The organism is Secundilactobacillus odoratitofui DSM 19909 = JCM 15043, assembly GCF_001434895.1.
Taxonomy (GTDB): Bacteria; Bacillota; Bacilli; order Lactobacillales; family Lactobacillaceae; genus Secundilactobacillus; species Secundilactobacillus odoratitofui.
Genome location: NZ_AZEE01000001.1, coordinates 57,672 through 106,967, shown reverse-complemented (window position 1 = coordinate 106,967; position 49,296 = coordinate 57,672). Strand labels below are relative to the sequence as shown.

Genomic DNA, 49,296 nt, shown 5'->3' with positions numbered 1-49,296 from the left:
ACGCCGAGAGTAGTTGGGGGATCGCCCCCTGCAAGGGTAGGACGTTGCCACGCTATATTATTCCGGCATAGCTCAGTTGGTAGAGCACCTGACTGTTAATCAGGTTGTCGACGGTTCGAGCCCGCCTGCCGGAGTCAATAATAAGTAATGCCGGCTTAGCTCAGTTGGTAGAGCATCGGTATCGTAAACCGAGGGTCGGGGATTCGAATTCCTCAGCCGGCATCAATATAACGGTTTCAAAGACACTAACAGTTGTTAGTGTCTTTTTTTGATGAATTTTTAGGATCATGAGATACCCTTATAAAATTGGTATAGATATTAAAAGCACCATTATCATTGACTTAGATTAACGTATTACACTTGTGGTATAGTCTTCGAAGTGGTATGCTGAATTCATTAAAGCGCATATGCGTAATATCTGGGAGGCCAAAATTATGGCACGTGTATTAATCGTTTGTGGCAGTAGCATTTCTAGTCAATCATTGAAGGAATCAGCACAGCGCTCAACGGAAGCCTATCAAGCTGACATTATTTTTGAGTCGGCAAATTTTCAACAAGCACAACTCGCTGATCTTGAACAATATCAACTCATTTTGATTGCGCCTCAAGCTGACTATGACATCCAATCTTTAGCAACGACCAACGTTCCGGTCAAGCAAATGCCTGACGATATCTATGGCTGGATGAACGGTGAAAGTCTGGTTAAATTTACGATGACAGAATTAGATAAGAATAAGGTTGCCGGTTAAGTCCAAATTCAAACTGTCGAATAAATATTAATTATTGCTCTTGGACAATTTTCCCGAAAAATCAAACCTAGCATGTAATTACTAGCATGATTGGCATTGCGTTGCTCGAATGAACAGCGTATAATAGCCTATATGTTTCAATTAGAAAATCATGAGGAGCGGCATGGCCGCGCCAATGGTAATATCACTCTGGTAAATAAATGGCTTGCTTGAGTGAGAGATGTTTGGAGGTATTGTTTTTTGGATAACCAAGGGAATAAGGACTTGGATCGTTCATTCTTTGGTCAACCTAGAGGGTTGTCGACACTTTTCTTCACTGAAATGTGGGAACGGTTCAGTTACTATGGTATGAAAGCAATTCTGATTTACTATATGTACTTCTCAATTGCAAAAGGTGGCCTTGGCATGGACAAGGGGCTTGCTGCCTCTGTGATGTCCATTTATGGGTCGTTAGTTTACTTATCTTCAGTTCTAGGTGGCTTTTTAAGTGACCGAATCTGGGGACCAAGACGCACCGTCTTTTACGGTGGTGTGCTCATTATGTTTGGTCACATTTGCTTGGCATTACCATTTGGTAAAATTGCACTTTTTGTTTCAATTTGTTTGATTACCATTGGTACTGGTTTACTTAAACCTAACGTTTCTGAGATGGTCGGTGGCCTTTATAGTGAAACCGATGTCCGTCGTGATTCAGGGTTTACCATCTTTGTGTTTGGGATCAACCTAGGTTCATTAGTCGCACCGTTTGCTGTCAGTGGTATGTGGAGTGCCTTCAACTTCCACGCTGGTTTCTCACTAGCAGCTATCGGGATGTTCTTCGGCCTTATCTTCTACCTATATGGTGGTAAAAAGTACTTGAGCCAAGATTCAATGTTCCCAGATGATCCATTGGAACCGGGCGATGCGCGTAAGTTATCCTTCCGAGTTATCTTAGGAATCATCGCATTTGTATTGATTCTTTTGATCATGAAAGTGCTTAATGCACTCACATTAAGTTCGTTTATCACATTACTCAGTATCATTGCCGTGTTGACACCAGTTGCATACTTTGCAGTCATGTTAACCAGCAAAAAGGTTGATAAACAGGAACGCTCACGTGTTTGGGCATACGTGCCACTCTTCATTGCAGCCGCAATTTTCTGGGCAATTGAAGAACAAGGCTCAGTTGTGTTAGCGATGTTCGCTCAGGAACAGACTAATAATCATTTCTTAGGCATGAACATTAATCCTGCCAACTACCAATCATTAAACCCACTGTTTATTTTGATTTACACGCCAATCTTTGCAACGCTGTGGACTAAGTTGGGTAAAAAACAACCATCCTCACCATCTAAGTTTGCAATTGGGATGGTCTTCGCTGGGGTTTCATACCTGTTCATGGTTATTCCAGTTGCCATGTTTGGGCCACACGCTGCAGTTAGTCCACTCTGGCTAGTTGGTAGCTGGGCAATCGTTGAAATTGCCGAACTGTTGATTTCACCAATTGGCTTGTCTGTCACAACCAAACTTGCACCAAAGGCCTTCCAGTCTTCGATGATGAGTATGTGGTTCTTGGCTGATTCAGCCGGGCAGGCGGTTAACTCTCAAATCGTTAAGTTCTATACACCTGCAAACGAAGTCACTTACTTCACTGCTATTGGGATCGTTTCAATTGTGTTTGCTATTATCTTATTCTTGATGGTCAAACCAATTAAGCGACTGATGGCTGGTGTTCAATAAACGCATTTAATAAAAGTTGTGTTACGATATTATCGTGATACAACTTTTTTTGATTGGAGCAACTTATGGCAAAAATCGCAATGATTAGCGACCTACATTTAGATATTAACCGAGTCGATGAACAACGCGCGCTGGTTCAACAAAGCGAGTGGCTAATCGACAACCAGATCGATGTTTATCTCATTGCTGGGGATCTGTACAACCATTTTGATAAGTCATTAGCTTTTGTTGAACATTTGCAAGCCATGACACCTCATACACTTGTTCGATTTGTTGCTGGTAATCATGATATGGTCAACGATATTTCGTACACAGCACTAAATCAGGTTGAATCAGCCACTTATTTGCATCGCCGCACGCTTGATGTTGCAGGTACTAATTGGCGGATCATTGGTAATAATGGCTGGTACGACTATTCCTTTTCAGCAAGCACCCAAAAAACGGAGCGTGATTTTTTACACTGGAAACGCGCTTATTGGATTGATGGCGCAATTAAACAGCCGATGAGTGATCCTGAGCGACTCCAGCTTGAATTAGACATCGTCTCAAAGCAACTCGAGGCCGCACAAATAGCGCATAAACAAGTGTTGTTTGTTACTCATTTCGTACCCAACGCGGCTTACATTCGAACGACAAACGATAATCGATTCTGGAATATGGCTAACGCAATGTTAGGCAGTGCTAAAATGGGCACGTTACTTGATCAGTATCGAGTCTCACACGTGTTATTTGGCCATATGCATATTCACCCACAACCACGGCAACTTGGCCATACATGGTACTATAATCAATCAGTTGGTTACGGAACAAAACGGCGGCATGAATGGCTTGCTGACAATTTCGAAGAGGAATGGTTGAACCGAGTTCGGATATTGACACTCCTATAATGAATGAAACCAACATTTTATAGAGAAAACGTTAAAACTGGCTTGACTATTCTTACTGGAATTTGGTATTATAGTGAAGTTGATTTGTGATGGATCAATTTGGATGGGTAGCGAAGTCTGGCTAAACGCGGCGGACTGTAAATCCGCTCCTTCGGGTTCGGTGGTTCGAATCCACTCCCGTCCATATCTTATTGGGCTATAGCCAAGTGGTAAGGCAACGGGTTTTGATCCCGTGATGCGCTGGTTCGAACCCAGCTAGCCCAATTTCAATTCATTTAAGGGTTGACTAGATATCCAAAGTGTCGTATAGTTATTGATGTTGTTTTTAGTTCTTTTGGACGGGTAGCGAAGTCTGGCTAAACGCGGCGGACTGTAAATCCGCTCCTTCGGGTTCGGTGGTTCGAATCCACTCCCGTCCATATCTTATTGGGCTATAGCCAAGTGGTAAGGCAACGGGTTTTGATCCCGTGATGCGCTGGTTCGAACCCAGCTAGCCCAACTAAAAAAGACCAGTCACGGTGTGTGACTGGTCTTTTTTTTGCTATAATATGTTTATATTGATAACAATTATGAACTGGAGTTGATCCTTATGAAAATTGGCTTTATCGGTGTTGGCGGTATGGCACAGGCCATCATTAAGGGGCTGATTAGTCAAGCCCAAGTAAAACCGGCGGATATTTTAATCCACAGTGCGCATGCCTCAACGTATGAAAAAGTGGCCGCGGCAACTGGTGTTCAGGTAGCTACCAGTAATGCTGAAGTCGCTGCTAACAGCGATCAATTAGCTTTGGCTGTGACGCCAAACGCTGCAGTGCCAGTGTTAAAAGAAATTCGTGACCAGCTAGACCCAAAGCGGACGACACTCATTTCAATTGTGGCAGGTCTTAGCCTCGAACGACTCGAGGAATTAGCTGGTTATGATCTCCCAATTTTGCGAACGTTGCCAAACTTGAACGTCGCAATTGGCGCTGGGATGACGGCGGTTCATGCTAATGAGGCGTTAACTGGTGACCGACTTGATGCGGCTACTGGCTTGTTTAATCATATTGGTAGTACGGTGACGTTACCAGAAGACGATTTTGCGACGTTCTCCGCACTTGCTGGCTCAAGTCCAGCTTACGTTTACTTCTTTATCGACAGTTTAAGTCGTGCTGGCGTCAAATATGGTTTAACGAAGGCCCAGGCAACCAAAATTGCTGCTCAAGCTGTTATGGGCTCTGCTCAAATGGTGCTAGCTTCTGACGAAAATCCGTTTGGTTTAATCGACCAAGTCTCATCCCCTGGAGGCAGTACCGTTGCTGGCTTGCTGGCAATGGAAGAGGCCGGGTTTATGACATCAGTCGTTAAGGGAATCGATGCCACGATTGCTCGTAATAACGCTGAATAAGTCTAAAATAACTCAGCTTGCAACGTGGTCTATACCAGTATATAATAAACTCCGTAAACTTGATCGAATACAGCGAGCGAATTAGGAGGAAGAGTTTATGAGTATCGTGTTGAAACACGCGACAATCTATACTGGTGAAGAGATTATCACGGATGGTTTTATCCGCTTTAATAAAACAATTGAGGCAGTTGGTGCAATGGCTGATTACCGAGCTCAACCAAACGATGAAGTGACCTTTGTGAACGGCAAAGTGATCGTACCAGGCTTTATTGATGTCCACGCCCATGGTGGTTATGGATTTGACTCAATGGATGGTAACGCTGATCAAATTAATCAGATGGTTAATTTGATGGTTAAGGAAGGCATTACAACGGTCTTCCCAACTACCATGACGCAATCTAATGACAATATTAGTCACGCTATGACTGGCATTAAAGAAGCGGCGGCTGTTAACCCAGTGATCAAGGGCGTCCACTTGGAAGGGCCATTTATTGCAGCCATTTATAAAGGCGCTCAGCCAGAACAATTCATTAAGGATCCAGACGTTGACTTACTCGATCACTGGAATGCGTTATCAGGTGGCTTAGTTAAGCTCATTACTTATGCACCAGAAGACAAAGGCGCACAAGCGTTTGAAGACTACTGCTTAGCGCACAACATCGTGCCATCAGTTGGTCACAGCAACGCAACTCGCGCTCAAATGCTGGCCAGTCGTGCAACTCACGTCACGCATCTCTATAATGCACAACGTGAGTTTAAACACCGCGAACCCGGTGTTACCGGTCACGCAATGCTTGAAGATAACATGTACGCAGAATTGATCTGCGATGGTTTCCACATCGTACCAGATATGATTAAACTCGCTTATGAACAAAAGGGACCACACCGGATCGAACTAGTCACCGACTCAATGCGCGCCAAAGGAATGCCCGAAGGTGTGAGTGAGTTAGGTGGTCAAAAGGTCATCGTTAAGGATAAACAAGCCCGGCTTGAGAGTGGTAATTTAGCAGGCTCCGTTCTTCGTTACGATGATGCTTTTAGAAACATTATTTCGTTTACCGGCTGTGGCATTGAAGACGCGGTTCAAATGGCTTCAGTCAATCAAGCTGAAGAATTTGGTTTAACTCAAAAGGGCAAACTGCTTCCTGGCATGGATGCTGACTTGAATGTCTTTGACCGCGCGCTTAATTTGCAAACCACCTACAGCTATGGCCGGGCATTTAAGTCTGACGAAGCTGAATAGGTAGGTAAGAAAGGTCGTTAACGCTATGGGATCACCTGTATATATTCAAATTCATAATGAGATCAAAAAGGCAATTGAAGCTGGAAAGTGGTCGGTGGGCGACCGAATCCCATCGGAACGAGAACTGGCAGTTCAGTTTAATGTCAGTCGAATGACACTCCGGCAAGCCATTCAAACTTTGGTCGAAGAGGGGATTTTGGAACGCTTCGTTGGTTCGGGAACCTTTGTGGCCAACCAAAAAGTGCAAGAAAAAATGTCAGGGGTCACTGGGTTTACCGATCTAATGCTGGCACAGGGCAAGCAACCATCTAGTAAAACGGTGTCTTATCACGTGATGAGTCCTTCTTTAAGTGAAGCTGAAAAATTGCAGTTAAAAGACGGCGATGAAGTTTTGCGGATGGAACGGGTGCGTTACGGTGATGATATTCCCATCAGTTTCGAAGTGGCGACGATTCCTATTGAAATTGTGGATGGCCTTTCTAAACCGGAAGTGACCGATTCCTTGTATCGGACACTTGAGACTAAGAAAAATCTGATTCCTGGACACGCCAAACAAATGGTGTCGGCATCTTCAGCTTCAGAACGCATTGCTGAGTTTTTGGCTATCAAACGGGGAGATGCCATCTTAAGGTTGCGTCAAATCTCGTACTTACAAGATGGTCGGCCATTTGAATATGTCCGCACACAATACGTTGGCGAACGATTTGAATTTGTCTTAGAAAAATAATCGCAACATTGTTTGAAAATCAAAAAGATCCGTATGACGTCATTAACGTCACACGGATTTTTTTATAACGTGAAAGTGAATTTGTCGGATAATGGCGACTACTTTTGCCGAACAGATTTTTTGACCGTTCTGAGATATTTTGGCAAAACTAACATGCGCTTAAAACGGGTGGGCTCCGATAATAATCGGTAAAACCATTCTAGATGATGACGTTGGAAAAATTTCGGAGCGCGTTTGGTATGGCCACTCAAAACGTCAAAACTACCACCAACGCCCATCCATAGGCCGTTATTGACATGGCGATAATCCGAGATGAGTTGCTCTTGTTTAGGAAATCCAACTGCTAGAAAGACCATGTCTGGCCGCACTTTGCGAATTTCTTCAGCGATGGGGCCGAAGTCATCAAAGTAACCATCATGCGTTCCAGCAATTTGTAATTGTGGATAACGTTTGGCAACAACTTTGGCGACATCCACGATCACCTCTGGTTTAGCGCCGACAAAGTAAGCCGACTTGTGATTTTCGTTGGCCCAAGCTAATAAGTCAATCATGGTGTCGTAACCCGTGATTCGCTCGGGCAATGGTTGCTTTAAGATGGCAGCGCCCTTAATGATGCCGATGCCGTCTGGTGTGATGTAGTCAGCCGTCGCGAGAATTTTTTGGTAAGCTGGTTGTTCTCTGGCATACATGACAATTTCAGGGTTGGCCGTGACAACGAAGGTATTTTCGCGACGATTGATACGGGCCTCGACGGTATTTAAAAATGCTGCTTGAGTAGCGGAGATAAACGGAACGCCAAGCACGTTCACGTGAGTAAAGTTTTCGGACATATTAACCACCTGTTTTGAATTAAATTTGAATAGAACTGACTGTTTCGATGACGCACATGCCGTTTAATGATAAAATAATGACTATAACTAGGTTGCAGGCTCATTTGTAAGCGGTAGCCCAGACTAGTAAAAAGGAGTAAAAGACATGGCAAAGCTGTATCCAGATGATAGCACAACGTTGCATACGGATGCGTATGAATTAAGTATGATTCAAACTTATTTTGAGAAAGGTATCCAAAATAAGCAGGCCATTTTTGAAGTCTATTTCCGTGACATGCCCTTTAAGAACGGTTTTGCCGTTTTTGCAGGACTTGAGCACATCATTCATTATATCGAAGATCTTCACTTTTCTGAAACTGATATTGCGTATTTAAAAGAAACGGGTGATTACTCACCTGAATTTATTGACTATTTAAGTGGCTTTAAATTTCAAGGGACGATTCGTTCAGCCGTTGAAGGTGAGTTAATTTATAATAACGAGCCTATGATGCAGGTGGAAGGTCCCTTGGCAGACTGTCAATTAATTGAAACCGCGGTGCTTAATATCGTGAACTACCAGACGCTGATTGCCACCAAGGCGGCACGGATTCGTTCCGTTGCCGGTAATGATGGCATTATGGAGTTTGGAACTCGGCGTGCACAGGAATTTGATGCTGCCATTTGGGGCACTCGGGCCGCCTATATTGGCGGGTTTGATGCTACCTCAAACGTAAGAGCTGGCAAGCTATTTGGTATTCCAATTAGTGGTACACATGCTCATGCGCTGGTTCAAACATACGGCAATGATTATGATGCCTTCCGTGCGTATGCAGAAACCCACCGCGACTGTGTTTTCTTAGTTGATACGTACGACACAATTAAAAGTGGTGTGCCAAGTGCCATTCGGGTCGCCAAGGAGATGGGTGATAAGATCAACTTCTTGGGTGTCCGAATCGACTCTGGTGATATGGCCTACTTATCTAAGCGGGTGCGTGAACAGTTGGATGAGGCTGGTTTCACCGACGCTAAGATTTACGCTTCGAATGATTTAGATGAAAAGACCATTATGTCCTTAAAGATGCAACGTGCCAAAATTGACGTTTGGGGCATTGGTACCAAATTAATCACGGCCTTTGATCAACCAGCATTAGGTGCCGTGTATAAGATGGTTGCCATTGAAAAGAATGGCCAGATGCAAGATACCATTAAACTGTCAAACAACGCTGAAAAGGTCTCAACACCAGGCCGTAAACAAGTATGGCGAATCACCAAAAAGGGTGACGGTAAATCTGAAGGCGATTACGTGGCCCTTTGGGATGAGGATCCACGGGACACGGATGCACTTTATATGTTCCATCCAAGTTACACCTACATCAATAAAACGGTCACTGACTTTGATGCACGGCCAATTTTGCAGACGATTTTTGAACAGGGGCGTTTGGTCTACCAACAACCTGATTTGGAGGCCATTAAGGCCCGCTGTCAACAAATGCAAGAAAACTTATGGCCAGAATATAAACGGGATTTGAATCCTCAAAAGTACCCAGTTGATTTATCACAAAAGTGCTGGGATCACAAGATGACATTGATTAAAGAAATTCACGAATACGTCAAGACCATTAACTTTGATTAACGTAAGAAGGGCTAACATGCGAGAACAACAGCAACAAATTATTTCGGCTTTAAAAGTTCAACCAACGATTGACGCAGCAACTGAAGTTGATCGAAGCGTCACGTTTATGAAAGACTACCTAAAAAAAACGGGGCTTAAAGCACTGGTCTTAGGCATTTCTGGTGGTCAAGATTCCACGTTAGCCGGTAAGCTTTGTGAGATGGCAGTGACACAGTTACGCCAAGAAACTGGCGATAAAACTTACCAGTTTATTGCGGTCCGGTTACCATACGGTGTTCAGGCCGATGAATCTGACGCAATGGCTGCCATTGATTTTATGGCAGCGGACAAAGTTGACCGTGTCGATATCAAGCAGGCTACTGATGCGGCAGTGGCCGCGGTTGAAGCCAATGACGAAACCATAACTGACTTCAATAAAGGCAACATTAAGGCTCGTCAACGAATGATCGCGCAGTTTGCCATTGCCGGTGCCAACCAAGGTGCCGTAGTCGGAACGGATCACGCCGCAGAAGCGGTGACTGGCTTTTACACTAAGTTTGGTGACGGTGCTGCCGATATTACACCAATTTGGCGCTTGGATAAGCGACAAGGTAAGCAGTTGTTAGCCTACTTAAATGCACCAGCTCATCTTTATACGAAGGTACCAACGGCAGATCTTGAAGAGGACCGACCATCATTGCCAGACGAGGTTGCATTAGGTGTTTCCTACGATGACATTGATGACTACCTTGAAGGTAAGACAGTCTCTGAAAAAGCTGCCCAAACTATTGAAACTTGGTACCAAAAATCACAGCATAAGCGGCATTTACCCGTAACGGTGTTTGATACGTTTTGGAAGTAATGTTCTTGAAAGGACAATTTCGATAAGTGTAATTATGCGAAATGCCCGTGGTGCAACCATCGTGGTGAGACTGATGACGTGAATAACCAGGTTTCGTAACTTTCAGGAGGACAATTGATGACAGAAAAAGCATGGTATCAGCAAACAACCGATGAATTATTTGCGAACCTTGCGACACAGGAACAGGGACTGACAGAAGCCAGCGTGAAGCAGCGACGCGCCGAATACGGTGAAAACCGACTGACGGCAAAGCGACAATCAACCTTATTTGAAAAATTTGTCGCCCAGTTTAAGGATTTTATGATTATCGTGTTAATCGTAGCGGCGGTGGTTGCTGGTTTAACCGGTGAATTAGTTGATGCGCTGATTATTTTGGCAGTCGTCATTTTAAACGCCGTATTTGGTGTCTTTCAGGAATCAAAGGCTGAAAGCGCCATTAATGCGTTACGTGAGATGGCGGCGCCCATTGCTCAAGTTGAACGTAACGGTCAAGTTGTGACCGTTAAAAGCGACGAATTAGTGCCAGGTGATGTCGTTCACCTAGAGGCGGGCGACATTGTTCCTGCGGATATTCGGCTGGTGACTGCTAACGCTATGCGCGTTGAAGAAGCAGCCTTGACCGGTGAATCAGTGCCAGTCACCAAGCAAAGCGGGGCGCTTGACGATTCTAATTTGGCGATGGCTGATCGTCGGAATATGGTATACATGACTGCTAACGTCACAGCTGGTCGAGGAAGTGGTGTGGTTGTTGGCACCGGTATGAAGACCGAAGTTGGTCAGATTGCTGGAATGATCAATCAAGCAACGGATACCAAGACACCACTACAAGAGAATTTGGCTCAGCTCGGCAAATGGCTCACAGCCCTAATTTTAGCGATTGCTGTTTTAGTCTTCGTGATTGGGATGGTACGTGGCGAAGAATCACTCGTTAATATGTTGTTGACCGCCATTTCGTTGGCCGTTGCCGCAATACCAGAGGGCCTGCCAGCTATCGTCACGATTACATTGGCCTTAGGTACACAGCGGATGGCTAAAAGGCATGCGTTGATTCGCAAACTACCGGCAGTTGAAACACTGGGGAGTACGGATGTAATCGCCTCAGATAAGACGGGTACATTGACCCAAAACAAGATGACAGTCGAACAAATCTATGAGAACGGTCGATTAATGGATGCTAAGCAGTTGATGGTTGATATAACTGATCCGCTGGCGATGGCCATGATTTTAAATAACGATACTAAGTTTTCCGAAACTGGTTTGGTGGGCGATCCCACTGAAACGGCGTTGATTCAATATTATTTAGACCAAGATGCTGCAGTGTCTACGGCCATTAGTGTGAATAAGCGCGAAGCTGAAATTCCCTTTGATTCAGAGCGTAAACTTATGTCGACGTTTAATGAAACTGCCGATGATCAGCTTGTTCAGTACGTCAAAGGTGCGCCAGACCAATTACTCGAGCGAGTTGATCGTATTTTAATTGATGGTGAAGTTCGACCAATTGATGATACCGACCGAGAAGCAATTCTAAAGGTTAATCATCAGCTGGCTACTCAAGCCTTACGAGTTTTATCATTTGGTTACCGTGAATTGGCGACTGTTCCGGAGCAACTGGATAGTCAGTCAGCCGAACAGAATCTGATTTTTATTGGCTTGATTGCCATGATTGACCCAGAACGGCCTGAAGTGGCTCAAGCAGTTGCAGAGGCACATTCCGCTGGTATTCAACCAGTGATGATCACCGGTGATCATCGTGATACTGCCACCGCTATTGCTAAGCGTTTGGGTATCTTGAACGAGCAGTTGTCACTCGCAGATCAAGTGATTACTGGCGCTCAACTTGATGAACTGAGTGACACCGACTTCGAGCAGCAGGTCACTCAGTATACCGTTTATGCTCGAGTGGCACCCGAACACAAAGTTCGAATTGTGAACGCTTGGCAAAAACGTGGCAAAGTTGTTGCGATGACTGGCGATGGTGTTAACGATGCGCCAGCGCTGAAAGCAGCTGATATCGGTGTTGGAATGGGAATTACCGGGACTGAGGTTTCCAAAAGTGCCAGTGACATGGTGCTTGCCGATGATAACTTTTCGACCATTGTGATTGCGGTTGAAGAGGGGCGGAAGGTATTTGCCAACATTCAAAAAGCACTTCAATATTTGCTTTCCGCTAATATCGGTGAGGTCTTAACCTTGTTTGTAATGACCCTACTTGGTTGGCAGATCTTGGCACCCGTGCAAATTTTGTGGATTAATTTAGTGACGGATACTTTCCCAGCAATTGCACTGGGGCTTGAACCCGCTGAACCTAACATTATGAAACGCAAACCCCGTGGGCGACAGTCTAACTTCTTTTCTGGTGGTGTTTTTGGTAACGTTATTTATCAAGGACTATTAGAAGGGCTAATGACCCTTGGTGTCTACGGATTAGCAATCAAATTTCCAGTTCATACTAGTTCGCAACTCGCACATGCTGATGCCTTGACGATGGCATTTGCCACGTTAGGTTTGATTCAACTATTTCATGCGTTTAATTCAAAGACCATTCATGAGTCGATTTTTAAAGTCGGCTTTTTCAAAAATCATGCACTGAATTGGGCAATCTTAGCTGCGTTCTTGTTGCTGGCTATCACCATTGTGGTTCCTGGCTTCAACACAGTTTTTCACTTAACGACACTCAACCTTGTACAGTGGTTGGTTGTATTAGGCAGCGGCGTATTGATGATTCTAATTGTTGAAATTGTCAAAGCAGTTCAACGACAGTTTGAAAACTAAAACGGAGGCACATCTTATGAAACCAAAAACTATGGCAAGTTATTTACCGGCCTTAACCAAAATTATTGAAGCAACTGATCAAACTGGGACTAAAATGAACCCTGATTTTGAGAAGTTACGTCAAGCAATTGACAAGGGTCAAGTGAGTGAGTTAGGGACGGATACCTTAACTGAAATCAAGACGACCTTCCAGACGGGGACCGACACCTACACTGAAAACGTCAATCGATTGCAACAAGCCAGTGTACCAGTGCGAATTCTTGGTCGACATAAACAACTAGTAGGGGCTTACCGTAACTATGCTGAGGCATGCCAAGCAATGGTTGACGCCATTGATCCGGAAGGTCAGTCCGTGAATGTGGATGCATTTAATGATTCTGAACACGAACAAGAAAATATGATGGAAAAAATTACCGCGACAACCCAACGAATCATGGCAACCGTGATGTAATGCTAATGGTACCAGGTAGCATGCTACTTGGTATTGGTTTTGATATTCTGACAAACTAGCGCCCAATTTCTATTTTGGAAATTGGGCGCTAGTTTGTCATCGAATCCGGCGTAAGGTTCTGTCTGACGTAATTAAGTGCGTTGTCAAATGAACTGATTTGGCCGGGATGACGTAGGTGTGAATAGCAACTGATTTTAGTCATAAAGACCATAATTGATTAAGATTAAGGAAACCTCATAATCGTCACATGTTATAATAAAAGCATTACACTGAAGGATGATTAAAATGGACACTGAAACAATTAATTTGATTAAACAGGCGTTACCCGCATTCAAGTCGCATCAGGTCGATGCCACACTTGAGTTGCTCAATGACAATAATACAGTCCCTTTTATTGCCCGTTATCGAAAAGAAATGACTGGTAATCTTGATGAAGTTGAGATTCGCGAAATTCAAGACGAAGCGTCTCGAATTGTGAAATTACAACAACGTAAGGGCGAAGTAATCAACCAGATTACGGAGCAGGGAAAGTTAACACCGTCACTTGAAAAGCAAATCAACGCGGCCACGCAACTCCAACAAGTTGAAGACCTTTATTTACCATATAAGCAAAAACGCCGAACTAAGGCCACTATTGCTAAAGAAGCAGGCTTGTATCCGTTAGCACAATGGTTATTGCAATTTCGACCGGATGCTGTTGAACCTAAGGCTGCTCAATTTGTGAATGATCAGGTAGCGGATGCCCAACAAGCCATTGACGGTGCGCACGAGATTTTAGCCGAGGCCATTGGCGAACGGGCTAGTTTTCGAGAGTGGATCAGACGGTATACCCAACGCAATGGTCAGTTAGAGAGTCGTTTAAAGAAGACGGGCAAGGCAGCTGATGAACAGCAGGTATTTCAAATCTACTATGAGTTTGACTCACCAATTAAACAGCTTAGTCCATATCAAACTTTAGCACTGAACCGGGGCGAAAAAAGTGGTGTGTTGACTGTTAAAATTGCAGTTGAACCAACTGCGATTGAGCAGTATTTGAATTTTCAATTAATTGGTCGGCATACTGGCCCAGCTACCGAGATTGTTACCGCGGCTTATCAAGACGCGTATAAGCGATTCATTGCGCCGGCAATTGAACGCGAGTTACGACGACAATTGACTGAAGATGCGCAAACACACGCCATTCAGGTCTTTGGCAACAATCTTTACCACTTATTAATGCAAGCACCACTGAAAAACCACGTGGTGATGGGCTTTGATCCCGCTTATCGAACGGGTTGTAAGCTTGCAATTATGGACGGTAATGGTAAATTCTTAGCTAAGCAAGTCATTTATCCCCATAAGCCCGCTTCTGAGGCGAAACGGGCTGCCGCCATGCCACAGTTTATTAAGCTGTTGGAAACCTACCACGTCGACATGATTGCCATTGGCAACGGTACGGCAAGTCGAGAATCCGAACAGTTTGTGGCCACGGCTATTAAGCAAACCAATCGCAACGTTCGATATACCATCGTGAACGAGGCTGGGGCTTCCGTTTATTCTGCTAGCACGGTTGCCCGGACTGAATTTCCTGATTTTAACGTTGAGGAGCGTTCGGCTGTCAGCATTGGTCGACGACTTCAAGATCCGTTAGCAGAACTCATCAAGATCGACCCGAAGTCAGTGGGCGTTGGTCAATATCAACACGACGTCGCTGAACGTCAATTGGATGACCAGTTGGACCGAGTGGTTGAAACGGCGGTTAACCAAGTCGGGGTCGATTTGAATCGGGCCAGTATTCAATTATTGACACATATTTCGGGGTTGTCGACCCAAACGGCGACCAATATCGTGACCTACCGCGAAGAGCAGGGAACCTTTAATAGCCGGCCGGAACTAAAAAAAGTCCCACGACTTGGACCGAAAGCCTATGAACAGTCGGTGGGGTTCTTACGAATCATTGATGGCAAAAACGTGTTGGATAATACTGACATTCATCCAGAAAGCTATCCGGTGGCCAAACGCGTGTTACAAACTTTGGGCTTAAATGCTGACCAAGTGGGAACTGCGTCCGCGCAAGCAATGATTGATCAAGTAGATATCAACCAATTAAGTCAGCAGCTAGAAGTTGGCGTAGCCACGCTAAACGACATTTTAGAAAGCTTAAAACGGCCTGGTCGAGATTTGCGTGATGAAATGCCGGCACCACTCTTGCGTACGGACGTCTTAAAAATGAGTGACTTAAAACCCCAGATGAAGTTACAAGGGACCGTTCGTAACGTGGTGGATTTTGGTGTGTTTGTGGACATCGGGGTCAAACAAGATGGTCTCGTGCATATTTCGCACTTGGCTGATCACTTTGTTCGCAATCCAGCCACCGTGGCAGCTGTTGGCGACATCGTGACAGTGTGGGTACTAGAAGTCGATGAACAGCGGCAACGTATTCAATTGTCAATGGTGGCACCGGATGACTGATTCTGAACTACAACAATTGGTTGAACAAATTTCACTTCAGTCTTTCGGCAAACCTTTCCGGCATCAAGCGGTGTTTAATGCACGGCTTAAAACCACGGGGGGACGGTACCATTTGGCTGATCACCACATTGATATTAATCCGCGAATGTTAACGGATTTTGATAAAGCAACGTTGATTGGTGTCATCAAGCATGAATTGGTTCACTATCATCTGCACTTGGCTGGCTTATCTGGTCAACACCGGACGAAGGCCTTCAAACAACTCCTTCAAGCAGTTGGTGGGTCGCGCTACGCCCCAACCACGCCCCAACAACGTTCAAAAACGGCCCGTCAGCTGGTTTATCGCTGTGAGGCTTGTGGTCAACTGTATTATCGTAAACGACGTATCAACACCCAAAAATTCGTTTGTGGGCGTTGCCACGGTCGGTTGAAATTACAACAAATTATGACGAATTAACGAGGTGACACGCGTGACTGCGATAAAAATTGGATTAATTGGATTAGGGACCGTTGGAAGCGGTGTGATCCGAATTTTAAATGACACACAAAACATGATTAAACAACAGACCGGGCTCGCTTTTGAAGTTGTGGGTGCAGTCGTTGCTCATCCAAAGCGCCAACGTGAAGAGTACCTGCAACAGGTGCCACTAGTGGCAGATGCTAAAACGTTGATCGATGATCCTAGTGTTGACATTATTGTTGAAGTTATGGGATCAGTCGATGGGGCCAAGCCAATTATCGAGCGAGCACTCAGCGCACATAAGCACGTCGTTACAGCCAATAAGGATTTAATTGCGCAGTTCGGACAGCAACTGGCACAGCTAGCAATTGAAAATCACGTTACCCTTCGTTACGAAGCGAGTGTGGCTGGTGGCATTCCAATTCTTCAAACGCTACGAACCGTTTACACGGCAGACCCGATTTCACAAATTGCTGGTATTTTGAACGGGACGACTAACTTTATTTTGACACAAATGGACCAGCTGGGATTGAGTTACGATGAGGCGTTGGCCATGGCAAAACAACGTGGATTTGCTGAAAGTGATCCCACTAACGACGTCGATGGGTTCGATGCAGCCTACAAACTTGGTATTTTGACCAAGATGGCGTTTGGCTTTGACGTGACGCAAGACCAGATTGAGATTACGGGTATTCGCGAATTGGCTGTGGCGGATGTTCGTGCAGCCCGAGCTGCGGGATACGAACTAAAGCTCGTTGGCTTAGCACACCAAACTACAGCAGGACTTCAGTTAGCTGTTGCACCAATGGTTATTCACGAAGAATTACCGCTGGCAAAAATTCAAAATGAGAACAACGCCGTGTGGGTTCGCAGTCATAATATCGGAACGGCGCTCTACGTTGGACCGGGCGCTGGTCAGTTACCAACCGGTAATAGCGTGGTCACAGATTTGATTCAAGTGGGTAAAACCATAGTTGATCAAGTACCGGCAGAGCCATTTGCGCTGAAAACAACTGATGAAGTACCAGTTGTTTTAAAGGGTTATCATACCTTTTGGTTGTTATTGGCAACGCCTGATGTTGCGCACTTAGTTGCCAATATTAAACTGCTATTTGCGGGCGCCGAAGTTACTCAACCTGACCAAATTCGGGGACTTGATCCACATCAAACATTAAGTAGTGTCGAAGTTCAGTGCTCTGAAGCCACGACGATGTCGTCGTTTATGAGTCGGGCACAGCGGCTCGGTCAAATCATGGCCGGATATCCAGTATTGGAGGGTTAAAAATGGGAAAAATAATTGTTCGAGTACCAGCAACAAGTGCTAACCTGGGACCAGGCTTTGATTCAATTGGCGTGGCGTTTCACCTATACTTAACGGTCATTGTTGAAGAAGCAACTAATCAGTGGCGAGTCAATCACGCATTGGGGTCTGACGTGCCAAACGATGAGCGCAATTTAATTGTTCAAGCGGCTCTGAAAGTGAATCCCAAACTATCACCGCACCAATTGACAGTTATGTCTGATATTCCAGTGGCTCGCGGCCTAGGCAGTTCCTCAACGGCCATCGTTGCCGGTGTGAAGATTGCCAATGCGTTAGGTGAAATGAACTTATCCTTGGCACAACAAGTCACCTTGGCTACCAAAATGGAAGGCCATCCTGACAACGTTGCACCGGCGATTTTAGGTGACGTTGTGGTTGCTGATTTCGACGGTGAAACAGCGACAACCGTCAAACTCAGTTTACCTGATGACCTAAAAGCGCTGGCCTTTATTAAAAAACAGCCGCTTTTAACTTCAGAAAGTCGTGGTGTTTTGGCCGATACTTTACCACGTCAACAGGCGATTTTAGGGAGCAGTGTGGCCAATTTACTAGTTGCAGCGTTAGCAACCGGTGACTGGGCAACGGCTTCCCAAATGATGGAACGCGATCAATTTCATGAAAATGCGCGGACTAAACTTGTGCCAGAATTACCGGTTATTCGTGAAGCTGCCCATCAATTAGGCATCTTTGGGACCTACCTTAGTGGCGCTGGTCCAACGATTGCTACCTTTGGCACTGAAGCGCAACTCATTGTTTTACGGCAGAAATTAACGGATATGAACCTGTTAGGCAGCCTTCGAATTTTTGATATTGACCGAGTTGGCGCTACTGTAAATGCCGAGTAATTATAATATTTTGCAAATAACTATTGAAAACAAGTCATAATTCTGGTATATTATTTCTTGTTGATGCGGCCATGGCGGAACTGGCAGACGCGCAAGATTAAGGATCTTGTCGGGGTTTTCCCGGTGGAGGTTCGAGTCCTCTTGGCCGCATAACTAGACTCGGAACGATTTGACTGAGAAGTTAAATGTTCCGAGTCTTTTTGTTTAAAGTTTACGGGAGGTCAACACATTGAAAACCTTTATATTTGATATTGATGGGACGTTATTGGATACGGAAGCCATGTACATGAAAGCCTTGGATCGGGTTTTACGCCAACACGGGTTAGCTTATCCTTACGAAACGTTATCCCAAACGTTTGGCATCACGAGTTTAGACGCACTGAAACAATTAAAAGTGCCAGCTAATATGCTTGACCAAGTCTTAACCGAATGGTCTCAGGCAATTCCTGATTTTCAGTCTACGGTTAAGGTTTATGATGGAATTCAAAACATGTTAAAGCGGTTGAATGCTGCACCAGGAACGCAAGTGGCAATCATGACGTCTAAGCAGCAGTATGAATTTAAACGGGATGTGACACCGCTTGGATTAGATCAATACTTCAGTGAATTTGTCTTTTTTGAGGATTATGAACACGGTAAACCGGCACCAGATCCGATTTTGGTGGCCCTTAAACGCCTTCACGCAGACCCAGCGCAATCGGTCTACATCGGGGATACACAGTATGATTTACAGGCGGCTCACGCAGCGGGGATCAAGTTTGGCTTGGTCGCGTGGGGTGCTAAAAATCAACAAGGGGTTAGTGAGGCGGACTATGTCTTTGCCTTTCCGGATGAAATCGTTGATTTGGTGTAGCTGATTGGTTTAGCGGTGTGCTATCATATTAGGTGTTGAACGCGGTTTCAAAGATACTTTTCGAATTGAATATGGATAACGAGGAGGCAACGTCGTGATTGCCATTATCATTGCAAGTCATGGTGATTTTGCGACTGGGTTATTACAGTCGGCAACTATGATTTTTGGAAAACAAACCGAGATTAAAACGGTCACGTTTCAACCTAACGAAGGACCGGATGATTTAAAAACGAAGTATCAGCTGGCACTGGACAGTTTTGAGCCAGATGCACCTGTTTTATTTTTAGTTGACCTATGGGGTGGTTCACCATTTAACGTTGCAAGTCAACTGGCTGCACCGCATTTAGATCGGATGGCGGTGTTAACCGGTGTTAATCTACCCATCTTGATTGATGCCTTCACAATTAGAGACCAACCCTTAGCCAAGGTGGTGAGTCACTTGGAAACAAGCGGCCAGCGCGGAATTAGACACCTTGAGTTAACATCTGATGATGAGGAGGACGATTTATTATGACGATGGATATTCGTTTAGCCCGAATTGACAGTCGCTTGTTGCACGGTCAGGTTGCAACGGTTTGGACCAAGGCCGTCACACCCAATCGTATTTTGGTCGTTTCAGATAACGTTGCGCAAGATAATCTGCGTAAAACGCTGATTACACAGGCCGCACCACCTGGTGTTAAGGCAAACGTGATTACGATTGATAAGATGCTTAAAATCTACACGGATCCTCGCTTTGACGTGTTTAAGGCGCTTCTTTTGACAGAATCCGCCCAAGATATGGTTCGATTGGTTAAGGGTGGTATTGATTTTAGTCAAATTGGTATCAATGTCGGAAGTCTCGCTTTTGAAGACGGCATGACTACGCTGACGGATGCCATCGCCGTAGATAACGCAGGGGCTGCAGCTTTAAAATACTTGGTGAATGACGCAAAATTAAACGTCTCAATCCAAAAGGTACCTGGTGATAAAACCCAGCCAATCTTACCATTACTTGAAAAACATGGGTTATAAAAATTCGAAGTGAGGGACAATGATGAGTGTGACCGTCATAATAGCAATTCTAGTGGTTGCCTTCCTCGCAGGCATGGATGGTATCCTAGATGAATGGGAATTTCAACAACCGCTTGTGGCGTGTACCTTAATTGGTTGGCTGCTTGGTGATGTGACAACGGGTGTCTTGTTTGGTGGCAGTCTACAAATGATCACGATTGGTTGGATGAATATTGGCGCAGCAGTCGCTCCCGATACTGCACTTGCTGCAGTTGGTGCGGCAATCTGGGTTTGTGGCCCTGCTCATCTGACCGTTGCAGAGGGGTTAGCAATCGCAATACCACTGGCTTTGATTGGGCAGGGGTTAACCGTGATTGTTCGGCGCTTGGTCGTTAAACTTGTGCATTATGCAGAACGTAGTGTGCGACAAGGTAATCTGAATGTCATTACGCGAGTGCATCTGCTGAGTCTGACGCTGCAAGGTTTACGGGTTGTTATACCAACCGCACTCATTCTCTTAGTGCCAACAACGTTAATGCAGACTTTCAAGGCCGGATTGCCACATAACGTGGTGATGGGCTTGGCAGTTGCTGGCGGGTTATTAGCGGTCGTTGGGTACGCAATCGTGGTGAACATGATGGCAACCAAGTGGCTTTGGCCATTTTTCATCCTTGGCGTTGTCTTGGCTGCTATTACAGCGCTGAATATGATTGCACTTGGTTTGATCGGGTTAGCGCTGGCGATTATTTATGTGCAACTTCAGTCGCAAACCAGGCCGCCTAGTGGACCTGATGACGAGATGGATGAGCTCGATCGAGAATTGGAGGATCTGTGATGACATCAGCAAATAATCAGATGCCTAAAACGTTGACTCGACCAGATCTCTTTCGGCTTTTTTGGCGCTCAAGTTTTGAACAGGGTTCTTGGAATTACGAACGGATGCAAAATCTTGGCTTTGTTTACGTGATGATGCCAGCCATCAAACGGCTTTATGATACACCTGAGGATCAGCGAGCTGCAGTTTTGAGACACCTTGGCTTTTTTAACACAATGCCATATATGCAATCCACGATTACTGGTGTGGTGGCCAATATGGAGGTTCAACGCGCTAATGGCAGTCAATTAGATGATCAGGCAATCAACAACGTTAAAGTTGGGATGATGGGCCCGTTGGCGGGCGTTGGTGATCCAATCTGGTGGGGCACTTTTCGACCAGTTTTGGCCGCATTTGCTGCAGGTTTGGCCCAGGGTAAAGCAAGTTTAATTGGGCCACTTTTATTTTTCTTCGGTTGGAATATTGCGCGACTGACCTTTCGCTGGCAAAGTCAAAAAGTCGGTTATAGTCTCGGGGTGACCATCACCACGAAGACCGGTAATTTATTGCCGAAGCTCACGCAGGGGGCTTCTATTTTGGGTATGTTTGTGATGGGCGCTGTTATCCCACGCTGGACAAGTATTGAGATGCCGACTGTGATTGCGCGAGTTCACGCTCATGACCAGCTTGAACAGCTCACCTTGCAAAATGTGTGTGACCGGATTTTACCTGGGCTCGTGCCCGTATTGTTGACATTAATCTGTTTGTGGTTGATTCGAAAACGAGTTAACCCAATTTGGTTAATGCTCGGTATTTTAGTGTTGAGTATTTTCGGTTATTCGATTGGTCTGTTGGGCGTTAAATAAGGAAAATAACGATGGGTAATGATATTAATGAATTAGCGGTGACTGCTCGATTGCAGCAGACGAACTATCATCAGGTATCGGTCCAGTTGAGCATGGGTAACCGCGGTATTTTGCTTGAATGGCCGTTGCGTCAACAAACGGCGTGGATTGCTTATGAAGAGATTCAGCACGTCTGGGTGCAAGTTATTTGGGGACGTTTTTACCGTGAGTTGCTGATTGAAACGACTACCGAAGAGTATCATCTGCAATCTAGGCGGATTCGCCCGATTCTTCACGTGTTGAACCGGCATTTGCCACGGGGGACGGTTAGACATCAATAATTTTAAAAATCACGCCTGATTCACGGGTGTTAGAAATTGAAATGCAACAATGAATGGATAATGTCACATCAAATAAAGCGCTCATAACCTCCTGGAGCTTCAGGAAGTTATGAGCGCTTTATTTGATGTAAGTTAAGAATTAATAACCGGTTGCTGAACTGCTGGAAGTGGTATAAGCACTGTCATCGCCAGTACCAGTAGAGTTGGCAGTTAACTTAGTAGAATCACTTAACCCCAGCGTACTGCGAATGTTGTTGGACACTTTTTGAAGTTCAGAAAGTGGCGCAACTTGGTACGAAACACCATCGATCATAGCGTCTTCGCCTTGTAAGGTTTGGGACTTAATGTGGTGAGTTGCATCACCGTACTTGGTCCGAATTGCAATCATATCATTAAATGTCATATCAGTTTTCATATTGCCGTTGAGTGAGGTCAAAATCTGCTTGTAACGGGTGAGTGAAGAAATACCGACACCTTTAACAACCAACTTCTGGAGCACTTGTCGTTGCCGTTTTTGACGGCCGTAGTCACCCAGTGGATCGTCGTAACGCATCCGTGAGTAATCCAAAGCTTGTTTGCCGTTCAAGTGAGTTTTTTGACCTTTGACCACGTTAGCGTTACCGTACTTGAAGGTCATGGTTGGCACAAGATCTACACCGCCAACAGCGTCGACCATCTTCTCAAGGCCACCCATATTTACGATTGCATAGAAGTCGATGGGAATATCCAGTAGGTTTTCAACGGTCGTGACTGCACTTGATGCCCCACCAATTGTGTAGGCAGCGTTGATCTTTTCGTAAGGTTGAGAGTCACCTTTGACCTGAACCCGCGTATCACGTGGGATACTTGTGAGGTAGGCAGTTTCCTTTTTAGGATTAATGGTTGCCACAATTAGCGTGTCGGTCCGGCCAACATCCGAACGACCGAGGGCACCGGTATCAGTACCAAGTAGTAAGATTGAAAATGGCTTACCATTTTTGATCACGTCATCGACGTTCCGTAATTTGTTAGTCTGACCCGCTTCAAAGGTCTTGCTAAAGGTGTTCTTGGCATCATTATACGCATGATAACCGTACGCCACGCCCCCGGTGACTAAGATCAAAACGACAATGAGTAAGCTCCAGAGAAGGCCACGATGTCGTTTTCGGGGCTTGAAGTGTTGCCGGTCGCTGCGTCGAGTTGGTTGCTCGTTTGGATTTGAATTAAAATTATTCGATGCCATAAAATATCCTCGCCTTTGTAAAATCTCTTTGCATTATAGGTTAAATTCAGTTCAAAAAGTTGTCATTAGTTGAAGCTTAAACCGATTTTAATAAAAATTAAGGGTTCTCGTTTAGTTGTCTAACTGCACTATTACATCACAAAATTGGGCGGGCGTAAACAGAATAATCTGAAGTATGCTATTTTTTTAGCTTCATTTAAGTTATCTTTGCATCCTTTTGACCATAAATTTAATCGTTGCTGGGTCAACGTTAGTAACGTGTGGTATAATGAAAATTAATTTTTGATGTGAGGGGAGGGGTTTTAAAATGTTGCTATTATTCGCTCGGAGTGTTGCGGGCGTGGTTGAAATTTTAATTATGATTGCTTTGGGCTACCTATTAACCAACTTGGGCTGGTTTAACGAATCAGCAAGCAAGTTGATTGCCCGACTCGTGACTCAGGTCGCGTTACCGGCTTACATGGCATATACCATAACCAGTAAATTTTCGTTCAACAAATTAATTGGGACGTTACCGGATCTAAGGTTTCCCGTCGTTTCAATGCTGATTTTGTTCATTGTTTCAATCGTAGTTGCGAAAGTTTTACATATAAAGGAAAGTCATCGTGGACTTTTCGAGTCAATGTTTTTTAATTCCAATACGGTTTTTGTCGGCTTACCCGTTAACGTTGCGTTATTCGGTGCCGCTAAGAGCCTGCCATACGTTTTGGTTTACTATATGGCCAATACCACCATCTTTTGGACGCTTGGCGTGTACTTAATTCAGCGCGATGGACAGGGTGATTACAAGTTTAGTTTAGGTCAGACCTTGAAGAAGGTCTTTTCACCACCATTGCTTGGTTTTATGGTGGGTGTGGTTTTGGTGTTGCTCAAAATCAAATTACCACAATTCATCATGGCTGATTTGAATTATATTGGTGGGTTAACGGTCCCACTCTCGATGATTTTTATTGGGATTGCGATTGCCAATGTTGACCTCCATGATTTGACCCTTAACCGAGCAAGCCTGGGCATTTTAAGTGGTCGGTTCATTCTTGCGCCGGCATTGATGGCGCTCCTAGTATTACCAACTAGCATGCCAATCATGATGAAACAGGTGTTCATCATTCAATCTGCGATGCCCGTTATGACCAATGCCCCGGTAGTTTCTAAACTGTATGGTGCTGATTCAAGTTTTGCAGCTGTCATGGTTACCGAAACGACGTTACTCAGTTTACTTGTCATTCCAATACTCATGATGTTGTTAAACGGTGTTGTTTAACTATGGGATTCCCGCTTCAACCAGTGGGAGTCCTTTTCTTGGCTTAACAATGGGTGCTATACTGTTATCGTAATAGGCATAATAGAGAGGAAGTTTCAGACGGTTTGCGAAAAACTATTTTGTACATTGTGTTTTCAACTTTAATGTTTAGTTCGATGGAAATTGCGTTGAAATCTGCGGGTCAGGCTTTTAATCCCATTCAATTAAATTTGATTCGTTTTTTCATTGGTGGGCTCGTCCTGTTGCCGATTGCATTGAGAACGAATGCTAAGCAAAAGCAGCATATTCATCTCAGGGACTGGGCACTTTTTGCACTGACGGGATTTATTTGTGTGATCGTCAGTATGACGCTGTATCAGTTGGCCATTGTGTATGATGAAGCCTCAACAGTTGCCGTTTTGTTTAGTTGCAATCCGGTGTTTGCACTGTTATTTTCATACTTAATTTTGCACGAACGGCTGGGTCGAGCCAACTTGATTGCTGTGATTATTTCAATTCTAGGTTTATTGGTCATTGTTAATCCGAGTCACTTGACTCATCCACTTGGGTTAGTGCTAGCGATTACCTCAGCGCTGACTTTTGGGCTATACAGTATCGTGTCTCGTTATGGTTCGGTTAGTCATCATTTTAGTGGGATCGTGATGACCGCTTACACGTTTTTAGCGGGTTCTGCTGAATTATTAGTGTTAGTTTTAGTCACCCATATTCCAGTGGTCGCCAATGCCATGGGCCAAGTGAGTTTCTTGGCGGCATTTAAACAGATTCCAGTTTTACAAAATGTATCAATGACTTACTTTTGGCTCTTGTTCTTCATCGGGGTTATGGTTACCGGGGGCGGCTTTGCCTTTTATTTCTTGGCAATGGAACGTTCTGATGTCTCAACGGCCTCACTGGTGTTCTTTATTAAACCAGGCTTAGCGCCGATCCTTGCAGCTGTGATTCTGAGCGAAAAAATTACCACGGCCACCATTGTGGGAATCGTCATCATCTTGATTGGTTCTGTCATCACCTTCATGGGTAACCGTGTCAAAGCTCGTGAATCTGTCTTTTTGAATCGTGATGACGTCAATGATGAAGTCGCTGATGCCAAATCGGCAGCAGTTGCGCGACAAGTTTATGTCAAAACGGGTAAAACAACGATCCAACATTAGATTAAGGAGATTTGAACAGTGGTTGAATTAGTCATTTTGCGTCATGGTGAGAGTCAAGCCAATCGTGATGGTATTTTTACTGGTTGGAGTGATGTGTCATTGACCGAAAAGGGGATTGCCCAAGCGCACGAAGCTGGTCGGCTGATTGCTTCAACTGGTCTGCAATTTGAACACTGTCACACGTCAATGTTGAAGCGTGCAATTGCGACGGCTCATATTGTGCTTGATGAGATTAATCAGTTATATATTCCGGAAACGAAATCATGGCGGTTAAACGAGCGGCACTATGGTGCGTTACGTGGCAAGAAAAAAGCTGCGGTCAAAGCCGAAGTGGGTGAGCAGCAGTTTAAGCGCTGGCGTCGAAGTTACAAGGTCGTGCCACCACTGCTAACGGTGCCTGATTATGATGCAAGGTACGCAGCACTGGGCGTCACCGAACCCGTTGGCGAAAGTCTTCAGATGGCGTATGACCGGTTAATGCCGTATTGGCAAGACCAGATTGCGCCACGCCTGTTATCGGGGCATAACCAACTGGTGGTTGCGCATGGCAGTACCTTACGCGCATTAATTAAATATATTGAGCGAATTGATGATGTTGCAATCGACCAGCTTGAAGTACCCAATGGCGAACCAATCGTCTATCAGTTTGATACCAAATTGCACGTGGTTGATAAACAAGTTTTAAATCAATAAGCTTCAACTAAAAAAGCATCGCAGTTTCCGAGTTTGGAGACCGTGATGCTTTAGTATTTTCTATGAACTTTAACGTAAAGCTCATAGGTGTCACTTGATTAAATCGAGGTTTTAATTTGAAGCAAGGGCGCCCATTGGATCCCATGGTAATAACGTGGTTGGTGCTTCAGCTTGTGCTTGACGTTGTGCATCTGATAAGTACTTCTTGTTCACAACCACTTGGTAACAATATTCGTCCATCCAGCGATCGCTCATAACGAAGTAGCCCTTGGTGCCGACTTTTTCACCCCAGCTGTTTTCAACCTTCCACTTAGTTGGTTTGCCGTCAACTAGATCAACGCCGGTAATCACCATCGCGTGAGTCATCAGGCTTTCTGCGTAATCCAGTCGTTGGGCCTTAGTCATACTTAAATCCATGTCGAGTAGGGCGTTCTTATCGTAGGCGTCTAATGACATGATGCCCTTTTGACGATCAGAACTTTGACCAACATCACAACCAAACCAAACACTTTGGCCATCTTGAAGTTGTTTGATCGCCAGTTGCTTGAAGTCAGCCATCGTGACGTTCAAGTGTTTTACTTCGCGACCGCCCAAGACGTTACCCAGCATCTCAATTGTGTATGTTTTGTTGTAAGGCTTATCATCAGTTGGAGCGTTGATAATTGAAACGTAATCATCAAGGTTCCACCCAACATACTTGTCGTAAAAAGTTTTGGGGGTTAAATTACGATCAATGTGGTATTGATGATCATCGTCACGATACTCAAAATCAAAAGTCTGGGCAGGTTCGCCTAAGGTGTAGCAGAGCAGCCGATAGACTTCGCCCAGCATTTTATCGCGAGCTGACGCAATTTCATCTGAAGTCGCACCAGTTGCAACTAATTGGCGTAAAGTTACAGCGTCTTTGCGTAGCTTTTTATTAAGGGTGCTGTTAAGTTCGCTTGATTTGGAACTGCTGTAAGTTTCTGGCATCACCGACTTAGGGACGATCCCGTACTTTTCGATAATGGCGCATAACATGTCCCACTGACCGCCGTCTTGTTGTGGGGTGGTCATTAAGAAGGCCACTTTACGACTGTCTAAGGGTTGATCAGCAGTGTTAAGCACGTTTTGGTAGAAGTAATTTGATTTTTCAAACTTATCCCAAAAGAAAGTGTAATTTTGAGAAAGTTCGAAATCAGTTAGCTTAAATAAATCTGCCAAGTGGTGACGCATGGTGTTTAATGCGGCAAACATCCAACAACGACCGCTTTGTTTTTGGTTAGCTACCTTGCCAGTATCAAGGTCGATTGAAAAGACCGGTGTCATGTCGGTATCTGCTTTAAAATCAGCACTGGTGGCTAAGATACCTTGGTGGCTGACAGCCCGTTCAACCACTTTAGCATCCTTACGAGCGTTAAATAACGTTTGGTAACGATCAATTTGTTCGCTGCTAATGGCAGCATCATTGGTATTAGACAAATGAGTCACTCTCCTTGTATTTTAATAAAGTCCATTGTACCGCATTCTGCTGTCGAAATGAAAGATTTGGGTAGACTGATTACACAGAGAAGGCTGTTTTCAGTAGTAGAGATAGTGTAAGATAAGACAAGCACAATTTACGAGAGGGGAAAATAACATGGCAAGAGGATTTGAAGTTGTTTCTAGCTACGCAAATCAAGCATTACACGTTCCGTATCGTGCAACCAAACAGGCTGCCGGATATGACTTTGAAAGCGCAGTGGATTTTACCGTCCCTAGCATTTGGAAACTCGATTTCTTAAAAGTACTTTGGGCAATCAAACACCAACAGACAGCAACACCTGAAACGGTTGAAAAAGCAAAACGCATCTTAAAACCCTATTTAATTCCCACGGGGATCAAAGCTTACATGGGCGCGGACGAGGTATTGATTTTGGCTAACCGTTCCAGCAACCCGTTAAAGCGTGGCCTAGTGATTCCAAACGGAATTGGTGTGATTGACGCTGATTACTATAATAATGATAAAAACGAGGGCGAAATTTTCATGCAAGTCCTGAATTTCAGCCTTTTTGATGTTCAGATCAAAAAAGGTGAGCGCATTGGACAAGGCATCTTCATGCACTATTTAGCAGCTGATGATGAGTTGAAACCACAACAGGATCGACAGGGCGGTTTTGGTTCATCGGGTAAATGACCTTAAGAAGCGCTAAAACTGATTTTTCAATGACGGCAAAGGCCTAAGACTATGCTAAAATGGAATTGGTTAGGAAAAGTCAAACTTTAACCAGGAAGGATGGAATGGTATTGGCAAAAGCAAAAACTCAGTTTGTTTGTCAGAACTGTGGGTATCAAACGCCGCGTTTTTTGGGACGTTGTCCAAATTGCGGTGAGTGGAATACGTTACAAGAAGAAGTCATTGCACCAACGACCCCAGCGTCAAAGGCATCATCGACTTTGGTGAGCGGTGCGGTCTCGAAACCCGAACGGTTAGATGCAGTGTCAACTAAACGTGAACCACGTGTCAAAACTGAATTGGCTGAGTTGAACCGAGTGCTTGGTGGTGGTGTGGTGCCTGGTTCCTTAGTCTTAATTGGTGGTGATCCTGGAATTGGGAAATCTACCTTACTCTTACAAGTTTCCGGTCAGTTGAGTCAGACTGGCGGTACCGTTCTGTACGTTTCTGGGGAAGAAAGTGCTAACCAGATTAAGATGCGGGCCAATCGATTATCAGTTTCCAGCGAACATTTATTTATTTATCCCGAAACGGACATGGGTCGAATTCGAGCTAACATTGACTCGATGAAACCCGATTATGTGGTGATTGACTCGGTTCAGACAATGTCTGAACCAGACATCACTTCTGCAATTGGGTCAGTTTCTCAAATTCGACAGGTGACGGCCGAATTGATGCGAATTGCCAAGTCACAGGGTATCACAATCTTTGTGGTGGGCCATGTGACGAAGGGCGGTGCCATTGCGGGTCCCAAGATTCTTGAACATATGGTGGACACAGTCCTGTATTTTGAGGGCGATTTACACCACACCTATCGAATTTTACGAGCGGTTAAAAACCGGTTTGGATCGACCAATGAGTTAGGTATTTTTGAAATGCAAGAAAATGGGCTAAAAGAGGTCACCAACCCTTCAGAAATTTTTCTTGAAGAACGTTTGAAGGATGCCACTGGCTCTGCAATTGTGGTTTCCATGGAGGGGACCCGGCCAATTTTGGTTGAGATTCAAGCGTTGTTGACACCATCAGTTTTTGGTAACGCACAACGCACGGCATCAGGGGTTGACCGTAATCGAGTGTCATTGATCATGGCGGTATTGGAAAAACGGGCTAATTTATTGCTCCAAAATCAAGATGCATACCTTAAAGCAGCTGGTGGCGTGAAACTCGATGAACCAGCGATTGATTTAGCCCTTGCTATTAGTATTGCCAGCTCTTATCGTGATACGGGCACTGATCCAAGTGAGTGTTACGTTGGCGAAATTGGTTTGACGGGTGAAGTTCGACGCGTGAATCGAATCGAAGACCGGGTTAGTGAAGCCCATAAGTTAGGTTTTAAGCGGATTTATATCCCAAAGAATAACCTAAAAGATTGGACACCACCAACTGGCATCGAAGTGATTGGGGTTGCAACAATTGGTCAGGCATTGAAACAAATCTTGGCTTAAAAATTTTATGGAGGTGAAGCGATTGAACAAAAAACGATTAATTATTCGGAGTATCTTTGCGTTTATCGGGTTAGGGATTGGTGCAGTCTATCTGCCAGTTATTTGGCAGGCGGCGGGTTACACGACTCAGACCTGGTATAACAATCAAATTTCAAACGCCATTATTGGTGCGCTCGTGTTTTGGCTATTATCCCTTATTTTTTCAGGTTCCATCGAACGCCTGATCAATCAGTTTGAAAAAACGCTCACGTCAAAGAGTCCGGCTTACCTATTATTTGGCAGTGTTTCGACCATCGTGGGGCTGATTTTTGCGATTCTGATTTCAACGCCACTTTACCGAATTGATTCACCGTTCTTCAGCGGTGTTGTGCCAATCATTTTGATGATTCTCTTTGGCTGGCTTGGTTTTCGTTTAGGGACGACGAAACGAGAAGAATGGCGGAAGCTGTTTGCGTTTCGGAGTAAGAAAAACGAAGATGACACTGGTAGTATTATTGACCGACCAATTGACGAGAATTACCATCATTACAAGATTTTGGACACTAACATTTTGATTGATGGCAGAATTTATGACTTAGTCAAAACGGGGTTCATTGAAGGGACGCTGTTAGTCCCTAACTTTGTGCTGTATGAACTGCAATACATCGCTGACTCTAGTGATAGTATTAAACGGGTTCGTGGTCGTCGTGGCTTAGACATTTTAAACAAACTGCGTGAAGAAAATATTGTGCCAGTCGAGATGTATGAAGGCGACTATGAGGATCTTTCCGAAGTTGATAATAAGTTGATTCGGTTGGCTAAGGAAGTTAATGGCGTGATCGTGACGAACGATTATAACCTCAACAAGGTGATTGAGTTCCAGAAGGTGCAAGTTTTAAACATCAACGCACTTGCCAATGCACTTAAACCACGGGTCATTCCGGGTGAACATCTGGACGTGATGGTCGTGAAAAATGGGACTGAGCGTCAACAAGGGGTGGCTTACCTTGATGATGGCACCATGGTGGTGGTGGAAGACGGGCGTTTCTATCTCAACGAGCATCTCGATGTGATTGTGACTTCTGCAATCCAAACGGATGCTGGGCGTATGATTTTTGCAAAACCCGCCCATTCTCAACATGAAATCACGGAAGAAAATAACGACAATAAGCAACCTAATCACAAACAAAAACCGAAGAAGCGGTCGAACTAACTTTTCTTTTTGAAAGTTCCATTGTACACTTAGACATGATGTCGATTTTGACGGCCGATAATGATGACTGTCAGTCGAAATATTTTGAAAGAGGCGGAAAAAATATTGGCAAATGATTCAATTCGCGTTCGTTATGCACCAAGTCCTACTGGGCATCTGCATATCGGTAACGCACGGACAGCACTATTTAACTACTTGTTTGCGCGTCACTACAAAGGCAAGTTTATTATTCGAATCGAGGATACCGATACCAAACGAAACGTGGCGGATGGTGAAAAGAGTCAACTTGATAACCTCCGTTGGCTTGGTTTAGATTGGGACGAAGGGCCAGATAAACCTGGTGACGTGGGACCATATCGTCAATCAGAACGGTCTGAATTGTACAAACCATACATCCAACAATTATTAGATGAAGGTAAAGCCTACAAGTCTTACAAGACTGAAGATGAACTTGAAGCGGATCGTGAAGCACAACGCGCGCGTCACGAGATGCCACACTACGAATACGAGTATGCAGGTATGACGGCCGAACAACGCGAAGCTAAGATGGCTGAAGCTGAAGCAAACGGCTTAAAGCCAGTTATTCGTTTCCACGTGCCAGAACACACCACTTATGCTTGGGATGACATGGTCAAAGGCAAGGTTTCCTTTGACTCAGATACCATTGGCGGCGACTTTGTGATCGTCAAGGCAGACGGTATTCCAACGTATAACTTCGCCGTTGTGCTCGATGATCATTTGATGAAAATCAGCCACGTTTTCCGTGGTGACGACCACGTTGCTAACACACCAAAGCAGCTGATGATTTATGAAGCATTTGGCTGGGACGCACCTAAGTTCGGCCACATGAGTCTGATTATCAGCAAGGATACCGGTAAGAAGTTATCGAAGCGTGACGAAACAGTGCTTCAATTTATTGAACAATACCGTAAATTGGGTTACTTACCTGATGCATTGCTTAACTTCATTATCTTGCTTGGCTGGTCACCAGTTGGCGAAGATGAGATCTTCTCTTTGAAGGAATTTGTTAAGATGTATGACGAAAAGCGGTTAAGTAAGTCACCCGCTACGTTTGATAAGAAAAAATTGGAATGGATTAATAACCAATACGTAAAGTCTTCAGACGAAGATGTTGTGATGGACCTTGCGTTACAACAGTTGGTTGAAGCTGGTAATTTACCTGCTAATCCAGACGCTAAGACGGTTGAATGGGCACGTAAATTAATCAATGTTTACAAGCAACAAATGAGTTACATGGCTCAAATTAACGACATGGCAGATGTCTTCTTCCACGAACCAGCTGAAATTTCAGGTGAAGCGCTGGAAGAAATCTCCAATGAAACTGCACCGGTGGTTTTAAAGGAATTTGCAGACCGAATTGAGAAGCTTCAAATCTTTGATACTGTGAAGATTTTGGCGACCATCAAGGCCATCCAAAAGGACACGGGGATCAAAGGCCGTAAGCTTTGGATGCCAATTCGAATTGCGGTTACCCATGAGATGCACGGGCCAGAATTACCTGAATCAATTGAATTGATCGGTCGTGAAAAGGCTTTGGAACACATTTCTCAAACCTTAGCACAGCTTAATCAAAACTAGATCCAAACAAGGGACTTGTTCGCAACTTGGTGCTAGCCAGTGCGAGTAAGCCCTTTTTGTTTAAGTAGACGGGTTAAATAATCTAAACGAAGTATTGAAACCGTGTAAGGACGCCGGCTAAATATGCTAAAATGAACTTACGATTAATTAGAGAGGGGTTCGCAAATGCTAAAAGTTTTTAATACACTCACACGACAAAAAGAAGTGTTTACACCCATCACATCTGGTATTGTGAACATGTACGTCTGTGGCCCAACTGTTTATAATTATATTCATATTGGTAACGCCCGCAGTGCGATTGCTTTCGATACGATCCGCCGTTATTTTGAATATAAGGGGTATCATGTTAACTACGTCTCGAACTTTACGGACGTTGATGACAAGATGATCAAGGCCGCTAAAGAAGCCAATACAACCGTACCGGCTATCGCTGATCGGTTTATCGATGCTTTTATGACCGATACGACTGCGTTGAATATTGAACCTGCAACCAAGCACCCAAGGGCAACTGAAAATATCAAAGAAATTATTGCCTTTATTCAAGACTTAGTCGCTAAAGGATACGCCTATGAAGCTGAGGGGGACGTTTATTACCGAGCTCGTAAATTTGAAGGTTATGGTAAACTATCCCATCAAAACATTGATGATTTAGAGGTCGGTGCCAGCCAGCACGTTGATGCCGAAGAAGTAAACCGTAAGGAAGACCCCGTGGACTTTGCACTCTGGAAAGGTGCCAAGGCCGATGAGATTTCTTGGCCATCACCTTGGGGCGAGGGTCGACCAGGTTGGCACATTGAATGTTCAGTTATGTCGACTAAGTATCTGGGTGATACGTTTGATATTCATGGTGGTGGCCAAGATTTAACATTTCCACACCATGAAAATGAAATTGCCCAGAGTGAGGCCAAAACTGGTCAGACGTTTGCGAATTACTGGCTCCATAATGGTTTTGTGACCGTTGGTGATGATAACGAGAAGATGAGTAAGTCACTGGGAAATTTTGTGACGGTTCATGATATTTTGAAGACGGTGGATCCACAAGTGCTACGGTTCTTCATGTCAACGACGCAATACCGACGCCCAATTCAATACACTCAGGATAATTTAACGGATGCGCAAAACAATCTTAAGCACCTCCAAACAGCTTATAATAATCTGACCTACCGACTTAAAGACGCTGAAGCAGGTTCGGATCCAAAGATCGAACAGGAAATTCGTCAGATTGAAGCTGACTTTGTAGACTCAATGGATGACGATTTTAACGTCCAAAACGGTATTGCTCAAGTGTATGAATTGGCCAAGTTGGCCAACGTTTATGCTGAACGACCAGTGGTGTTTAAGACAAGCGTTGCCTTCATCCTAAAAACGTTAACTGAGTTAGTGAACGTGTTTGGCATCGTCTTCAAAGAAGAATCGTTGAACGATGAGGGCATTCAAGCTTTGATTGATGAGCGATTAAAGGCACGACAAGATCGTAATTTTGAGCGTAGCGATGAAATCAGAGAACAACTGAAAGCACAAGGGATTATTTTAGAGGATACGCCACAAGGGACCCGGTGGCATCGAGACGAGAAAGGAACACTATGACCGAAGAACAAGATTATCAACAACTAAACGGCATTGCGTTAGCTTACATGGGTGATGCCGCTTATGAAGTGTTCGTTCGCCGACACTTAATTGAACAGGGCTTGACCAAGCCCACCAAGTTACACCATAAAGCAACCATGTACGTTTCAGCCAAGGCGCAAGCTGCCTTGATTGATTTGATGAACACGGATGCGATTTTATCTGAAGAGGAACAAAACTATTTCCGACGTGGCCGCAACGCCAAAAGTTATACCCATGCTAAGAACACAAGTGTCATGACGTACCGGATCTCAACGGGTTTTGAAGCACTTTTTGGTTATCTGACGTTGAGCAATCAGACTAATCGTTTGGCAGAGTTAGCACAATGGTGCATTGAACAGGTTGAAGCAGGGAGATTAGCAAATGAAAAATAAACCAACGGCACCACAGGAACCCTCCGAATTTATCTTTGGTCGTCATCCAGCCATCGCGGCTTTAAAAAGTGATCAAGAAATTAACAAGGTTTTTATCCAAGACGGTTTAAAGCATGAGTTGATTGGTGAAATCATTAAGTTAGCTAAAAAACGGTCACTTGTGATTCAGATGGTTCCAAAGTCTAAATTGGAGCGGTTGGTGCCCCGAGAAAATCATCAAGGGGTCGTGTTGGCTGTTTCTGCTTATGACTATGCAAGTATCGATGACCTGTTTGCTGCGGCGGACAACGCCGGTGAACCACCGTTCTTCTTGATTCTGGATAATATTAATGATCCCCATAATCTTGGCTCAATTATGCGGACAGCCGATGCAGTTGGTGCCCATGGCATCATTATTCCTAAGCGTCGTTCAGTTGGTTTAACGGCGGTCGTCGCTAAAACATCCACTGGTGCGATTGAACACGTGCCAGTTGCCCGCGTGACGAACCTTGTGAACACGGTCAAGGAGCTAAAAGATCGTGGCCTATGGGTATTTGGTACTGACATGAACGGCACGGACTACCGGCGTTTTGACGCTCGCGGGCCAGTTGGCATTATTATTGGTAATGAAGGTAAGGGCATTTCACCACTGCTTAAAAAAGCGGTGGATGAGATGTTGACCATCCCAATGGTAGGTCACGTTCAAAGTTTAAATGCCAGTGTGGCTGCCAGCCTACTGATGTATCAGGCCTTTCAATCTAGACATCCCCTTGATTAAGGTGGTGAGTCGATAATGAAAAAAGAGATATTGATTGTTGATGCTTACAATATGATTGGCAATTGGCCAGATCTGAATCACCTGAAACTGACCGGTCGTCTGGAAGAGGCACGAGATCAATTACTCAGTATTTTATCTGAGTACCGTAAATACTTGAGAATTGAGATTATCGTGGTTTTTGATGCGATGTTTGTGCCAGGTATGTCCAAAAAGTACGACCATTATGGTCTCGAAGTTGTTTGGACCGGGCAGGATCAAACGGCGGATGAGTATATTGAAGCATTGACTAAGGAAAAACAGTCTCGTTTTACACAGGTCAAGGTCGCAACCAGTGATCAGGCAGAACAATGGACGGTTTTTTCAGCTGGTGCATTGCGCGTGCCGGCCGCTGAATTACTGACAGACCTTGTCCGAACAAAAAAGGAAGTTCAAACTCAGGCCGTCAAGATTGCGGATCTGGGTCAGGTGCGACATTCACCTTGGAGTGACGGTCAATTATCAAAATTGGCCAACTTAAGGGATACCTTGGGCGATGAACAATCAACAGATAAACATTAAGAAGTTTTTAAGTATCTTGACAATATCAACCAATAATCGACATTGGTCTAGTTCAAAAATTATCATCATATCGCAACCAATTGCCAATTTAGGGCAATTGGTTGTTTTTTATCGCTTTAAAGTTGGGTTTCGTTTGGTACGCACCTTGAGTTGTGGTTGGTATAGTAACGGTATCAATTAAGTGGAGGAGTCAGTATGCAAATTGATGTGAACGAATCAAACGATTGGACTTTAGTGGAATTGGCACGCAATGGGGATGAAGTAGCTTTGCAGGTTCTGTCGGACCGGTATAAGCCGCTGATTTTGAGTGTTCATGCTCGATTTTCGAATCAACAATATGAATTGACGGAATGGGTGCACGAAGCCATGATTATTTTGTGGAGTGTTGTTCGAAAATTTGATACCGCTCGAACGCGCGCGTTTGGCAGTTACTACAAAATTGCTTTGATCAATCGGCGACATGATTATACAAGACGGCAAAACGCAAAGAAGCGACGCGGTCTTTATCCAGATACATCGATTGATGCCCAACCAACTTATTTTGCTGATTTTTTGACCAATGATGTGAGTAGCTCGATTGATCAACTGGTTGCCATTCGCCAACAGCTGATTGAATTAATCAAACATGATTTGTCCAAACTAGAACGCGCCGTTGTGATGGCGATTATTTCTGGCATGACGGATACCCAAATTAAACAACGGTTGTCGTTAACGACCACGCAAATGCACAACGCTACTGAACGAATTAAACGTAAGGTTCGCCAAGAGTTGGGAGACTGACTTACTTAGTTGTTACTTTGACAATCCGGGGCGTCAATGATAGAATCAAGTTTGCTATAAGGAGGTGTTAAACGTGGCTCAAAGAAAAGTTGCGTTAGCATGTTCTGTCTGTGGATCGCGGAACTATACGATTCCAGCTAGTCCTAATCGAAAAGTAAGACTTGAAGTCAATAAGTATTGTAAGTATTGCGGAAAACATACCCTACACCGAGAGACTCGGTAGGCAATGTTGTCGAACGTAAGGAGGAACTCATGCGTTTTTTCAGATTTTTAGTGGGCGTTAAAGATGAGATGAAGCAAGTTTCTTGGCCAAACGCCAAGCAAACGCGTAAGGATACGGGGAGTGTTATCTCAGTTGCCATTTCCATGGCCATTTTCCTTGGCATCGTCGATTATTTAGTACAAGCTGGTTTAAAATTGTTTGTCTAACGTCACGAGACAGATATTTATGCTATAATGTGATTGGTGAAACTTCGCGCTGTCGGAGTTTTTTTATTTGGAATGAAACATTGTCAACCCATTTTGGAAAGGATGGAACAACATGGTTGAATCAGCTGAAAAGCAATGGTATGTACTGCATACTTACTCTGGCTACGAAAATAAAGTTAAGATGAACTTGGAGTCGCGTGCCCAATCAATGGGAATGCAAGATTTCATTTATCGAGTGGTCGTTCCTGAAGAAGAAGAGCGTGAGGTAAAAAACGGTAAGGAAAAGATCAAGATGGACAAGACTTTTCCTGGTTACGTTTTAGTTGAAATGGTCATGACTGATCAAGCCTGGTACATCGTCCGTAACACACCAGGTGTTACTGGGTTTATCGGCTCTCACGGTCAAGGTTCTAAGCCTACGCCACTGTTACCAGAAGAAGTTGAGCTGATTTTGAAGCGACTTGGTATGAGCAGCCGCCACGAAGACCTGGATGTTGACATTGACGATACCGTTAAGATCGTTGATGGGGCCTTTTCAGGATTGGAAGGTAAGATTACCGAAGTTGACCATGAAAAAGCGAAGTTAAAGGTTAATATTGACATGTTTGGTCGTGAAACCAGCGCCGAATTGAACTTTGATCAAGTTGACCCAATTATGTAATTAAATTGCCTGATTCACTTGGCATTTTGATTGAATTGTGGTAACTTATATGAGTATGTTTTTCATACACGTGTGGGAGGAGAAATCTGCTCTCCATTTACCACAACACGGACTCAAGGAGGTTATGTCTCGTGGCTAAAAAAGTAGCTAACATTGTTAAATTACAAATTCCTGCGGGTAAAGCAACACCAGCCCCTCCAGTTGGACCAGCATTGGGCCAAGCCGGAATTAATATCATGGGCTTTACGAAGGATTTCAACGCTCGTACTGCTGACCAAGCTGGAATGATCATTCCAGTTGTGATCACGGTTTATGAAGATCGTTCATTCGACTTCATTACCAAGACACCACCAGCTGCCGTTCTTTTGAAGAAGGCTGCCGGTGTTGAACACGGTTCAGGCGAACCTAACACTAAGAAGGTTGCTACGGTAACCAAGGCTCAGGTTAAGGAAATTGCCGAAACCAAAATGCAAGACCTAAACGCCGCTGACGTAGAAGCAGCTATGCGCATGGTTGAAGGTACTGCTCGTAGCATGGGCTTCACTGTAGAAGGTTAATCCCAGCTACTAACACTACGGATACTTTGTAAAAGCAAATGTATCAAGTGGGAGGCCAAGCCGTTATAACCACATTTGCAAGGAGGAAAACACAAGATGGCTCATAAAAGAGGTAAAAAGTATCAAGACGCTGTCAAGCAAGTAGAACAAGAAAAATTCTACGCCCTTGATGAAGCGGTTGATTTAGTTAAGAAGATTGATTTCGCTAAGTTCGATGCAACAATTGAAATTGCATTCAAGCTTAACGTTGATACAAAGCAAGCTGACCAACAACTCCGTGGGGCAGTCGTACTGCCTAACGGTACTGGTAAAGATCAGACTGTTGTTGTATTTGCTAAGGGTGATAAGGCTAAGGAAGCTCAAGAAGCCGGCGCTGACTTTGTTGGTGAAGACGACTTAGTTGCTAAGATCCAAGACGGCTGGTTGGACTTTGATGTTGCAATTGCGACACCAGATATGATGGCCCAAGTTGGTCGTTTAGGTCGGGTTCTTGGTCCTAAGGGCTTAATGCCTAACCCTAAGACTGGTACTGTTACTATGGACGTTGCAAAGGCCGTTAACGATTCTAAGGCTGGTAAGGTGACTTACCGGACTGACCGTGACGGTAACGTAGCTGTTCCTGTCGGCAAAGTATCATTCGATGCAGACAAGTTAGTTGAAAACTTAAAGACGATTGCTAACGTGGTTGTTTCAGCCCGTCCAGCAGCCGTTAAAGGGACTTACGTACAACACGTATCAATCGCATCAACCTTTGGCCCTAGTGTCAATGTCGATGTTGCATCCCTTTAATTAAGTAAAATAAAAATCCCGTATTGACTTTTAAGTAGCCTTTCGGTATGCTTAAAAGGTTGATATTTGTTCTGCCCAAGACTCAGGTGGTGAAAGCCTTAATTATGCCTGCCGAGGAAGATGTGACCGTTAGTTTACATTTCTCTCTATGTCAGGGCGACATAGGGATTTTTTATTCCCAGATTATTTCAGGAGGTGAAACTAATGAGTGAACAAACTGTTGCTGTTAAAGCACAACAAGTTGAAGAAGTAACGAAGCGCTTTGAATCCGCTCAATCAGCCATTGTCGTTGATTACCGTGGTTTAACTGTTGCTGAGGTAACGGAATTACGTAAGCAATTACGTGAAGCCGGCGTTTCAATGAGTGTTATCAAGAACAAGATTTTGACCCGTGCCGCAGAAAAAGCCGGTTACGCTGATTTAAACGACGTATTTGCTGGCCCTACTGCTGTTGCCTTTTCTGATGAAGATGCAATTGCACCTGCTAAGATCTTGAAGAAGTTTGCTGATAGCCACGATGCCCTTGAATTAAAGGGTGGTATGGTTGAAGGTAAAGTTGCTACGCTTGATGAAATCAACGCATACGCAACGATGCCAAGTCGTGAAGACTTGTTGTCAATGCTTGCTAGTGCATTGTCTGATCCTATGCGTAAAATTGCGCGTGCGGTTAAGGCTGTCGCTGACAAAGGTGAAGGCGAAGCTGCCTAAGCCACAACTACTACTAATAATCCCACAATAAATGGAGGAAACAAAAATGGCTTTTGATAAAGATGCTATCATCGCTTCATTAAAAGAAGCGTCAATCTCAGATTTAAACGACCTTGTTAAGGCAATCGAAGAAGAATTCGATGTTTCAGCTGCTGCTCCAGTTGCAGTTGCTGCTGCTGGTGCCGATGGCGGTGCTGCTAAGGATTCATACGATGTTGAATTAACTGAATCAGGTGACCAAAAGGTTAAGGCTATCAAGGCTGTCCGTGAGATCACTGGTCTTGGTTTGAAGGACGCTAAGGGTCTTGTTGATAACGTACCTTCAGTTATCAAGGAAGGCGTTTCAGAAGACGAAGCCAACGATCTTAAGGCTAAGCTTGAAGAAGTTGGTGGCGTGGTTACCCTTAAGTAATTTAAGGAATCCGCTCAAAAGACGTTCGATTTTATCGAGCGTCTTTTTTTGTGCTCAAATAACAAGACATTATTAATCTGGAGAGTAATAGCAGGTTTTCGTGAGTAACTTGGCCAGAAATCATGAGGACAATCAAACCGCTGCGATGCCAAATCGGTCATTTAGATTAAAATGTCTAATCAAAAAGCTCAAACGCTTAAAAATGGCGTTTGAGCTTTTAAATTACATTAGAATGGGCCTCAATGCTTAAATATCGTAGTCACTGTTTTCCATGGCTTCAACGTTGCCAAGCAGGTAACCATTACCAACTTGCGAGAAGAAGTCGTGATTAGCCGTAGAAGTCGAAATACCGTTCATTACGATGGGGTTAACATCGTCTGCAGTATCTGGGAACAGTGGATCTTGGCCGAGGTTCATAAGGGCCTTATTGGCGTTATAGCGGATAAAGGAAAGGACTTCATCGGTCCAGCCAATTTGATCATAAACCAAGTGGGTGTATTTTTCTTCATTTTCGTATAGTTCATACAAGAAGTTAAACATCCAGTCTTTGATTTCTTGTTGTTCATTTTCACCCAATTGATTAAAACCAACTTGAAATTTGTAACCAATGTAGGTGCCGTGGACTGATTCATCCCGTAAAATTAACTTGATGATTTCGGCCACGTTGGCTAACTTATTGTGACCAAGGTAGTAAAGTGGGGTGAAAAAGCCGGAATAAAATAGGAAAGTTTCAAGAAAGACGTTTGCAATCTTCTTTTTAAGTGGGTGACTATCATCATGGTAAAGATCACGGATTCGGAGGGCTTTGTTTTGTAAAAATTCCTCACTGTCACTCCATTTAAAGATTTCGTCGATTTCATCCGGTGTGTTGAGCGTCGTGAAAATTGAGGAATAGCTCTTGGCGTGAACGGATTCCATGAACTGGATGTTGTTTAATACGGCAGTTTCGTGTTGTGTGCGTGTATCTTTACGTAAACTGGCCATGCCATCTTGTGATTGTAGGGTGTCTAGTAGGGTCAAACCACCGAATACGTGGCCGACGACCCACTTATGCGTGTCGTCTAATTCACGCCAGTCGTCTAAGTCGTTTGAGAGGGGGATTCGAGTATCGAGCCAAAATTGCTCGGTTAGTTTTTCCCAGGTTGCCTTGTCGATGAGGTCATCGACTGCGTTCCAGTTAATTGCGTGGTATGAGTCTGTCATTAAGATTAAGCTCCTTTTGCGTCTAATGTGTCATTGCCAATCAGCCTGCTTTAGATGACGCAGCTTTCACATTGGTTGGCACCAATTTCACCTTCATCATCGGTGAAGGTCCGAACGTAATAGATCGACTTGAGGCCTTTCTTGTGTGCGTAGTTTCGTAAGATACTGAGGTCTCGAGTGGTCATTTTATCCGTTCGACCGTTTTTCCATTCGTAGAGGCCGGCTGGAATGGTGGACCGCATGAAGAGCGTCATGCTCATGCCTTGGTCAACGTGTTGTTGAGCAGCGGCGTAGACGTCAATGACTTTACGCATATCAGTATCATAGGCAGACTTGTAATAAGGTAACGTTTCGTTAGACAAATAAGGTGCTGGGTAATAGATGTTACCAATCTTCTTTTCTTGGCGTTCTTCAATCCGGTTGATAATTGGGTGGAGGCTAGCCGTCGTATCGTTGATGTACGAAATTGAGCCATTAGGGGCGACTGCTAAGCGGTTTTGGTGATACAGACCGTCTTTCATGACGTTGCGTTTGAGGGCTTCCCAATCTGCTGCGGATGGAATGAAGACATCCTTGAAGAGTGCTTGAACCTTCTTTGACTGAGGTTGGAATTGGTCGTTTGCGGTCGTGTACTTATCAAAGTACGTCCCGTTAGCGTAATCGCTCTTCTCAAAGTTATAAAAGGTTGTTTGGCGTTCCTTAGCAATTTGGTTTGAAGCGACGAGTGTCCAGTAGTTGAGGAGCATGAAGTAAATGTTGGTAAATTCAACGGTTTCTGGATCACCGTACATCATCTGGTTTTTAGCAAAGAAACTGTGAAGACCCATGGCACCAAGTCCGATGGTGTGACCCAGACGATTACCATTTTGAATTGAAGGCACGACATCAATGTCGGAGTGGTCCGTAATGAAGGTTAAGGCCCGAACCATGGTTGCGACTGAGTGACCAAAATCGGGGCTGGCCATTAAGTTTACAATATTAGTGGAACCCAGGTTACATGAAATATCGCGACCGAGTTGTTCGTAAGCTTGCGTATTATCCACCGTTGATGGGGTTTGGACCTGCAAAATTTCGGAGCACAAGTTGCTCATCACGATGCGGCCATCAATGGGATTGTCACGGTTAGCCGTGTCAATGTTGATGATGTAAGGGTAACCGGATTCTTGTTGTAACTTACCAATTTCAGTTTCAAGTTCACGAGCGGGTAAGTGCTTTTTAGCGATTGCATCGTTGTTAACCATGTTGTCGTATTCTTTTGAAATATCGACATAGCTAAATGGCACCCCGTATTCACGTTCAACATCATAAGGACTGAAAAGATACATTTCAGCGTTATCACGACATAGTTCATAGAATTTATCGGGAACGGTAATTCCAAGGGATAGGGTCTTTAGCCGAATCTTTTCATCGGCGTTTTCTTTTTTAGCAGATAAGAAGGCGATAATATCTGGATGAAATACACTGAGATAGACCACACCAGCACCTTGACGTTGACCAAGTTGGTTGGAGTAAGAAAAACTATCTTCGAGTAACTTCATGACGGGCACAACGCCACTGGCGGCGCCTTCGATATGTTTGATTGGGTCGCCGGCACCACGCAAGTTTGACAGGTTGATCCCAACGCCACCGCCAATTCGTGAAAGTTGCAGTGCAGAATTGATCGTCCGACCAATCGTATTCATATCATCAGTTGACTGGATCAAGAAACAAGAAACCAGTTCGCCACGTTGTTTACGACCAGCATTAAGAAAGCTAGGTGTGGCTGGTTGATAACGTTGGTGGACCATTTCATCGGCGAGGTCCATCGCAAGTCGTTCGTCGCCATCAGCGAAGTAAAGCGCGTTCAACGCAACCCGATCAATGAAGTGTTCCAAATATAGGTTATTATCATTGGTACGTAACGCGTACTGGGCGTAAAACTTATAGGCAGCCATGAAGGACTTAAAGTGAAAGTTTTGAGAATTTAAATAATCGTATAATGATTGAATAAATGCAAATTGGTATTTGTGATAAAAATCAGCTTCAATGTAGTCGTTATCTAATAGGTAGTTAAAACGATCTTGAAGTGAATCAAACTGCATGGTGTTAGGCTGCACGTTCTGGGTTAGAAATGCTTCAAGGGCTTCTTGATCCTTATTCAAAGGAATTTGACCATCAACCGGAATATTGATTTCGTTGTTAAGATCGTAGTAGGTGACATCTTTTAGGTCTTTTAAGCTCATTTTTTAAACTCACTCTTTTCTCTTGGGGTTAAATTAAGTAAAATAAAAAAGGTGACGTTTTCTGGTATCCAGACAACGCCACCTGCAGCCTGCGTGTTAAATGGCCAGTTGTTGAAGTTTATCTGGTCTAAAGCCGCTAAACTTCACGTCTTCGGTCTCAATGACGGGCAGGGATTGGAACCCACGATCTTTTAAGTAATCGATATATTGTGGACTCTCGTTAATATTGTGCTCTACAAAATCCACATTGTGTTCCGTTAAGAAACGCTTGGTCATTTTGCATTGCATACAGTTGTTCTTTGAATAAACAGTTACTTTTGCCATTTCAATCACTCCTATGTAATCTCGATAAATAGAGTTTACACCAGTCTGGAGAAATTTCAACCGTCTTGACCCTATATTTTGTGTTCGTTTTGGTTTTGCAATACTAAATATGGGACAACACCGGGAACTGTGCTTACTTTTAGTTGGTAAAAATATTTTTTGTGAATGACCTGTACGATGAAGAGGATGTCGGATGTCAAAAATTGATGAAAAATTTATGCGAGCAGCGCTGTTGGAAGCAAAAAAAGCCGCTTTAATTGGTGAAGTTCCAATTGGGGCGGTTGTGGTCCATGACAATGAAATTATCGGTCGCGGTCACAATTTGAGGGAACACAGCCAACTCGCTGTCGATCATGCGGAAATGATGGCGATTGAAGAAGCCAATCAAGTCTTGAATAGCTGGCGTCTAGTAGATTGTACGCTGTATGTTACGTTAGAGCCGTGCATCATGTGTAGTGGTGGTATTGTGAACAGTCGGTTAAAGCGGGTGGTATTTGGTGCCCGTGACCCTAAAGCTGGTGCGGTTAGTACCCTTTATAGGTTGCTTAACGACCAACGACTTAATCACCAAGTGGAAGTAACGGAAGGTGTTTTGGCCGCAGACGCTAGTCAACAATTAAAGGCTTTTTTTAAAGCGGCCCGCAAGCGTCGAAAGTTGCAAAAACAGCAATCAAAACGATTAGACCAACAAAAATCAATAAATTAGTTGGCATTGAACCGTTAAATATGCTAAAGTAGTAAGTGCCGCAAGGCCTTGGAACAAGGGTAATCTTACGAATCGTGTCAGGTCCGGAAGGAAGCAGCACTAAGTCTGTGTTATCTTGTGTTCCAAGTTAATATGATTATGAGTGAGGACGGGACAAAACATCGTTTTGTTGCCGTCCTCTTATTATGCTTAAAGAATTAATTTTGCAGAAATGACAGTGGGTACAGGTAGTATTTGCGACCTAAACACTATATAATAATTTAGCAGTACACTAGAGACGTGATCAAACAAGAATCGAGGGACTAAACATGAGTTACCAAGCCTTATACCGGGTGTGGCGACCACAACGTTTTGATGAAGTGATTGGCCAAACACTGGTTACTCAGACGTTAAAAAACGCAATTAAAACAAAACAAACCAGTCATGCGTATTTATTTGCCGGTCCCCGTGGGACTGGTAAGACCTCGATGGCCAAAATTTTTGCCAAAGCAGTCAATTGTCGTCATCAACAAGATGGTGAACCTTGTAATGAGTGTGAGACTTGTCAGGCCATTACAAAGGGCACGTTAAACGATGTCATTGAGATTGATGCTGCCTCCAATAACGGTGTGGAAGAAATCCGCGATATTCGGGATAAAGTGAAGTACGCACCGACAGAAGCTGATTATAAAGTCTACATCATTGATGAAGTTCATATGCTTTCAACTGGTGCTTTTAACGCACTACTTAAAACCCTTGAGGAACCACCAGCTAACGTGATCTTTATTTTAGCCACGACGGAGCCACACAAGATTCCCGCTACCATTATTTCAAGAACCCAGCGCTTTGATTTTAAGCAGATTCAAGCCAAGGATAGTCTGGCACGGATGGCGCATATTTTGGATGAAAAGAAGCTGAGTTACGATGATGAAGCCTTAAAAGTTATCGCAAAAGCCTCTGAGGGTGGTATGCGAGATGCTTTAAGTATTTTGGATCAAGTGATTTCTTTTGGCGATGAAACCGTTACACTAGATAACGCGCTGTTAGTGACGGGGGCTGTTCGCAAGCAGTTGTTAGTCGACTATTTGACTCAGGTTACGACTCAGCAAACGCAGCAGGCCTTAATGACGGTTCAAGCCGTTTTAGCCGATGGTAAAGACCCGGAACGGTTCACGGAAGATTTAGTGAATTTGGCCCGTGACTTACTCTTATATCGACAATCGCCGGAGTTAGTCACGCAAATTGAAATGGACCAAGTGGATGAATCGTTCAAAAAGTTGGCAAGTAGTGTGACGCCAGAACAACTCTATCAAACAATTGATGACTTAAACGATATCCAGCAACAAATGCGGTTTACAACCCACGAAGATGTCTATCTGGAGGTCTTAACGGTTCGTCTTGCAGGGACACCACAATCGACTCCTATAGCGGCGGCACCAACCAGTCAGGCAGATGCCGGTGAGTTGGAACGTTTGATGGCAGAAGTGCGTCAGTTAAAACAAACCGTTCAAAAGCTAGAACAAGCACCGACAGTTTCAAGCCCTGCTAAGCCAGTAACGAGTACACCAAAGCCAACAGCTAAGCGAAGTCAAGTTAACCTTGGCCAAGTCTATCCAATTCTTGGCGCTGCCACCCGTCAAGATTTATCCGCACTCCAGGAAGTTTGGGGAGATTTGATGAATATGTTGTCAATCCCACAGCGGTCCGTTATGGGTGTATCAAAACCGGTTGCGGCAAGTGAGGATGGCGCCATCATTGCGTTTGATAATGCATTTATGCAGGAGCACGCTAATGGCGATCAAGAACTAATTGATGCGCTTGAGAATGGGCTTGACCGGTTGATGCACAAAGTCCCTAAGATTGTGTTTGTACCAATTGATCAATGGCCACAAATTCGTAAAACATACATTCAACAACACAAGGTGACCGGTCAAAGCAAACCGGCTGCCGAGACTAATCATGACGATGAACAGACCTCAGCGTCAGCGGAGACACAACCAGCGACTAAAACTGAGGTTGTTGAAAAAGCCGAACAACTCTTTGGTGAAGACGTTGTCGAAGTAAAAACCGATTAAATAATAAGGATGGTAATTAATAATGATGCGTGGAATGGGTAACATGGGAAACATGATGAAGCAAATGAAAAAGATGGAAAAACAATTGGCCGAAGAACAAAAAGTCATGGAAAGTAAGGACTTTACGGGTGTTTCACCAGATGAATTAGTCAAAACGACTTTCTCTGGCAAACGGGTGATGAAGGCACTCACGATTGACCCTAAAGCAATTGATCCAGATGATCCGGATATGTTAAGTGACCTGGTTTTAGCAGCGGTCAACGATGCCCTTCAGCAAATTGATGCGGAGGGTCAACAGACTCTTGGCAAGTACACCAATAATTTACCTGGTATGTAGTTAAAGAATGGAGTGAATGTGAGTCTTGCAATATCCTGAACCGATTGCCCAATTAATTGATAGTTACATGAAGTTGCCGGGAATCGGTCAAAAGACCGCCACCCGATTAGCCTTTTACACAATTGATATGAATAGTGATGATGTGACTCGGTTTGCGAAGTCATTGATTTCGGCAAAGCGAGATTTACATTTTTGTTCGATTTGCGGCAACCTAACCGAAAGTGATCCATGTGACATCTGTCGAGATAAAACCCGTGATCAAAGTCAGATTTTAGTAGTCGAACAAGCCAAAGACATTATGATCATGGAAAAGATGAAGGAATATCACGGCCTGTATCACGTCTTAAATGGTGTTTTGTCACCCATTGAAGGTAAGGGACCAGAAGATCTAAATATGGCCAGCCTCTTGAAACGACTCCAAACTAATGAAGCTGTTAAAGAAGTAATCGTTGCCACTAATGCAACGCCAGAAGGTGAAGCAACCGCAATGTATCTATCCCGTTTGATTAAACCGGCTGGTATCAAAGTCACCCGCTTAGCGCACGGCTTATCAGTTGGTACTGATATCGAGTACGCCGACGAAATGACGTTATTTAAAGCCGTTGAGGGTCGTACAGAAATGTAAGTAAGGAAGTGTAAACGTGTTCGGTAGTAAAAAGCAACACTTAAGAGCTGACTATGACGCGCGGTTATTAACGACCATTGAGCGTGCAAAGGAAGAGTGGGATCACGCCAAACAAACTGAGGCAGCAATCGCTGATGTTGATGAAGAAATTACTGCTCAAACCGCTTTGGCACGCCAAAAGTACCTCTTCTTGTATCGAGAAGCGCGACTGCGCCATGTTCGCGGACAACATATTCAAGCCTCGGTTTTTGATTTCTAGAACAATATCTGAGTGTGGGACAAAACTCGTTTAGGTCCCAGAATAGAAGCGAAAAAATCGTGGATTCCTGATTTGTAGGAATTCACGATTTTTTCGCTTCTATGGCCGGGACTTGAGTTTTATCACACGATTAGGCTAGATAATAGGTTTGAAATTAATTGAAATTTTTATTTAATTTGAAGCTAAGCAACTCGTTCGATTTTTGTCAATATAGACTTTTTCCAACCTCATCTTTGTATGTAGGAATAATAGTGGGTTGGGTGAAACAATTCAACTGTATGAAAGGTCTCGCGACTGAGTCAATTCAAGTCCCAAATTGGCCCATAGGATTGCTAGACATCACTGTACGTTTCAAGTACAATTGAAGCGTGTCGTATCAATTTTTGGACAGTTATAAGTTGATACCAACCGTTATTTTTGTGGATCGAGGTAACCAATTTGTCAGGATTATTTATTACATTTGAAGGCCCAGATGGTGCTGGAAAAACGACTGTATTATCAGCCATCGCCGAACAATTTAACCAAGCGCAACGTCGTGATATCGTCGTCACCAGAGAACCAGGTGGCAATCAGATTTCAGAATCAATCAGACGGATTATCTTAGATCCAAAAAATACAGAAATGGACGTTCGAACAGAAGCATTACTCTACGCTGCTGCACGACGTCAGCATATTCAAGAAACCATTCAGCCGGCACTCGACGAAAACAAAATTGTCTTGTGTGATCGGTTTGTTGATAGCTCAGTTGCATACCAGGGGGCTGGTCGACAAATTGGGGAGGACGCAGTGTACCAAATGAACCAATTTGCAACTAATGGTTTGACTCCTGATTTAACCGTTTACGTGGATGTACCGTCTGAAGTAGGACTGGCGCGCATTAAGGCCCACCGTGACGTGGTTGATCGCTTAGATGCCGAAACCTTGTCATTTCATAAACGGGTTCGAGCAGCTTACCAACGACTGGCAGCCGCTCATCCGGATCGAATTGTAACGATCGATGCCACTAAACCACTGCCA

General features: G+C 44.2%; 51 protein-coding genes, 7 tRNA genes, 1 other RNA gene and 1 other annotated feature (1 of these 60 cut by a window edge). Of the genes, 53 read left to right on the top strand and 6 right to left on the bottom strand.

Going from position 1 to position 49,296, the window contains the following annotated elements; all coding sequences use genetic code 11:
- The first annotated feature begins 61 nt into the window (after positions 1-61).
- The 12 genes from FD04_RS00560 (at position 62) to FD04_RS00505 (ending at position 6,712) form a co-directional block, all read left to right on the top strand.
- Positions 62-134 (top strand) — tRNA-Asn (locus FD04_RS00560).
- Between the two features lie 15 nt (positions 135-149).
- Positions 150-222, top strand: a tRNA-Thr gene (locus FD04_RS00555).
- A gap of 212 nt (positions 223-434) precedes the next feature.
- The gene (locus tag FD04_RS00550) at positions 435-749 is read left to right on the top strand and encodes a PTS sugar transporter subunit IIB (protein ID WP_054701927.1); all 315 of its coding nucleotides are present in this window, start codon (positions 435-437) and stop codon (positions 747-749) included.
- Between the two features lie 240 nt (positions 750-989).
- A complete protein-coding gene (locus FD04_RS00545; RefSeq protein ID WP_056946269.1) occupies positions 990-2,468 on the top strand; it encodes a peptide MFS transporter in 1,479 nt (492 codons plus the stop codon).
- Between the two features lie 65 nt (positions 2,469-2,533).
- On the top strand, positions 2,534-3,355 hold the full coding sequence (locus tag FD04_RS00540; protein ID WP_056946268.1) for a metallophosphoesterase: 822 nt from the start codon (positions 2,534-2,536) through the stop codon (positions 3,353-3,355).
- 101 nt (positions 3,356-3,456) lie between these two features.
- Positions 3,457-3,539, top strand: a tRNA-Tyr gene (locus tag FD04_RS00535).
- A gap of 8 nt (positions 3,540-3,547) precedes the next feature.
- A tRNA-Gln gene (locus FD04_RS00530) sits at positions 3,548-3,619 on the top strand.
- Between the two features lie 72 nt (positions 3,620-3,691).
- Positions 3,692-3,774, top strand: a tRNA-Tyr gene (locus FD04_RS00525).
- Between the two features lie 8 nt (positions 3,775-3,782).
- A tRNA-Gln gene (locus tag FD04_RS00520) sits at positions 3,783-3,854 on the top strand.
- A 90-nt stretch (positions 3,855-3,944) separates the two neighbouring features.
- Entirely contained in the window at positions 3,945-4,742 is a 798-nt protein-coding gene (proC, locus tag FD04_RS00515) for a pyrroline-5-carboxylate reductase (RefSeq protein WP_056946266.1), read from the top strand.
- A 97-nt stretch (positions 4,743-4,839) separates the two neighbouring features.
- Positions 4,840-5,985, top strand: a complete 1,146-nt coding sequence (nagA, locus tag FD04_RS00510) for an N-acetylglucosamine-6-phosphate deacetylase (protein ID WP_056946264.1) — start codon at positions 4,840-4,842, stop codon at positions 5,983-5,985.
- Between the two features lie 25 nt (positions 5,986-6,010).
- On the top strand, positions 6,011-6,712 hold the full coding sequence (locus tag FD04_RS00505; protein ID WP_056946262.1) for a GntR family transcriptional regulator: 702 nt from the start codon (positions 6,011-6,013) through the stop codon (positions 6,710-6,712).
- 98 nt (positions 6,713-6,810) lie between these two features.
- Here FD04_RS00505 and FD04_RS00500 read toward each other — a convergent pair whose 3' ends face one another.
- Positions 6,811-7,542, bottom strand: coding sequence for a WecB/TagA/CpsF family glycosyltransferase (locus FD04_RS00500; RefSeq protein ID WP_056946260.1), 732 nt, complete (start codon positions 7,540-7,542; stop codon positions 6,811-6,813).
- Positions 7,543-7,687: 145 nt separating this feature from the next.
- Between FD04_RS00500 and FD04_RS00495 the strand changes: the two genes are divergently transcribed.
- The 15 genes from FD04_RS00495 (at position 7,688) to FD04_RS00425 (ending at position 22,141) form a co-directional block, all read left to right on the top strand.
- Positions 7,688-9,154 carry a nicotinate phosphoribosyltransferase gene (locus tag FD04_RS00495; protein ID WP_056946258.1) on the top strand — a complete coding sequence of 489 codons (1,467 nt, stop codon included), beginning with the start codon at positions 7,688-7,690 and terminating at the stop codon, positions 9,152-9,154.
- Between the two features lie 16 nt (positions 9,155-9,170).
- Entirely contained in the window at positions 9,171-9,995 is an 825-nt protein-coding gene (gene nadE / locus FD04_RS00490) for an ammonia-dependent NAD(+) synthetase (RefSeq protein WP_056946256.1), read from the top strand.
- Positions 9,996-10,112: 117 nt separating this feature from the next.
- Positions 10,113-12,767: a cation-translocating P-type ATPase gene (locus FD04_RS00485; protein WP_056946255.1), complete on the top strand. Its 2,655-nt coding sequence runs from the start codon at positions 10,113-10,115 to the stop codon at positions 12,765-12,767.
- A 16-nt stretch (positions 12,768-12,783) separates the two neighbouring features.
- Positions 12,784-13,218, top strand: coding sequence for a hypothetical protein (locus FD04_RS00480; RefSeq protein ID WP_056946251.1), 435 nt, complete (start codon positions 12,784-12,786; stop codon positions 13,216-13,218).
- A gap of 285 nt (positions 13,219-13,503) precedes the next feature.
- Positions 13,504-15,669 (top strand): Tex family protein, encoded by a 2,166-nt coding sequence (locus FD04_RS00475; RefSeq protein WP_056946249.1) that lies wholly within the window; start codon positions 13,504-13,506, stop codon positions 15,667-15,669.
- Entirely contained in the window at positions 15,662-16,126 is a 465-nt protein-coding gene (locus FD04_RS00470) for a SprT family protein (protein ID WP_054701936.1), read from the top strand. The genes FD04_RS00475 and FD04_RS00470 overlap by 8 nt, the downstream gene beginning before the upstream one ends.
- Before the next feature lie 13 nt (positions 16,127-16,139).
- Positions 16,140-17,411 carry a homoserine dehydrogenase gene (locus tag FD04_RS00465; RefSeq protein WP_054701939.1) on the top strand — a complete coding sequence of 424 codons (1,272 nt, stop codon included), beginning with the start codon at positions 16,140-16,142 and terminating at the stop codon, positions 17,409-17,411.
- A 2-nt stretch (positions 17,412-17,413) separates the two neighbouring features.
- Positions 17,414-18,295 carry a homoserine kinase gene (thrB, locus tag FD04_RS00460; protein WP_056946247.1) on the top strand — a complete coding sequence of 294 codons (882 nt, stop codon included), beginning with the start codon at positions 17,414-17,416 and terminating at the stop codon, positions 18,293-18,295.
- A 65-nt stretch (positions 18,296-18,360) separates the two neighbouring features.
- Positions 18,361-18,445: transfer RNA gene (locus tag FD04_RS00455), tRNA-Leu, on the top strand.
- Positions 18,446-18,524: 79 nt separating this feature from the next.
- The gene (locus FD04_RS00450) at positions 18,525-19,148 is read left to right on the top strand and encodes an HAD family hydrolase (RefSeq protein ID WP_082603068.1); all 624 of its coding nucleotides are present in this window, start codon (positions 18,525-18,527) and stop codon (positions 19,146-19,148) included.
- Between the two features lie 94 nt (positions 19,149-19,242).
- On the top strand, positions 19,243-19,662 hold the full coding sequence (locus tag FD04_RS00445) for a PTS sugar transporter subunit IIA (protein WP_054701947.1): 420 nt from the start codon (positions 19,243-19,245) through the stop codon (positions 19,660-19,662).
- Positions 19,659-20,162: a PTS sugar transporter subunit IIB gene (locus tag FD04_RS00440; RefSeq protein ID WP_054701949.1), complete on the top strand. Its 504-nt coding sequence runs from the start codon at positions 19,659-19,661 to the stop codon at positions 20,160-20,162. The genes FD04_RS00445 and FD04_RS00440 overlap by 4 nt, the downstream gene beginning before the upstream one ends.
- Positions 20,163-20,184: 22 nt before the next feature.
- Positions 20,185-20,976: a PTS mannose/fructose/sorbose transporter subunit IIC gene (locus FD04_RS00435; RefSeq protein ID WP_235805618.1), complete on the top strand. Its 792-nt coding sequence runs from the start codon at positions 20,185-20,187 to the stop codon at positions 20,974-20,976.
- On the top strand, positions 20,976-21,821 hold the full coding sequence (locus FD04_RS00430; RefSeq protein ID WP_056946245.1) for a PTS system mannose/fructose/sorbose family transporter subunit IID: 846 nt from the start codon (positions 20,976-20,978) through the stop codon (positions 21,819-21,821). Before FD04_RS00435 ends, FD04_RS00430 begins: the two co-directional genes overlap by 1 nt.
- Positions 21,822-21,832: 11 nt before the next feature.
- On the top strand, positions 21,833-22,141 hold the full coding sequence (locus FD04_RS00425) for a hypothetical protein (RefSeq protein ID WP_056946244.1): 309 nt from the start codon (positions 21,833-21,835) through the stop codon (positions 22,139-22,141).
- Positions 22,142-22,280: 139 nt separating this feature from the next.
- On the opposite strand, the gene FD04_RS00420 is transcribed toward FD04_RS00425, so the two are convergent.
- Positions 22,281-23,363 carry an LCP family glycopolymer transferase gene (locus tag FD04_RS00420; protein ID WP_056946243.1) on the bottom strand — a complete coding sequence of 361 codons (1,083 nt, stop codon included), beginning with the start codon at positions 23,361-23,363 and terminating at the stop codon, positions 22,281-22,283.
- 307 nt (positions 23,364-23,670) lie between these two features.
- Between FD04_RS00420 and FD04_RS00415 the strand changes: the two genes are divergently transcribed.
- From FD04_RS00415 to FD04_RS00405, 3 genes are all read left to right on the top strand, one after another.
- The gene (locus FD04_RS00415) at positions 23,671-24,624 is read left to right on the top strand and encodes an AEC family transporter (protein ID WP_156660366.1); all 954 of its coding nucleotides are present in this window, start codon (positions 23,671-23,673) and stop codon (positions 24,622-24,624) included.
- A 104-nt stretch (positions 24,625-24,728) separates the two neighbouring features.
- Positions 24,729-25,775 (top strand): DMT family transporter, encoded by a 1,047-nt coding sequence (locus FD04_RS00410; protein WP_056946242.1) that lies wholly within the window; start codon positions 24,729-24,731, stop codon positions 25,773-25,775.
- A gap of 18 nt (positions 25,776-25,793) precedes the next feature.
- Positions 25,794-26,468 (top strand): 2,3-bisphosphoglycerate-dependent phosphoglycerate mutase, encoded by a 675-nt coding sequence (locus FD04_RS00405; protein ID WP_056946240.1) that lies wholly within the window; start codon positions 25,794-25,796, stop codon positions 26,466-26,468.
- A 111-nt stretch (positions 26,469-26,579) separates the two neighbouring features.
- Here the strand turns inward: FD04_RS00405 and FD04_RS00400 are convergent, their stop codons facing one another.
- Positions 26,580-27,929: a C1 family peptidase gene (locus FD04_RS00400; protein ID WP_056946239.1), complete on the bottom strand. Its 1,350-nt coding sequence runs from the start codon at positions 27,927-27,929 to the stop codon at positions 26,580-26,582.
- A 157-nt stretch (positions 27,930-28,086) separates the two neighbouring features.
- Between FD04_RS00400 and FD04_RS00395 the strand changes: the two genes are divergently transcribed.
- The 16 genes from FD04_RS00395 to rplL all read left to right on the top strand — a co-directional run bounded on the left by FD04_RS00395 (position 28,087) and on the right by rplL (position 40,549).
- Positions 28,087-28,623, top strand: a complete 537-nt coding sequence (locus FD04_RS00395) for a dCTP deaminase/dUTPase family protein (protein ID WP_056946238.1) — start codon at positions 28,087-28,089, stop codon at positions 28,621-28,623.
- 110 nt (positions 28,624-28,733) lie between these two features.
- Complete coding sequence (gene radA, locus FD04_RS00390) at positions 28,734-30,107, top strand: DNA repair protein RadA (protein WP_156660365.1); 1,374 nt, start codon at positions 28,734-28,736, stop codon at positions 30,105-30,107.
- 22 nt (positions 30,108-30,129) lie between these two features.
- Positions 30,130-31,299: a PIN/TRAM domain-containing protein gene (locus FD04_RS00385; RefSeq protein ID WP_082603067.1), complete on the top strand. Its 1,170-nt coding sequence runs from the start codon at positions 30,130-30,132 to the stop codon at positions 31,297-31,299.
- Between the two features lie 105 nt (positions 31,300-31,404).
- Positions 31,405-32,898, top strand: a complete 1,494-nt coding sequence (gltX, locus tag FD04_RS00380) for a glutamate--tRNA ligase (RefSeq protein ID WP_056946234.1) — start codon at positions 31,405-31,407, stop codon at positions 32,896-32,898.
- 165 nt (positions 32,899-33,063) lie between these two features.
- Positions 33,064-34,485, top strand: coding sequence for a cysteine--tRNA ligase (gene cysS / locus FD04_RS00375; RefSeq protein ID WP_056946233.1), 1,422 nt, complete (start codon positions 33,064-33,066; stop codon positions 34,483-34,485).
- A complete protein-coding gene (locus FD04_RS00370) occupies positions 34,482-34,898 on the top strand; it encodes a Mini-ribonuclease 3 (protein WP_054701955.1) in 417 nt (138 codons plus the stop codon). Before cysS ends, FD04_RS00370 begins: the two co-directional genes overlap by 4 nt.
- On the top strand, positions 34,888-35,655 hold the full coding sequence (gene rlmB, locus FD04_RS00365; RefSeq protein ID WP_056946232.1) for a 23S rRNA (guanosine(2251)-2'-O)-methyltransferase RlmB: 768 nt from the start codon (positions 34,888-34,890) through the stop codon (positions 35,653-35,655). The genes FD04_RS00370 and rlmB overlap by 11 nt, the downstream gene beginning before the upstream one ends.
- A gap of 15 nt (positions 35,656-35,670) precedes the next feature.
- The gene (locus FD04_RS00360; RefSeq protein ID WP_056946231.1) at positions 35,671-36,213 is read left to right on the top strand and encodes an NYN domain-containing protein; all 543 of its coding nucleotides are present in this window, start codon (positions 35,671-35,673) and stop codon (positions 36,211-36,213) included.
- Between the two features lie 195 nt (positions 36,214-36,408).
- Positions 36,409-36,993 (top strand): sigma-70 family RNA polymerase sigma factor, encoded by a 585-nt coding sequence (locus tag FD04_RS00355; protein ID WP_054701958.1) that lies wholly within the window; start codon positions 36,409-36,411, stop codon positions 36,991-36,993.
- Between the two features lie 73 nt (positions 36,994-37,066).
- Entirely contained in the window at positions 37,067-37,216 is a 150-nt protein-coding gene (gene rpmG / locus FD04_RS12275) for a 50S ribosomal protein L33 (RefSeq protein WP_082603066.1), read from the top strand.
- Positions 37,217-37,245: 29 nt separating this feature from the next.
- Complete coding sequence (secE, locus tag FD04_RS00350; RefSeq protein WP_056946230.1) at positions 37,246-37,422, top strand: preprotein translocase subunit SecE; 177 nt, start codon at positions 37,246-37,248, stop codon at positions 37,420-37,422.
- A 112-nt stretch (positions 37,423-37,534) separates the two neighbouring features.
- Positions 37,535-38,083 carry a transcription termination/antitermination protein NusG gene (nusG, locus tag FD04_RS00345; RefSeq protein WP_056946229.1) on the top strand — a complete coding sequence of 183 codons (549 nt, stop codon included), beginning with the start codon at positions 37,535-37,537 and terminating at the stop codon, positions 38,081-38,083.
- A 131-nt stretch (positions 38,084-38,214) separates the two neighbouring features.
- Positions 38,215-38,640 (top strand): 50S ribosomal protein L11, encoded by a 426-nt coding sequence (gene rplK / locus FD04_RS00340; protein WP_056946227.1) that lies wholly within the window; start codon positions 38,215-38,217, stop codon positions 38,638-38,640.
- 96 nt (positions 38,641-38,736) lie between these two features.
- Entirely contained in the window at positions 38,737-39,429 is a 693-nt protein-coding gene (gene rplA, locus FD04_RS00335) for a 50S ribosomal protein L1 (RefSeq protein WP_056946226.1), read from the top strand.
- Between the two features lie 56 nt (positions 39,430-39,485).
- Positions 39,486-39,612 (top strand) — a sequence feature (ribosomal protein L10 leader region).
- A 21-nt stretch (positions 39,613-39,633) separates the two neighbouring features.
- Entirely contained in the window at positions 39,634-40,137 is a 504-nt protein-coding gene (gene rplJ / locus FD04_RS00330; RefSeq protein WP_054701964.1) for a 50S ribosomal protein L10, read from the top strand.
- Between the two features lie 46 nt (positions 40,138-40,183).
- A complete protein-coding gene (gene rplL / locus FD04_RS00325; protein ID WP_054701966.1) occupies positions 40,184-40,549 on the top strand; it encodes a 50S ribosomal protein L7/L12 in 366 nt (121 codons plus the stop codon).
- 246 nt (positions 40,550-40,795) lie between these two features.
- Here rplL and nrdF read toward each other — a convergent pair whose 3' ends face one another.
- From nrdF to nrdH, 3 genes are all read right to left on the bottom strand, one after another.
- On the bottom strand, positions 40,796-41,752 hold the full coding sequence (nrdF, locus tag FD04_RS00320; protein ID WP_056946219.1) for a class 1b ribonucleoside-diphosphate reductase subunit beta: 957 nt from the start codon (positions 41,750-41,752) through the stop codon (positions 40,796-40,798).
- A 50-nt stretch (positions 41,753-41,802) separates the two neighbouring features.
- A complete protein-coding gene (gene nrdE / locus FD04_RS00315) occupies positions 41,803-43,974 on the bottom strand; it encodes a class 1b ribonucleoside-diphosphate reductase subunit alpha (protein ID WP_056946212.1) in 2,172 nt (723 codons plus the stop codon).
- Between the two features lie 96 nt (positions 43,975-44,070).
- The gene (gene nrdH, locus FD04_RS00310; protein ID WP_054701968.1) at positions 44,071-44,298 is read right to left on the bottom strand and encodes a glutaredoxin-like protein NrdH; all 228 of its coding nucleotides are present in this window, start codon (positions 44,296-44,298) and stop codon (positions 44,071-44,073) included.
- 193 nt (positions 44,299-44,491) lie between these two features.
- Here nrdH and tadA point away from each other — a divergent pair, with 193 nt between their 5' ends.
- The 7 genes from tadA to tmk form a co-directional block, all read left to right on the top strand.
- Entirely contained in the window at positions 44,492-45,004 is a 513-nt protein-coding gene (tadA, locus tag FD04_RS00305; protein ID WP_056946206.1) for a tRNA adenosine(34) deaminase TadA, read from the top strand.
- Between the two features lie 45 nt (positions 45,005-45,049).
- Positions 45,050-45,136, top strand: an RNA gene (ffs, locus tag FD04_RS12270) — signal recognition particle sRNA small type.
- 176 nt (positions 45,137-45,312) lie between these two features.
- Positions 45,313-47,058 carry a DNA polymerase III subunit gamma/tau gene (dnaX, locus tag FD04_RS00300; RefSeq protein ID WP_056946204.1) on the top strand — a complete coding sequence of 582 codons (1,746 nt, stop codon included), beginning with the start codon at positions 45,313-45,315 and terminating at the stop codon, positions 47,056-47,058.
- Between the two features lie 22 nt (positions 47,059-47,080).
- A complete protein-coding gene (locus tag FD04_RS00295; protein WP_056946202.1) occupies positions 47,081-47,395 on the top strand; it encodes a YbaB/EbfC family nucleoid-associated protein in 315 nt (104 codons plus the stop codon).
- Positions 47,396-47,420: 25 nt separating this feature from the next.
- On the top strand, positions 47,421-48,020 hold the full coding sequence (gene recR, locus FD04_RS00290; protein WP_054701969.1) for a recombination mediator RecR: 600 nt from the start codon (positions 47,421-47,423) through the stop codon (positions 48,018-48,020).
- 16 nt (positions 48,021-48,036) lie between these two features.
- Positions 48,037-48,279, top strand: a complete 243-nt coding sequence (locus FD04_RS00285; RefSeq protein ID WP_054701970.1) for a YaaL family protein — start codon at positions 48,037-48,039, stop codon at positions 48,277-48,279.
- A 438-nt stretch (positions 48,280-48,717) separates the two neighbouring features.
- On the top strand, positions 48,718-49,296 hold the 5' portion of the coding sequence (gene tmk, locus FD04_RS00280; protein ID WP_056946200.1) for a dTMP kinase. Its footprint extends 57 nt past the window's final position; only the first 579 of its 636 coding nucleotides appear in the window; it begins with the start codon at positions 48,718-48,720; the stop codon falls past the right edge of the window.

Coding starts and splice junctions, on each gene's coding strand:
- nusG (WP_056946229.1), top strand. CDS start 37,535: ATGGTTGAATCAGCTGAAAAGCAATGGTATGTACTGCATACTTACTCT.
- nagA (WP_056946264.1), top strand. CDS start 4,840: ATGAGTATCGTGTTGAAACACGCGACAATCTATACTGGTGAAGAGATT.
- FD04_RS00485 (WP_056946255.1), top strand. CDS start 10,113: ATGACAGAAAAAGCATGGTATCAGCAAACAACCGATGAATTATTTGCG.
- FD04_RS00395 (WP_056946238.1), top strand. CDS start 28,087: ATGGCAAGAGGATTTGAAGTTGTTTCTAGCTACGCAAATCAAGCATTA.
- nrdH (WP_054701968.1), bottom strand. CDS start 44,298: ATGGCAAAAGTAACTGTTTATTCAAAGAACAACTGTATGCAATGCAAA.
- FD04_RS00480 (WP_056946251.1), top strand. CDS start 12,784: ATGAAACCAAAAACTATGGCAAGTTATTTACCGGCCTTAACCAAAATT.
- cysS (WP_056946233.1), top strand. CDS start 33,064: ATGCTAAAAGTTTTTAATACACTCACACGACAAAAAGAAGTGTTTACA.
- rplA (WP_056946226.1), top strand. CDS start 38,737: ATGGCTCATAAAAGAGGTAAAAAGTATCAAGACGCTGTCAAGCAAGTA.
- FD04_RS00355 (WP_054701958.1), top strand. CDS start 36,409: ATGCAAATTGATGTGAACGAATCAAACGATTGGACTTTAGTGGAATTG.
- rplJ (WP_054701964.1), top strand. CDS start 39,634: ATGAGTGAACAAACTGTTGCTGTTAAAGCACAACAAGTTGAAGAAGTA.
- FD04_RS00415 (WP_156660366.1), top strand. CDS start 23,671: ATGTTGCTATTATTCGCTCGGAGTGTTGCGGGCGTGGTTGAAATTTTA.
- nrdE (WP_056946212.1), bottom strand. CDS start 43,974: ATGAGCTTAAAAGACCTAAAAGATGTCACCTACTACGATCTTAACAAC.
- FD04_RS00435 (WP_235805618.1), top strand. CDS start 20,185: ATGAGTGTGACCGTCATAATAGCAATTCTAGTGGTTGCCTTCCTCGCA.
- nadE (WP_056946256.1), top strand. CDS start 9,171: ATGCGAGAACAACAGCAACAAATTATTTCGGCTTTAAAAGTTCAACCA.
- tadA (WP_056946206.1), top strand. CDS start 44,492: ATGTCAAAAATTGATGAAAAATTTATGCGAGCAGCGCTGTTGGAAGCA.
- dnaX (WP_056946204.1), top strand. CDS start 45,313: ATGAGTTACCAAGCCTTATACCGGGTGTGGCGACCACAACGTTTTGAT.
- FD04_RS00475 (WP_056946249.1), top strand. CDS start 13,504: ATGGACACTGAAACAATTAATTTGATTAAACAGGCGTTACCCGCATTC.
- FD04_RS00540 (WP_056946268.1), top strand. CDS start 2,534: ATGGCAAAAATCGCAATGATTAGCGACCTACATTTAGATATTAACCGA.
- FD04_RS00370 (WP_054701955.1), top strand. CDS start 34,482: ATGACCGAAGAACAAGATTATCAACAACTAAACGGCATTGCGTTAGCT.
- secE (WP_056946230.1), top strand. CDS start 37,246: ATGCGTTTTTTCAGATTTTTAGTGGGCGTTAAAGATGAGATGAAGCAA.
- FD04_RS00505 (WP_056946262.1), top strand. CDS start 6,011: ATGGGATCACCTGTATATATTCAAATTCATAATGAGATCAAAAAGGCA.
- rlmB (WP_056946232.1), top strand. CDS start 34,888: ATGAAAAATAAACCAACGGCACCACAGGAACCCTCCGAATTTATCTTT.
- thrB (WP_056946247.1), top strand. CDS start 17,414: ATGGGAAAAATAATTGTTCGAGTACCAGCAACAAGTGCTAACCTGGGA.
- FD04_RS00470 (WP_054701936.1), top strand. CDS start 15,662: ATGACTGATTCTGAACTACAACAATTGGTTGAACAAATTTCACTTCAG.
- nrdF (WP_056946219.1), bottom strand. CDS start 41,752: ATGACAGACTCATACCACGCAATTAACTGGAACGCAGTCGATGACCTC.
- FD04_RS00425 (WP_056946244.1), top strand. CDS start 21,833: ATGGGTAATGATATTAATGAATTAGCGGTGACTGCTCGATTGCAGCAG.
- FD04_RS00500 (WP_056946260.1), bottom strand. CDS start 7,542: ATGTCCGAAAACTTTACTCACGTGAACGTGCTTGGCGTTCCGTTTATC.
- proC (WP_056946266.1), top strand. CDS start 3,945: ATGAAAATTGGCTTTATCGGTGTTGGCGGTATGGCACAGGCCATCATT.
- FD04_RS00440 (WP_054701949.1), top strand. CDS start 19,659: ATGACGATGGATATTCGTTTAGCCCGAATTGACAGTCGCTTGTTGCAC.
- FD04_RS00550 (WP_054701927.1), top strand. CDS start 435: ATGGCACGTGTATTAATCGTTTGTGGCAGTAGCATTTCTAGTCAATCA.
- FD04_RS00295 (WP_056946202.1), top strand. CDS start 47,081: ATGATGCGTGGAATGGGTAACATGGGAAACATGATGAAGCAAATGAAA.
- FD04_RS00420 (WP_056946243.1), bottom strand. CDS start 23,363: ATGGCATCGAATAATTTTAATTCAAATCCAAACGAGCAACCAACTCGA.
- FD04_RS00360 (WP_056946231.1), top strand. CDS start 35,671: ATGAAAAAAGAGATATTGATTGTTGATGCTTACAATATGATTGGCAAT.
- rplL (WP_054701966.1), top strand. CDS start 40,184: ATGGCTTTTGATAAAGATGCTATCATCGCTTCATTAAAAGAAGCGTCA.
- FD04_RS00495 (WP_056946258.1), top strand. CDS start 7,688: ATGGCAAAGCTGTATCCAGATGATAGCACAACGTTGCATACGGATGCG.
- FD04_RS00430 (WP_056946245.1), top strand. CDS start 20,976: ATGACATCAGCAAATAATCAGATGCCTAAAACGTTGACTCGACCAGAT.